The sequence below is a fragment of the Burkholderia sp. LS-044 genome (assembly GCF_004803625.1).
In the GTDB taxonomy this organism is placed as follows: Bacteria; Pseudomonadota; Gammaproteobacteria; order Burkholderiales; family Burkholderiaceae; genus Burkholderia; species Burkholderia cepacia.
Window position 1 is genome coordinate 1 of record NZ_SSWO01000031.1, and the last position, 45,877, is coordinate 45,877.

Here is a 45,877-nt window from a genome sequence, read left to right on the forward strand (position 1 = left end):
CTATCAGTTCCAGCCCTTCAACCTCGTTGCCTTCCATGGTGTACACGTGTCCACTTAAAAATCTGGTGGACACGATCCTCGCGGTCACGAAGCGACTGGACAAGATGACTTCACCGGGGGCTTACACTAAGGAGCTCCGCATCTGCTTTGGATTCGCAAATGATGATTCGCTTCATACTTTCAACTCCAACGATGCCACGTCGAAATCATGAATCCCCTGCTCCACGCACTTTTGGTATTTGATGTGCAGTGCATCCACGAAATTCTTCTTTCTTATACAGTGACCAATATCAGAACCGCTCCAGCACAGAATGGTTTCAGGCTTCGTGAAATTCATTAATGTTTGAGCCGGTTCCGTGTAACCACCGCTTGAGAAAATACAACCAATTATCCCACTCGGCCGCCTTGCCAACTGATTTCTTAGCTTGGCTACCGGTTCGAAATTGACATTAATCTTAGTTTTCTTTTTTACGTCCGAATAGTCCTTACACTCAATCATGGCGACGATGCCTCCCACATAAACCAAGCCGTCAATTTGCTCAACATTTGAGGCACCCATAATGTCCACGTTGTAAGGCCAACGCACCACTGCCTTACCGAGCTCGAAGCCCTTGAGAACGAGGTACTCCAGTGCCTTTCCTGGGTCCCAATCGGGAGTTGAGCAATTTTGGATTTGCTGCCATAGATTGGTCAACTCGCCCCATTTGTATGCCTTAACCCGTTCGATGTATTCCGCATCTGTCGTCATTTGTCGCCGCTCACTTATTGGAATAATTTTCAACCACCAACAACTACTGCACGAATGCGTTCTCAAATCTCATTAACCGCTGATGATATCAGCACCGGCCCCGTACTTCTATTGCGAGGACGATGAGCTAGTGGAGCTCTTGCTTGTGTGGGAACGTTTTCCGAAGGCGGAGCGCAAACTAATCAAGACGCTAATTGCCGCGAAGCGCCCAGCCAATCCCGCGGCTGCTGAGCAAGTCCTCGTTCGCTGTTGCGCCGGGCCGTCATCCCGCTAGAGTTATTACATGAGCTACGCCACTGAAAATAAAGGAAAAATCAACTCATAACTGTTAGGAACCCACCTAAACAGGCGACCTGCCGATCGCGCTCGGCATCCTCGCCGCGAACGGCCAGATCCCGGCCGACGCGCTGGCCGGCCGCGAATTCGCGGGCGAACTGTCGCTGACCGGCGCGCTGCGGCCGATGCGCGGCGCGTTCGCGATGGCGTGCGGGGTCGCGCGGGACTGGCAGGTCGCGGAAAGCGGTGCGGCTTCCGGTTCGCACGCCGGCGCGCTTTCCGGTTCGGGCAACAGTAATCAACGGGCCGCCCCCGATCCGGCCGCCGTCGCGTCAAACGCTCCCGAGCTGTACCTGCCGCTCGCCAGCGCCGCCGAGGCGGCGCTCGTGCCGGGCGTCACCGTGTTCGGTGCGCCGGACCTGCCCGCGCTGTGCGCCCACCTCGCCGGGGCGCCCGACGCCCGGCTCGCACCGGTCGCGGCGCCATGCCTCGACGGCCTGCCGGTGCCGGCCGCCCCCGATCTCGCCGACGTGGTCGGCCAGCGCGGTGCCCGCCGCGCGCTGGAAGTCGCGGCCGCGGGCGGCCATCACATGCTGATGATCGGGCCGCCGGGCGCCGGCAAGTCGATGCTGGCCGCACGGCTGCCGGGCCTCCTGCCGCCGCTGACCGACGACGAGGCGCTGACGTCGGCGGCGCTCCTCTCCGCGAGCCGCCTCGGCTTTTCACCGGCACAGTGGCGCCGGCGGCCGTTCCGGGCCCCGCATCATTCGTCGAGCGCCGCCGCGCTGGTCGGCGGCCGCAACCCGCCGCAACCGGGCGAAATCACGCTCGCCCATCTCGGCGTGCTGTTTCTCGACGAACTCCCGGAATTCGACCGGCACGTGCTCGAAATGCTGCGCGAGCCGCTGGAAGCCGGCCGCATCACGATCTCGCGCGCGGCGCAGCAGGCCGACTTCCCGGCCGCATGCCAGCTGATCGCCGCGATGAATCCCTGCCCGTGCGGCTGGCACGGCGATCCGTCCGGACGCTGCCGCTGCACGCCGGACGTCGCCGCCCGCTACCTGCGCAAGCTGTCGGGGCCGCTCGTCGATCGCATCGACATCCAGATCGACCTGCCCGCGCTGTCGCCGGCCGAACTCGCGTCGCGCGCGACGGCGCCCGGCGAGCCGAGTGCCGCGGTGGCCGCACGGGTCGCGCACGCGCGTGCGCTGCAGCTCGACCGGCAGGGCAAGACGAATCACATGCTGAGCGGCCGCGAAACCGACGATCTCTGCCGGCCGACCGACGAAGGCGAGCGGCTGCTGCGCGAGGCCGGCGAGCGTTTCGGCTGGTCGGCGCGCGCGTATTTCCGTGTGCTGAAGGTCGCACGGACGATCGCCGACCTGGCCGGCGACCCGCTGCCGACGGCCGCGCAGATCGCCGAGGCGATCCGCTACCGGCGCGCGCTCACGGCGCTGTGAGCGTCCTCGGAGGACAAAATCCGGCTGTCAAGACTTGACTTATGCACAATTCCACGAATCTGGCCCCGGATCGGGGCTCGGCGGGACCTTTGCAGCACGGAATCCGTATCTCGTTGTTTTGATTGACTTTTCACAAAACGCAAGCGAGCGACTAAATGGGCCGGAAGGCCGTCCCGCGCGGCTTGGCGGGAAATTCGGGAAACTTTTCAACAAAGTTATCCACATGCGCTGTGGATAGCCGAAAAAACCTCGCAAAATCCGGCGACTAGCGCCGAAAGTTGCGAACGAACTTTCAGTTGTCACGACGTGCCCCGGCGCCCTCGCCGCTGCCGTCAGTCGAGCTTGAACGACCCGAAAAACTGGTCGAGCTGCTCCTGGGCAAGCGGCCCGTCGGCAATCACGACGGCCTGGTACGCATGCCGGCCGCGCGCGGCAAGCCGCGCGACGATCGTCTTGCGGGCGCGATCGCCGCCGGCGGCCGCGCCCGCGATGCGCAGCTCGAGCCCGTTCACCGCGCCGCCGGCCGCAAGCGGCACCGGCACCGCAGCCGTCTGCGGCGCGCCGTCGAGGTTGCGCGACAGCCCGGTGCGCAGGAACTCGAGCGCCGCGCGGCGCGTGTCGTCGCTGTCGTCCGGCAGCGTCAGCGTGCCGACCGCGAACACCGCGCCGTCCACGTGCGCGGCCTGCATCCGCATCGGCATCGACGCGCCGCCGATCGCCACCGGCTGCTGCTCGACGGTCGGCTTCGCCGGCAGGTCGACGGTGTAGCCGGCGTCGTTGTGCAGCGTGCGCCAGTCATACGACGGCGAGCACGCGGTCAGCGCGACGCTCATGCACGCGAGCGCGGCGAAGTGTCGCAGCGGATGAAAAAGGGGGCGCAACGAATCGGTGACTTCCTTCGGCATGGCGTGGAGCGGGCAGGCAAAACGGGCATTATCCGCCGAACGTGAATTCCGGGATGCGTGGCCGCCGTCGGTGCACATCCCGCATTCGCGCTAAAATGAGCGCCGAATTTCGATGTCCTTTGCTTCGATCCGCGTCATCGACCGACTCCGAGAGCTCCAGATGAACACCACGCCTCCCGCCCGGCGCAGCGCCGGACCCGTCCGCTACATCGTCGCCGCCGCCGTCGTCGCGGCGATCGCCGTGGCCGGCTTCTTCGCGTTCAACGGCAAGTCCACCGTGCCGGACGCCACGTTCACGCTGCTGTCGGGCCAGAAGGTCTCGACCGCAGGCGACCTGAAAGGGAAGGTCTATCTCGTGAACTTCTGGGCGACGAGCTGCGCGACCTGCATGCAGGAAATGCCGCAGATGGTCGATACCTATAATCGCTTCAAGGGTCAGGGGCTGGAATTCGTCGCGGTCGCGATGAACTACGATCCGCCGATGTACGTCGCGAACTATGCGCAGACGCGCCAGTTGCCGTTCAAGGTCGCGCTCGACGACGGCAGCGTCGCGAAGCAGTTCGGCAACGTGCAGCTCACGCCGACGACCTTCGTCGTCGACAAGGACGGCAAGATCCTGAAGCGCTACGTCGGCGCACCGCAGTTCGCGGAGCTCGACGCACTGCTCAAGAAGGCACTCGACAGCAACGCGGCCTGAGCGCCGCCCGATCCGGCTCGAAGGGCCGCGCGCCGCGCCCTTCTCCGCACGACGGACCGCACGACCGGGCAACCCGGTTCTGCGGTCCGTTCGCTTTTCAGCGCTCGGTTTCGCCTTTCGCCGACAGCCCGTAGCGTTTCATCTTCTCGTACAGCGTCGCCTTGCCGACATGCAGCCGGTCGGCCGTCGCGGCAACCGCGCCGCCCGTCTGGTTCAGCGCCTCGGCGATCACCGCACGCTCGAATTGCTCGATGCGCTCCTTCAGCGTCTGCTCGTTGTCGGCGTCGCCGCCGTTCGCGCCCGTCTCCTGCGGCATGTCGGCCACGCCGAGCACGAAGCGGTCGGCCGCGTTGCGCAGCTCGCGCACGTTGCCGGGCCAGTCGCGCTGCATCAGGCTCGCGCGCTGCCGGTCGGTCAGCACCGGCGCCGGCCGCGCGTAACGCACGGCCGCATCGAGCATGAAGTGCTCGAACAGCGGCACGATGTCCTCGCGGCGCTCGGCAAGCGGCGGCAGTGCGATCGTCACGACGTTGAGCCGGTACAGCAGGTCGCGCCGGAACGTGCCGGCCGCGACGAGCTCGCTCATGTCGCCCTTCGCGGCCGCGACGACGCGGCAGTTCACGCGGATCGGCTGGTTCGAGCCGAGGCGCTCCAGCACGCCGTCCTGCAGCACGCGCAGCAGCTTCACCTGCAGCGCGAGCGGCATGCTTTCGATTTCATCGAGGAACAAGGTGCCGCCGGATGCGTACTCGAGCTTGCCGACCCGGCGCTTCGCGGCGCCGGTGAACGCGCCGGGCTCGTAGCCGAACATCTCCGATTCGAACATCGGCTCGGGCAGCGCGCCGCAGTTCACCGCGATGAACGGCTTGTCGCGACGCGGCGACAGCTCGTGCAGGCTGCGCGCGATCAGCTCCTTGCCGGCACCCGTGTCGCCGTTGATCAGCACCGACGCGTCGGTCGGCGCGACGTTCGCGATCAGCTTGCGCACCTGCTCGATCGCGGGGCTGCGGCCGATGATGCGCGGCGCGACCACGTTCTGCCCGGCCAGTTCGCGCCGCAGCGCGTGGTTCTCGAGCACGAGCTCGCGCCGCTCGAGCGCACGGCGCACCGTCTCGATCAGGCGCTCGGCCGCGAACGGTTTTTCGATGAAGTCGTACGCGCCGTCGCGCATCGCCTGCACGGCCATCGAGATGTCGCCGTGCCCCGTGACGAGAATCACGGGCACGTCGGGCACGCGCTCGCGGCACTGCGCGAGCACGTCGAGCCCGCTCGCGCCGGGCAGCCGGATGTCGCTGACGATCGCGCCGGCGGTATCCGCGACGATCGCCTTCTCGGCTGCCTCGGCCGACTCGAAGCCGGCGACGTCGAACCCCGCCAGCTGAAGGCTCTGCACGCTTGCCCGGCGAACGAGCGCATCGTCTTCGATATAGATCACTTGCAGGCGGTTGGCCATCGTACTCACTTGCTCCTGACGGGCCGCGCGGCGGCAGCGCGCGCGGCGGCGTTGATACCGATCGTGCACCGATCGGGCGGGCGGCATGGCGCGCCTAGCGCGAGCCCGCCGGCTCGGACACGGAGTCCGGATGATGCGTGCGGGCGCGCCGCAGCGTCAAGACGAACAGCGCGCCGCCCGACGGCGCGTTGCGCGCGGTCAGCGCCCCGCCCGCGTCGCTCGCGATCGACGACGAGATCGCGAGCCCGAGCCCCAGCCCGCGCCCCATTTCCTTGGTCGTGAAGAACGGCTCGAACAGGCGCGGCAGCAGGTCGGGCGCAATGCCGCAGCCGTTGTCGCGCACCTCGATCGCGAGCGTCGCCGCCGACACCCCGATCGTCACCTCGATCGCCGGCGCCGCCACGCCGGCGACCGCGTCGAGCGCGTTGCCGAGCAGGTTGATCAGCACCTGTTCGAGGCGCAGGTCCTCGCAGCGCGCGACGAGCTCGGGATAGTCGCGCGCCAGGTCGAGCGGCGCATCGTGCGCGGGCGACACGGTCGCATCCTGCAACGTCAGCGTGAGCGCGACGCCGCGCAGGCGCTCGTCGAGCAACGACAGCACGCTGCGCAGCGCGCGCACGACGAGCGCCTGCTCGTTGCGCGGCTTCGCGCGGCCGACGAACAGCTTCAGCTGGTTCGTGATCTTGCCCATCCGCTCCGTGAGCGCGGCGATCGCCTCGAGGTTCTCGCGCGCGGCCGCCTGCTCGCCGCGATCGAGCAGCACACGCGTGTTGTCCGAGAAACTGCGCAGCGCCGCGAGCGGCTGGTTCAGTTCGTGCGTAATGCCGGCCGCCATCTGGCCAAGCGCGGCGAGCTTGCTCGCCTGGATCAGTTCGTCGTGCGCGGCGCGCAGCTCCTGTTCCGCGCGGATCCGGTCGCCGACCTCCTTCTGCAGTTGCTCGTTCGCTTCCGACAGATCGGCCGTGCGCTCTTCGACGCGCCGGTTCAACTCCGCGTACGCCTGCTGCAGCAGCGCGCGGCCGCGAATCATTTCGCGCACGCGCGCGCGGCGCATCCGCCAGTAGAACGCGAGCAGCGCGACCGACACGAAGCCGAAGCCCGTGACGATCGTCGCGTTGCGCGCGTCGGCGTCGACGGGCGCGATCGGTGCCAGCGTGACGAGCAGCCAGTCGGGCTCGCCGATCCGGCGCTTGCTCGCGAGGTAGCGCGGCGCGCGCAGGCCCGCGCCGAGACGCACGATCTCCGCATCGGGGCCCAATACCTGCTCGATGCGCAGCGGCAACGGCGTGACGGGCTGCTGCGCGTACTGGCGCGTCTCGTAGATCGACGCGGCAACGGGCCCCGTCAGCGGCCGCAGCGTGTGGTACTTCCAGGCGGGCACCGACGACAGGAACACGACGCCGTGGTCGTCCGCGACGACGAGCGGCTCGGACGCATCGGCGCCCTGGAACCATTCGAGGTTGAGCTTCACGACGACGACGCCCGCGATCCTGCCGTCGCGCCACACGGGCTGCGAGATGTAGTAGCCGGGATCGCGCGAGATCGTGCCGATCCCGAAGAAGCGGCCGACCTGGCCGTTCATCGCATCGAGGAAATACGGGCGGAAGCGGTATTCGATCCCGACGAAGCTGTCGGGTGCGCGCCAGTTGCTGGCGGCGACACACAGGCCGTCCGCGCCGATCACGTAGGTGACGGTCGCGTGCGCGTGTTCGTTGAGGTCTTCGAGATAGCGGTTGACGCGTGCGGTGTAGTCGGTGCGCTTCGGCTCGGCGAGCAGGTCCTGCACGTACGGATGGCTGCCGAGCAGATAAGGCAGCGATTCGTAGCGGTCGAGCGTGCTCTTGAGCGCGTTGGTGGTGCGGTCGACGCGCACCGCGGCGTTGCGCTGCAACTCTGCGACGCCGCGCCGCCAGGTGATCGTCCACGTCAGCGTGCACGCCGCGGCGAGCGCGGCGGCAAGCACGACGAGAATGAGCAGGCGGCGCGTCACGGTCGAGGCTTCCTGGCGATGCGGATCGCCTATTGTGTCATAGGCCTCCACCCGCCCGCCCTGGCCGCCGCGGGCCGCACCGCCCGCGGGCGATGCCGCCGCCTGCTCCTTCATGACGTCAGACGCCGGCCGTCTCGGTCGGCGTGACTTCGCCGCCGCCCTTCAGCGCCTGGCGCAGCTTGTTGCGGTCGAGTTCCTTCTCCCATGCCGACACGACGACGGTCGCGACGCCGTTGCCGACGATGTTGGTCAGCGCACGGCATTCGCTCATGAAGCGGTCGATGCCGAGGATCAGCACCATGCCCGACAGCGGGATCGTCGGCACGACGGCGAGCGTCGCGGCGAGCGTGATGAAGCCCGCGCCGGTGACGCCGCTCGCGCCCTTCGACGTCAGCATCGCGACCGCGAGCAGCGTGAGCTGCTGCATCCACGTCAGTTCGATGTTGGTCGCCTGCGCGATGAACAGCACGGCCATCGTCATGTAGATGTTGGTGCCGTCGAGGTTGAACGAATAGCCGGTCGGCACGACGAGGCCGACGACCGAACGCGAGCAGCCGGCCTTCTCGAGCTTTTCCATCAGCTGCGGCAGCGCGGCTTCCGACGAGCTCGTGCCGAGCACGATCAGCAGCTCTTCCTTGATGTAGGACACGAAGCGGATGATCGAGAAGCCCGTGACGCGGGCGATCGTGCCGAGCACGACGAGCACGAACACGACCGACGTCAGGTAGAACGTGCCGATCAGCTTGAGCAGCGGCACCAGCGAGCCGACGCCGTACTTGCCGATCGTGAACGCCATCGCGCCGAACGCGCCGATCGGTGCCAGCTTCGTGACGATGTGCACGATGCCGAACAGCACGCGCGTGAGCCCGTCGATGAAGTCGGTGACGACCTTGCCGCGCTCGCCGAGGTGCGCGAGCACGCTGCCGAACAGCAGTGCGATCAGCAGGATCTGCAGGATCTCGCCCTGCGCGAACGCATCGACCATCGTGTTCGGGATGATGTGCATCAGGAAGTCGACCGTCGACTGCCCGTGCGCCTTCGCCGCGTACGACGCGACGGCCTTGCCGTCGAGCGTCGCCGGATCGATGTTGAAGCCGACGCCCGGACGCAGGATGTGCGTGGCCGCGAGGCCGAGCACCAGCGCGAAGGTCGACACGATCTCGAAGTACAGGAGTGCCTTGCCGCCGACGCGGCCCACCTTCTTCATGTCCTCCATGCCGGCGATGCCGGTGACGACCGTACAGAAGATGATCGGGCCGATGACCATCTTGATCAGCTTGATGAAGCCGTCGCCGAGCGGCTTCATGTCGGTGGCGATCGACGGGTAGAAATGGCCGAGGATCACGCCGACGATGATGGCGAAGATCACCTGCACATAGAGCACTTTGTAGAAGGGTTTCTTCTTCACGATGGTTCCTGCTGAAGTAGATGAGCCGATGGAAACGGCGTCACGCGCGCGGACGAATGTCAGGGGAAACAAATCGCCCGCGCGGCTGCCGTGCCGCAACAAGCGATGCCTCAGGACGTCCGGAGGGGGAGGAAGGCAGTGGTCATCGATTGTCTCCTTGCTTGCTGTAGTAGTTCGGCCGGGGGGTTGGCCGTGCGCTTTATATCGCAAGGTCGATGCCAGGTTTCCGTAACCCCTCAAACCGTTGTTTTCATTGTATTTCTCATAATGCGGCAGGCAAGGAAATCCGGCTTTCCGGATTTCCGGAAAATATCCGTCCGGGGATTCGGACGGATTGGCGCATTCTTCCGATGAATCAGTGCTGCACCGCCTCGCCCGCCAGCAAGCCCGTCTGCGCATAAAACTCCTGTCGCACGAACGCAGCGCGCTCGCGGCTCGATTCCACCTCCATCCTTGTTTCCCTTATCGGAGGCCCCCCGACGGGGTGAGCTTTCTCGCGGGGCCGACAGATCTGTATCGCACACCGTCAAAGCGGTAACTTTGGGCCGCTATAAACCCCGCGTTACCCCATCGGATTTCTACGTCTCGCATTCCATGCGAGACACTAGACTTGCCCTCGACAGAGTAGCCCCCTGCGTCCAAAACCACTTTGCCAGCATGACCGTTTCTCGAGTGCACGATCCACATGGGTCCAAGAGCAGTTCCCCATCCGCATGCATCCTTCGTGGTGAATAGAAATGCTTTTCCCTTGTCATCCAAATTGATGGGCTCACCTACTAAACGGCAACCTAAAGATTTGTATACAGAAAATGATCTATGAGCAGCAACCTCCCTCATCAGATCATGATTTTGATTTGTCATCCCATCATCTTCCACAGTGTGATAAACCTCCCCCGCGGTCACTGCGGAAGCATAAAATATAACAGCGATAAGCACACTCCATCTCAAAAGGACAGTCACGACTTACTCCACGATGTCTTTACATATATTACCTAATAACAAGTCAGAATACGGCATCACATCTCTTTCTGAGATTTGACGCCCACCCAAGCTTAACCCCGGTCCGTCGTGGTGAACAGCGTACGTCATCAAATACAGCTCTCGTCCCGAATAGCGAGATTTAACCATTTTCATGTTATCCAACGTGTGCCTAACGAGTGCATCTGCGTTCGCCCTTGCATCGAATCTCTGCTCGTTGGTAAGAAGACCATACGATCGCCCGGTGCGATCAACAAATTGCCCCAGGTCTGTGGTACCGCCGCTAGTCAGTTTGACTTGCCATCACGCATTGCCCACCCTGTCTAAGGCGAAGACCTTGGGCAATTCGACTGGATTTTCCTTGGCGGCGAGCACCCCCTCTAGCACAGCCAGAACATAGATCTGTGGAAAAGCGCCGTTCTTGGGACCGCTGGCCGCAAGCCATAGATTTCGAGAGTTTTTCAAATTGATAAAACCATTGGAAATGCAAGAAAACGCCACCTTTCGAAGTTTACTCAGAGCCCCCTCAACCACCCATTTAGTGGCATGACATGGCACTGATACCTGCCAAACAAAAGGATATTTTATTCGTCGCGATGCCCCCTCCAACCTCGACATGCGCACTCTAATTGAGCGCACATATTTATTAATAAAACCCATCACCTCGTCGAATTCGTCCTCATTAGCCAATACAACGACCTGAGCTTCCCATGAAATTTCGCCTTCCAAGAGATCGCGTGCAAACTCGATGAAAATTTGGCGTGCAAACCATTTACTGCGTCAGCCTACCCTTCAGGATGGGTATCTTCCCTGCGATACCGATGAGAAATCGCTCACATAAAATTGCTTTCGCCACCTTATCGATGGGGAATCATCCCATGCGCAACCCATGACCTGATAAACGTCATCAGCAGCAGAACCGTATCGCGAATCTTTAATTAATACTCTCAAATGATCAACAAATTATTTACCAAAACCCCTTATGAACGATTTACCGCCAAAGAGCCTCCCATAGGCGGCCATGGTTTGCTTGGGTTCGATCAACTTGAAGTCAGGAACGAAGTCAAGTTAGTTTCCCGGGCCTCGTTCTTGGTCGCAATCCTCTGTCCCATTCATGTACCTCTGCGCTTTCTCCGGGGAGACATCTTTTAGCCTGTCAACCTCGTTACAACGGGAGTCAGGAGTACAGGTCATTAAAGATATTTCATATACATCATCGATTGGAATGAACCCCATAGCACCAAGCAAGATCAATCTATCGTTTTTTACCTGATAACTATAACGCATCGATTGCACGTCCCCACTACCGCTTTCTATTGAAAATATTCCACCGCATTTTGTTTTAGAACGATAAAGCCTTGGCGCCTCACCAATGTATCGGTACAATCTTTTCTTCCGATCAAAAACCCAATACCACATACCGTCACCCGACCGCCCACCACCATTTGCCACTCCAAGGCCGCGCCCACCATCATCTTTTAATTCAATATCAGAATCAATACTTATAGAGTAAGCCCGATTTTCGACAATAAATTTATAGTTCTGCCTATTTTTCCCGGTAAGCATGCTAATAGAGACGCGACCTCCATCATCGCTACCACAATACTCAACCTTCACCGTAGATACAGCACCCACCGATGTTTCTATGCGAACCTCCTTCAGATCGCTATAAACACACCTCTCAGATGCAGACGATGGGGTAGAAAATATAAATGACAAAAAAATAACAATGAAAGATACTTGCAGAGCAGTCAATTTAGCCTTCATAGACACATCCCAATTCGCAACAAATTCTCCGCATCACTGAAGTGCATCGCAAATAACCTTCTTTGCCGTCTCAACCCGTGCTCGCCTTGCCGGGAACGTAGGGATATCGTAGCGATTGATCTTCATGGACACGGCATCTGAAGTCACCGCAGAGATTGTATCGGGGCTTTCAGGATCACATGCAGGGCTAATCTTTTTACCCATCCAGAACATCCCACCAACATCGATGGGGTTGTATTCATTTCCCGATTGGCGGGCCGAAATCCTCTGCGGATTATTTATCACGGCCGGGCGTATTGTTGATAGCCTCGGAGTGCTCCACCAACCATTGACACTCCACCAACTCGCGTCAAACGATGTGGCGTGCAACCAACCACGGTAAACCCAGTAGCTGGCATAGTTCGCCCGCCCGGTAATTTGCAGGCTGCCTCGCCCTCGAAATTTAATTCCATCGCCAGTCCCGCTTGGGGAGTACTCATTACCCAAGTCATTATTTATTTTTTCATAGCCTTGACTGGCCAAAAATTTCAAATAACCATCTGGCCCACGGAAATAATCAGCATCCGTTTCGTATTGGCGACTTGCAGAGGAATTTCCTTTCTCAGCCATCGTGCCTGACAGGCTGCCAGTTTCGTGCGCCATTTGCCCTATGAAATGACTTCTACGGATAGGACTTTCCCCTAGATACTTCCGCATGCAGAAATTTATCGGGATCAGAAAGCGGTCAACGTCAGCGCTTCTTGCATTCGGCAATGCTCTTGCCAGCTCAGTTTTACAAAGCCACCCGCATTTCTTGAAAACGTCGATAAACTTCATCGGATGAACGTGATAGTGCTCCTTCTCGAGTGTCAGCCCTTTCGCCACCGCGTCCTCCCAAAACGCCAAGGCATGGTGATGGCGCTTGAGCCTTTCATACGCCGGGTCGCCCAGACACATCGGGAACAGGATATTGGCGATCGGGTTCTGCCCTTCGACACCTTTCAGCCAGTCCCAGCGCTTGTCGAAGTCATCGCGCGCCCACTCGGAGGGCATCTTGACCACGCAGTAGCTCAAGCGCTCGCGCATTTCGCCGGTCTGCGCTTTAGCGTAGGCGCGAATCAGTCGACCACGATATTCGGTAGCGGCGTCGATGGCGGGGGCAGCGCCTTGCGCCACTTCGCCGGAGCCAGGCGAGTCCGGGACGGGGTGCTGCGTTGGGGAGCGGGGCTCGATCAGTTCGAGCAATTGCGTCGAGTCGCAGCGGCTATTGCCGTCGGTATCGTCATCGATAAAGGTCCAGCCCTGCCAGTGGGGAAAGTCGGCGTCGCTGTACACCTTGACACCCGCGCAGTTGAGGTCGACGAAGGCGGTCGCGTTCCCGTCGAGGGCGATCTTGCGGAAGTGCGGCAGGCGGCCCTCGTGCAGGTCCGAGGCAGCAGGCGCGTCGGGCCCAAGGATGCGTCCGAAGCGCAGCATCTCGTAGCCGGCGCTGGGGCATCCCGGGTAGGTGTCCACCGCAGTCTTGTAAAGGTTGTAGCCCCCTTTGGCCTCAGATTCGGTCCCCCTGCGCGCGCCGCCGATATCACGCGTGGTCACGGTAATATCGCCGCGCGCCTCGCTTAGGGTAACGATCAGTGCTTCCTTTGTTCGGCCGATCGGTCGCACGGTCCACTGCGCCCACACCTCGGCGGTCAGGTCATCGGGTGGCGTCGCGGCCGCGCCCCCGTAGACCGCAGGTATCCGGATAGTGCGTTGCGCGTCCGTGGGTAGTGGGAGCGGCTTCGTGGCTGACGCCATCGCAACTTGGTATGCGCCGGTGACTTTCGGCCACCACGTGCCGGCCTGCGCCTCTGTCTTGCCATTGAGCGCGAGAATGCGCGCCGGCGTTGTGCGGAAGCGTTGCGCGACGCTTTCGAGCGTGTCGTTAGCCGCACCCACGGTGGAGTTGAAGGCCCGCACCACATATTTCCGGATTTCGGTACGAGGATTGACCGAGTACAGGGGCGCGCCGGCGGGAACCACGATGTGCATGTCGCCCCAGACACAGCTGCGCCGCCCCTCGGCGACCTCCAGTTTGCCTTCGCTACGCCCCATTAACCGCTCCACGTTCGCTTTGTCTGCGACGATTTCGAAGTGGATACGGTTGGACTTGCCATAGATGTCGCCGGCCTTGCCGATGGGGTCCTTGCGATACACCTTGTCTCCGCTCTTCCAGTCCGCCTTCGCCACAGCGCTCAGGTGCTGGTAGATCGAATAGAACACCACCTCGACACCCTCGCCGATTTCGGTTCGGTGCTTGAGGATGACGACGCCGTTGCTGGTCCAGCCGGCGTAGTAGTAAAGAGGGTTGGCGTCGCGTTCTTCGCCGGTGGGCGTGGTCTTCGGTTTAGGGGCGCTGGGGCGCGCGTACACGATTTCGCCATCGGCGATTGCACGCACCGGCTCCGGATTCGCGTCGCCGCCCGGCGCCTCTAGATGCACGCCACCGTGCCAGCCGAACTGGTGACTGACGGGGAAGGCGCCTTTGCCGCTCTTTTCCCCCAGGCCGAATGTCCCGTCGTTCTGGTCGTCGGCGGTCCGCGGTTTGGGCACGCGCAAGAAAGGAAAGCTGATGAGCATAGGTGGGTTCCTGGAGGTTACTCGGAGAGCGGCAGGTCAGTCGGATCGGTGGGCTCGCCCGGCAGCAGGTTGCCGTCGATGCCGAAGCGATTGCCACGACCAATGCTGTCGCCTGTCAGCGGGCCCTTGAACCGTATCGCCACGGCGTCGAGGGTGATGCCGCAATCGTCCAGCGTGATCGTGCCGCCGGGGCCGCGCAGGCGGATTACCTCGCCGGCTTGCAACTCAACGACCTTGGTGCGATGCCGAATGGCCTGCCCCGCCTCCAACTCGGCACGCCCCTGCACGCGCTGCGTCAGATGTCCGCCGATATCCATCGTGTGGTTAGCCGCCGTCTTGTCGCGACGATGGTTGCCGACTTCCTCGGTACGGTCCTTGCCCGTGTGGATCGTGTGGTTGCGGCCGATGGTCAAGAAGTCGTCCTGGCCGATATCGTGGCGACGGTCCTGCCCGATGGTGACCTGCTCGTCATGGCCGACCGTCTCCTTGCGGTCGTTACCGATGGCGATGGTTTCGTCGTGTTCCACCTGCTCGCTGCGGTCGTTGCCGACGAACGTGGTTTCGTCGTGATTGACGTGGATGTTCTGGTCCTTCTGCGCGTGGACGTAGATTTCCTCTTGATCCTTCTCGTCCTCGAAGCGCAGTTCGTTGTAGCCCTCGCCCTTGTGCGTCTGGCTCTTGATCGTCATCCGCGTTTTGTGCCGCGGCAGTTCGTACGGCGGCAACTGCAAGCGGTTGTACGCCCGCCCGATGATGAGAGGCTGGTCCGGATCGCCATCCAGGTTGACCACGATCACTTCCTGCCCGATGCGCGGGATCGCCATGTGGCCCCAGGTCGCGCCGGCCCAGTTCTGTGCGACCTGGATCCAGCACGAGCTGTGCTCGTCGTACTTGCCCTCGCGATCCCACGGGAACTGCACCTTCACCCGGCCGTACGCGTCGGTGTAGATCTCTTCGCCTTCCGGACCCACCACGGTTGCCGGCTGCGGGCCGTCAATGCGCGGGCGCGGCAGCGGCTCGGCGCGCCACTCGGCATCGTCGGGCACCAGCGCCGCTTCGTAGCGGTAGTGCGTGCCTTGTTGCGCGTCAGCGCCCTCCTCCGCCTGGCTGGTGTATTGCTTGCCGTGATGCACGAGGCTCACCGGACGCCAGCCGCGGTTCATGTCCTCGCGCGAGTGGCCGGTAAGATCGAACGCGATGCCGGGTTGCAGGCGCGCATCATCGCCGTTCACCCACGCGATACGCGCGTCGCGACGGTGACCACGCAGGCGTTCCTGCGTGAAGGCCTTGCCGCTGGCTTCATGCTTGTAGCGGCCCGGATAGTCGTAGCGCGCGTAGCCGCGGCCCTGATGATCGAGGTCCGTCCCCTCGCGCGGGTACTCGTGCGGATAGCGTGGACTCTTGAACGTGTAGTCGCGCTGCACTTGGCGTGCGGTACGCACGTTCTCCGTATAGGCGAAGGTGCGCAAACTGGGCTGCGGCTGGTCGCCGCCGGGCGTCGGGTTATACAGCACCGGCTCCCCCTGCTGCCGGCCGAAGATGAACAGCCGGTCGCAGTGGATCAACCGATGCCCATCGGCCTTGTGCTGGAAGGCGTAGAAGAAGCCTTCCTCGCGCAAGATACGTTCGATGAAATCGTAGTCGGTGTCGCCTGCCTGCACGCAATACTCGCGCGCCAGATGCTCGCTGGTGACACGCTGCTCGTAGTCCAGCGTTTGATGGTGTGCCTTGAGCACGGCCGTGGCGATCTCCGGCACGCTCAGGGTCTGGAAAATGCGCCAGTCGGAGGACAGTTTCAGGCGTGCCAGGCGCGGCTCGACCACGGCGGAATAGCGAGTGCGTCGAAATCCCGTATCACGCTGAACAAACGACGAGATGGCGCCATGCACGTAACGCACCGGCTGCCCGCCCTGCCAAATCGTGAGCAGGCCGCTACGATCGAGCACCTCGCCAAAGTCGATGGCGGGATTCGCGCTGGCCAATTCAACCTGCAAGAGAAAGGTCTCGGACAGGCCCTCGTGCAGGGTGAACTCGACGACCTCGAATGATTCGTTGCCAGCGGTGAAGGTAAAGCGCAGGTCAGATTGGATAGCCATAGTTAAGCTGCTCGCTGAACGCCCAGCGGCAACGATTAACTATTGCGAGATCCCCGTCTATTGGACGAATCCGAAAATAGCGCTTTCCCCCGACCTGGCCCCCACCATATCCGCGGGTTACCTTGGTCCTATCCGCGACCGAGCCAGACTGCCCCGGCCACCTTGTCGCAAATTTCGCCGCTACTGGCGATTACCTCTGCGCCTCGCCCCAAAAAAGCGAAACTCCGAAAGATCTCGATCCTCGGAGTTTCACTGCCCTCAACCACGAATCAGTGCCGCACGGCCTCGCCCGCCAGCACCCCCGTCTGCGCATAAAACTCCTGCTGCGCGAACGCTGCGCGCTCGCGCCGCGCACGCTCGCCGCGATCCGCGAGCGAGCCGACGACGATCCCGACGAACGCGAGCGGCACCGACACGAGCGCGGGGTTATCGAGGAACACCGCCGCATGCGCGTGATGCAGCACGTCGACCCACACCGACTTCGACAACACCGTAAGCGTGACCGCCGACACGAGGCCGAGGCCGCCGCCGAGCACCGCGCCGCGCGTCGTCATCCCGCGCCAGAAGATCGACATCGCGAGCACCGGGAAATTCGCGCTCGCGGCCACCGCCGCGACGAGGCCGACCATGAACGCGACGTTCACGTGCTCGAACAGGATCGACAGCCCGATCGCGACCGCCGACAACGCAATCGTCGCCGCGCGCGAGATACGCATCTCGAGGCGCTCGTCGGGCTTGCCGCGCGCCCACATCTGCGCGTACAGGTCATGCGAGATCGTCGTCGCGCCGGCGAGCGTGAGGCCCGCGACCACCGCGAGGATCGTCGCGAACGTGACCGCCGCGATGAACCCGTAGAACCAGTTCCCGCCGACCGCCTGCGCGAGCTTCACCGCGACCATGTTCGAGCCGCCGAGCAGGTCGTGCGTCAGGTTGAAGGAACCGTCGGCGCCCAGCTTGAAGAATTCCGGATGCTGCGCGAGCAGCACGATCGCCGAGAAGCCGATCACGAAGGTCAGCAGGTAGAAGTAGCCGATGAAGCCGGTCGCATAGAGCACCGACTTGCGCGCCTCCTTCGCGTTCGGCACCGTGAAGAAGCGCATCAGGATGTGCGGGAAGCCGGCCGTGCCGAACATCAGCGCGATACCGAGCGACAGCGCGTTGGCGGGATCGCGGATCAGCTTGCCGGGGCCCATGATCGACAGCGCGCCCGGATGCACGGCCACCGCGCGGCGGAACATCTCGTCGACGCTGAAGCCGAATTCGGCGAGCGCGAGCAGGACGAGCAGCGTCGCGCCGCACAGCAGCAGCACGGCCTTGATCACCTGCACCCAGGTGGTCGCGGTCATCCCGCCGAAGAACACGTAGACGACCATCAGCACGCCGACGATCAGCTCGGCCGTGCCGTACGACAGCCCGAACAGCAGCTGGATCAGCTTGCCCGCGCCGACCATCTGCACGACGAGGTACAGCACGACGATGGTCAGCGAATTCGCGGACGTCAGCAGCCGGATCGGCCGCTGTGCGAAGCGGTACGCAACGACGTCGACGAACGTGAACTTGCCGAGATTGCGCAGCGGTTCGGCGATCAGGAACATCACGAACGGCCAGCCGACGAGAAAGCCGATCGAGTAGATGAGCCCGTCGAAGCCGAACATGAACACCATCCCCGACAGCCCGAGGAACGACGCGGCCGACATGTAGTCGCCCGCGATCGCGAGCCCGTTCTGCAGCCCGGTGATGCCGCCGCCGGCCGTGTAGAAGTCGCGCGTCGAGCGCGTGCGGCGCGCGGCCCAGCGCGTGAGCGCGAGCGTCGCGAACACGAACGCGAAGAACATCCCGATCGCGACCGGATTCAGTTCGACCTTGTCGGGCATCGGGCCCGCGACCGATACCGCATGCGCGGCGGAGGACACGAGGGCCGCGGGAACGGCAAGCGCGCGGAGCGCGATCGAGATGCGTCGCATGTCGGCCTCCTTCACGAACGCTGCAGGAGCGCGTCGACGCGGCGGTCGAACGCACGGTTCGCGCGCAGCACGTAACACGCGGTCAGCCCGATCGCGACCAGGATGATCGCGACGCCCGCGGCGATCCCGACCGTCGTCGTCGCGCCGCGATACAGCGGCGCCGCGAGCACGTGCGGCGCGAGCGCGACGAGCAGGATGAAGCCGTAGTACGTGGCGATCATCAGTGCCGTCAGCGTGAAGCTGAAACGGCGCCGCGCCCGCACGAGCTGCTGGTAGTCGCGGCGCGCCGTGACCGATTCGATGAAGGAAAGCTCCATGGTGTCTCCTGTCGACCCGAGTTAGCGCTTTAGCGCTTACTCGGGTCCCATGCTTCGCGGTCGACCTGAGTTGGCGCTTCAGCGCCTACTCAGGCCCCCGCAGGGCAAACCAACTCGTCATTGCGAGGGTGTTGTGTGGAATGGTCGGCGCGCGTCGACTCCCCCGCCCGCGCCGTGGCGGCAAATCGAATTACACGACGCGATCCGCACGCAGCCGCGCGACCTCGTCGGCCGACAGCCCGAGCCAGCCGCCGAGCACCGCGTCCGTATCGGCGCCGAGCACCGGCGGCGCGCCGCGCACCGGCAGCCGCGCGCCGTCGAACCGGTACGGCGGCGCCAGCACGTCGACGCCGCCCGCGACCGGATGCGGCTGCCGCGTCACGAGCCCCGCGCTCGTCGCACGTTCCGACTTCAGCGCTTCGTGCAGCCCGAGCACTTCGCCGCACGGAATGCCCGCGTCGGCCAGCGCCGCGAGCAAAGTCGCGCGCGAACGGCGCGCGAGTTCGCGACGAATCTCGGGAAGCAGGTCGGCGCGGTTCTCCGAGCGGCCGAGGTTGGTCTTGTAGCGTTCGTCCGCGGCGAGGTCGGGCCGCTCGATCGCGTCGCAAAAGCGCGCGAACTGCGTGTTGTTGCCGACCGTGATCACGAGCGGGCCGTCGGCCGCGTCGAACACGCCGTACGGCACGATCGACGGATGCGCGTTGCCGTAGCGCGGCGGGTCCTCGCCCATCAGCAGCGCGTCGAGCCCGTAGTACGCGGTGATCATCAGCCCGCAGTCGAACAGCGCCATCTCGATGCGCCGCCCGCGCCCCGTCGCATGACGTTCGTACAGCGCCGCGAGGATCGCCTGCGCCGAATACATGCCGGTGAACAGGTCGACCGCCGCGACGCCGAACTTCAGCGGCGGCTGGCCGGCTTCGCCGTTCAGCGCCATCAGCCCGGCCTCGCCCTGCACGACGAGGTCGTAGCCTGGCCGCGCGGCCTCGGCGCCCGAGCGGTCGTAGCCGGAGATCGCGCAGTGCACGAGGCGCGGGTTCAGTTCGGCCAGCGCGTCGTAGCCGAGCCCGAGTTTCTCCGCGCCGCCGAACTTGAAGTTGTGAAGCACCACGTCGGCCTGCGCGACCAGCTCGCGCGCGAGCCGCCGCCCTTCGTCGGTCTGCAGGTCGAGACAGATCGAGCGCTTGCTGCGGTTCACGCTGTTGAAGTAGGTCGTTTCGGTGTCGCCGATCCTCAAGCCCCAGTCGCGCGTGTCGTCGCCGCGCGCCGGATGCTCGACCTTGATCACTTCCGCGCCGAAATCGGCGAGCACCATCGCGCACCACGGCCCCGCGAGCACGCGCGAGAAGTCGAGCACTTTCACGCCGGCCAGCGGCAAAACGCGCGATTCGTTCGTCATCCTTGTCTCCTCCATTCGCGTCGTTCGTCTTTACTGTTTCGACAGCGCGATGTAGCGCGCGAGATGGTGATCCTCGTCGCCGAGCTGGTGATCGATCATCACGAGGCGCTTCGCGTAGTGCGACAGCGGCAGCTCCCATGTCATCCCGATCCCGCCGTGCAACTGGATGCTCTCCTCGGCGACGAGCGTGCCGATCCGCCCGATGCTGAATTTCGCCGCGGCCAGCGCGCGTTCGCGCACCACGCGCGGCGCATCGAGCTGCGCGGCCGCGTTGATCACGGCCGAGCGCGCCTGCTCGACTTCGAGCAGCAGGTCGGCCATCCGGTGCTGCAGCGCCTGGAAACTGCCGATCGGCAGCCCGAACTGCTTGCGCGTGCGCAGGTACTCGAGCGTGTGCTCCTTCGCGACGTCCATCGCGCCGAGCGCTTCCGCCGACAGCGCGAGCAGCCCGTAGCCGAGCACGCGTTCGAGCAACTCGGCGCCCGCTTCGCCGTCGTGCGCGCCGAGCGCCGCATCGGCCGGCAGCACGACGCGCTCGAAGCGCACTTCGGCCGCGCGGCCGCCGTCGATCTTCCGGTAGTCGCGCAGCGACACGCCCGGCGCGTCGGCCGGTACGACGAACAGGCCGATGCCGGCCGCGTAGTCGTCCTGCCCGGACACGCGCGCGCTGACGACGAAGAACGCCGCCTGCGCGGCCTGGTCGACGACGCCCTTCGCGCCCGTGAGCACCCAGCCGTCGCCCGAGCGTTCGGCGCGCGTGCGCACGGTCGTCAGTTCGTAGTGCGAGCCCGGCTCGTCGTGCGCGAACGCGGCGCTCGCGCTGCCGTCGATCAGCGCGGCGAGCCGCTCGCGATGCGCGTCGCCGCCGGCGAGCGACAGCGCGCGGCCCGCGAGCAGCGCGCCGAGGAACGGCTCGACGACGAGCCCGCGCCCGAGGCATTCGAACACCACGGCGATGTCAAAGCCCGCGCCGCCGAAACCGCCGTCGGCTTCCGCGAACAGCGCGCCGACCGTGCCGAGTTCCGCAAAGCGCTGCCACATCGCGCGATCGAAGCCCTCGGCCGACTGCGCGATGCGGTCTCGCACCGGGAACGCATACTGTTCGGCGATGAAGCGGTTCAACGTGTCCGCCAGCATCCGGCGGTCTTCTGTGTGCTGGAAATCCATCGTCGCGCTCCTCGTTACAGCCCGAGCATCATCTTCGCGATGATGTTCTTCTGGATCTCGTTCGAGCCGCCGAAGATCGACAGCTTCCGGTTGTTGAAATACTGCTGCGCGGCGCTCGCCGCTTCGTCCGGGCCGACCGGCTCGCCGTCGTAGTCGGCATCGAGCGCCTCCTCGACGAACGGCTGCGCGTACGGCCCCATCGCACGCCGCATCAGCGCGGTGATCTCCTGGCGGATCTGCGTGCCGCGAATCTTCAGCATCGAGCTTTCCGCGCCCGGCACCCCGCCGCCCGCGACCGCCGCCAGCACGCGCAGGTTGGTCGTGCGCATGTTCTCGAGTTCGATCTCAACGCGCGCGATGCGCGCCGCGAAGAACGGGTCGTCGGCGAGCGGCCGGCCGTTCTTCGTGACCTTAGCGGCAACCGCGCGCAGCCGGTCGAGCGCGGCCGTCGAGAAGCCGATTCCCGCGATGTTGGTGCGCTCGTACGTGAGCAGGTATTTCGCGTAGGTCCAGCCGCGGTTCTCTTCGCCGACGAGGTTCTCCGCCGGCACGCGCACGTCGGTGAAGAACACCTCGTTTACTTCGTGCTCGCCGTCGAGCGTGATGATCGGGCGGACCTCGACGCCCGGCGTGTTCATGTCGATCAGCAGGAAGCTGATGCCTTCCTGCTTGCGCACGTCGGTCGCGGTGCGCACGAGGCAGAAGATCATGTTCGCGTAGTGGCCGAGCGTGGTCCACGTCTTCTGGCCGTTCACGATGTAGTGCTCGCCCTGCGCGTCGAGCCCGCGCACCGCGCTCGTCTTCACCGACGCGAGATCGGAGCCGGCGCCCGGCTCCGAATAGCCCTGGCACCACCAGTCGGTGCCGTCGAGAATGCGCGGCAGCCAACGGCGCTTCTGCGCTTCGTCGCCGTACTTGATCAGCACGGGCCCGAGCATGTTCACGCCGAACGGCACGATGCGCGGCGCACCCGCGAGCGCGCACTCGTTGTCGAACAGGAACTTCTGCGCGACGCTCCAGCCGGGGCCGCCGTACTCGCGCGGCCAGTGGCTCGCGAGCCAGCCGCGCGCGTTGAGTATCGCGTGCCATTCGCGCATGTCGTCGCGCGTGAGATGCAGGCCGCCCTTCACCTTGCGCGCGATGCGCCCGGGCAGTTCGGCTTGCAGGAAGCGCTGCACTTCCGTGCGGAAGGCTTCCTCTTCGGGAGTGAAATTGAGGTCCATCGTCAGTCCGTGGCGAATGGGGTTGGCGTTCAGTCGAGGCGGTTCAGGCTCGCGAAATCCGCGCCGCGCGCGACGAGATCGACGAGCAGCGGCGACGGCTTCCAGAACAGCGGATCTTCCTTCGCGAACGCGCGGATATCGGCGAGCACGTTCGCGAGGCCGACCGTGTCCGCGTAATGCATCGGGCCGCCGCGATAACGCGGGAAGCCGTAGCCGTACAGGAACACCGCGTCGACGTCGAGCGGGCGCAGCGCGATCTTCTCGTGCACGACGTTCGCGCCTTCGTTGATCATCGCCGCGAGGTAGCGGCGCATGATCTCGTCGTGGGTAAACGTGCGCGGTGCGATGCCCTTCTTCGCGCGCTCTTGCGCGACGATCGCTTCGACTTCCGGGTCCGGCGTGCCGACGCGCGCGCCGTCCGGATACAGGTAGTAGCCGCGCGCCGTCTTCTGCCCGAACCAGCCGCGCTCGCACAGCCGGTCGGAAATCTCCACGTAGCGCGCGCGCGGGTCGCGCGTCGCCGCGCGGCGCTTGCGGGTCGCCCAGCCGATGTCGCCGCCGGCGAGGTCGACGACCTGGAACGGCCCCATCGGGAAGCCGAATTCGCGCACCGCGCGGTCGATCTGGTACGGTGACGCGCCGTCTTCCATCAGGTAGTCGGCCGCCGTGCGATAGACGGCGAGGATCCGGTTGCCGATGAAGCCGTCGCACACGCCGGCGCGCACCGGCGTCTTCTTCAACTGCTTCGCGAGCGCGAACGCGGTCGCGACCACTTCGGCGCTCACACGCGCCGGCACGACGATCTCGAGCAGCTTCATCACGTTGGCCGGCGAGAAGAAATGCAGGCCGATCACGTCGGCCGGCCGGTCGATGCTCGCGGCGATCTCGTCGATGTCCAGATACGACGTGTTGGTCGCGAGCACCGCACCCGGCTTGCACGCGCGCGCGAGGTCGGCGAACACGGCCTTTTTCACGGCCATGTCCTCGAACACGGCCTCGATCACGACGTCGGCCTGGGCGAGCGCGTCGTACGACGTGCTGCCCTTGAAACGCGCGAGCCGCGCGGCGTGCGCGGCCGGCGTCATCCGCCCTTTCGCGACGAGGCCGTCGTACACCTTCTCGACGTGCGCGCGGCCGCGCGCGAGCGACGCTTCGTCGCGTTCGATCATCGTCACCGGCAGCCCGGCATCGAGCGCCGCGACCGCGATGCCCGCGCCCATCGTGCCGCCGCCGACCACGCCGATCCGCTCGACCGGCCGCGCGCTCGCGCGACGTGCCTCGGGCACCTTCGCCGCTTCACGCTCCGCGAAGAAGGCGTGCACGAGGCCCGCGCGCTGCGGGCTGTCGATGCACTGCAGGAACAGGCTGCGTTCGAGCTTCATCCCCGCGTCGAACGACTGCGTGAGCGCGGCCTCGACCGCGTCGACGATCTTCGCGGGCGAGAAGAGGCCGCGCGACTTCTTCGGCAGATCGGCCCGTGCCGCGTCGATCGCGGCCTGCGCGGCCGCACGGTCGGCCAGCCCCTGCGCGTCGCGCGTGCGGCGCACCGGTGCGCCGAGCGATACGAGTTCCTGCGCGTAGGCGAGGCCTTCGGCGAGCGTGTCGTCGCTGTGTGCGACGCGGTCGACGAGGCCGAGCGCGAGCGCTTCGTCCGCGCTCGCGTGGCGGCCCGTCAGCATCAGGTCGAGCGCGGCCTTCGCGCCGATCAGGCGCGGCGCGCGCTGCGTGCCGCCCGCGCCGGGCAGCAGGCCGAGCGTGACTTCGGGCAGCCCGAGCTTCGCGCCGGGCACCGCGAGCCGGTAATGCGCGGCGAGCGCGACTTCGAGGCCGCCGCCGAGCGTCGCGCCGTGCAGCGCGACCACGACCGGCTTCGCGCTGGACTCGATCCGCTCGCACACGTCGGGCAGCGACGGCGGCACGGGCGGCTTGCCGAATTCGCGGATATCGGCGCCCGCGATGAAGTTGCGGCCGGCGCCGACGATCAGCACCGCGCGGATCGCGTCGTCGGCCTGCGCGGCGTCGAGCGCGTCGGCGAGGCCGCGCCGCACGTCGGCGGACAGCGCGTTGACGGGCGCGTGGTCGATCGTGACGACGAGCACCTTGTCGCGCCGCTCGCGCGTGACGGTGCCGGCCGGGCCGGTGGGGGAAGCGGGTGAGTTCATCGTGTCTCCTTGACGCGGCGGCAGGCGCGTCGACGCCGGTTCGTGGCTCGCGGCCACGCGAGCGGCGCCGGGGCGCCTGCCCCGGTCCCGCACGAAGCGGGACAAGATCCGGCCGTACGCCGGGCATGACCCGATTCTCGATTGATCGAGATTCATTGACAATTCCCTCCCGCTTTTACAAGCTGTCAAGTCTGACTTGACACTGAATGCTTTCCGACCGTTAAACGGGACGGATCAGGAGACGCGACGCATGGACCTGAACGCGCTGACGCTGCTCGTCGAGATCCTCGACGCCGGCAATCTCAGCAAGGCCGCGCAGCGGCTCAAGATGAGCCGCGCGAACGTCAGCTACCGGCTGAACCAGCTCGAGCGCTCGATCGGCCAGCAGCTCGTGCGGCGCACGACGCGGCGCATCGAGCCGACCGAAATCGGGCTGAAGCTGTACGAGCACGGGCGGCGCATCCGCAACGAACTGCTCGCCGCGCAGGAATCGGTGACGACGCTCGGCCAGGACCTCCAGGGCCGCGTGCGGCTGTCGGTGCCGAGCGGCTACGGGCAGATGGTGATGTCCGACTGGCTGCTCGCGTTCAAGCGGCTGCATCCGGGCATCGTGCTCGACGTCGTGTTCGAGAACCGCGTGGAAGACCTGATGCGCGACGAAATCGACATCGCGGTGCGCGTGATGCCCGAGCCGCCGCAGAACCTCGTCGCGCGCGACATGGGCGCGGTGCGCTACGTCGCGTGCGCGTCGGCCGCGTTCGCGGCCGAGCACGGGATGCCGGCGAGCCTCGGCGCGTTGTCGGCCTCCCCCGTCGTCACCGCGACGGTGATGGGCCGGCAGCTCAGGATCGCCGCGTATCTCGGCGACGAGCGCCACGAGGTGCTGCTCGAGCCCACGCTGATTTCGGAGAACTTCCTGTTCCTGCGGCAGGCGATCCTCGGCGGGATCGGCGTCGGCATCGTGCCCGACTACGTGGTGCAGGACGACATCCGGCGCGGCACGGTCGTCACGTCGCTCGACGCGTACCGGCTCAGCATCTTCGGCACGCACATGTACATGCTCTACATGCCGAACCGGCACCACACGCGCGCGACGTCGACGTTCATAGAGTTCATCCTCGAACAGGCCGGAAAGACCGGCCGGGGCGGGCCCGGCGCGATGCGTCAGGGTTTCCTGTCGGGTGACAACCCGCCGGCCGCGCGGCGACAATAGCGCGCCGGGGCGGGCAGCCGCGTTGCGCCGGCATCGTCGCCTCCTTCGAATTCACTGCTGCCGAGGGTTCAATGTTCGACCGGATTCGTCCGCATTCGCGCTCCTGGACGCTGCTCGCCGCCGTCGCGCTCGTCGCGTTCAACGCCGGCTGCACGTCCCCGTCCACGCCGCCGTCGGGCGCGGTGGTGCCCGTCGCCGCCGCATCGGGTGCCGCCGTGCCGCTGCCCGGCGTCCATGCGCCCGAGCTGTCGTCCGGCTGGACCGACAAGCCGGGCTGGACCTCTCAGCACTTCATGATCGCGGCCGCGAATCCGCTCGCGACGCAGGCCGGCTACGACATGCTGAAGGCGGGCGGCACCGCGATCGACGCGGCGATCGCCACGCAGATGGTGCTCGCGCTCGTCGAGCCGCAATCGTCGGGAATCGGCGGCGGCGCGTTCCTGCTGTACTTCGACGGCAAGGCGACGCAGGCGTACGACGGCCGCGAAACCGCGCCGGCCGCCGCGACCGACCGCCTGTTCTACGGGCCGACCGGCCAGCCGATGAGCTTCTACGAAGGTGTCGTCGGCGGGCGCTCGGTCGGCACGCCGGGCGTGCTGCGCATGCTCGACGCCGCGCACCGCGCACACGGCAAGCTGCCGTGGCGCCGGCTGTTCCAGCCCGCGATCCGGCTCGCCGAGCGCGGCTTCACGATCAGCCCGCGGCTCGCGACGCTGATCGCCAACGACAAGTACCTGAAGAACGACCCGGCCGCGCGCGCGTACTTCTACAACCCGGACGGCACGCCCAAGGCGGCCGGCACGGTGCTGAAGAACCCCGCGCTCGCGACCGTGCTGCGGCAAGTCGCCGACCGCGGCGCGAACGCGTTCTACAGCGGCGCGATCGCGCGCGACATCGTCACGAAGGTGCGCAGGCACCCGACCAACCCGGGCCTGCTGTCGCTCCAGGATCTCGCGCGCTACAAGGCGAAGGTGCGCGCGCCGCTGTGCGCGGATTACCGGCGCTCGGTGGTGTGCGGGATGCCGCCGCCGTCGTCGGGCGGCCTCGCGATCGCGCAGATGCTCGGCATCCTCGAAGCGATGCCCGACTGGCAGCAGATCGGCGCGCAGAAGCCGGTGCGCAACGACGTCGGCTACGAGCCGACGCCGTTCGCCGCGCACCTGTTCAGCGAAGCCGGGCGGCTCGCATATGCGGACCGCGCGCGCTATGTCGCCGATCCCGATTTCGTGCCGCTGCCGGGCGGCAGCTGGGCGAGCCTCACCGACAAGACCTATCTCGCGCAGCGCGCGCACCTGATCGGCGACAGCAGCATGGGCGTCGCGCAGGCCGGCACGCCGCAGGGCGCGACGCTCGCGATGGCCGACGACCGCAGCCCCGAGTTGCCGTCGACGTCCGACATCGCGATCGTCGACCGCTACGGCCAGGCGCTGTCGATGACGACGAGCATCGAGGATGCGTTCGGATCGCGGCTGATGGTGCGCGGCTTCATGCTGAACAACCAGCTCACCGATTTCTCGTTCGTGTCGAACGACAACGGCCGGCCGGTCGCGAACCGCGTGCAGCCCGGCAAGCGCCCGCGCTCGGCGATGTCGCCGGAGCTCGTGTTCGACAAGAAGACGAAGCAGGTGACGATGATCGTCGGCTCGGCCGGCGGCCCCGCGATCATCAATCACGTCGCGAAGACGCTGGTCGGCGTGCTCGACTGGGGGATGACGATGCAGCAGGCGATCGCGCTGCCGAACTTCGGGTCGATGAACGGGCCGACGCAACTCGAACGCGGCCGCGTGTCCGATGCGCTCGCCGACGGGCTGAAGGGCCGCGGGCACGACGTGCGGGTGGTCGAGATGAACTCGGGGCTGCAGGGGATCCAGCGGCTGAACGTGCAGGGGCAGACGGTGTGGTTCGGCGGGGCGGATCCGCGGCGGGAAGGGATTGCGATGGGAGAGTGAGGGTGGCGGGCCGTGGCGGCACGCGGACGTCGTCCGCGCGCCTGCGTGGCATCAGCCCCTTCCCTTCCACGGCACGATCCGCCGCTCGACCCACCGCATCGCGAGGTCGAACAGCCACGCGATCGCGCCGATGATCAGGATGCCCATCACGACGATATCGGTGCGCAGGAAGCTCGATGCGTTGAGCACCATCTGCCCGAGCCCGGCTGTCGCGGCGACCATCTCGGCCGCGACGAGCGTCGTCCAGCCGAAGCCGATCGCGATCCGCAGCCCGGTGAGGATCTCCGGCAGCGCGGCCGGCAGCACCACGTGGCGCACGATCTGCGCGAAGCTGCCGCCGAGCGAATACGCGGCATTGATCTGCTCGACCGTCGCCGCGCGCACGCCGGCGCGGGCCGCCATCGCGATCGGCGCGAAGCACGCGAGGAAGATCACGACGAGCTTCGCCGTTTCGTCGATGCCGAACCAGATCACGACGAGCGGCAGGTACGCGAGCGGCGGCAGCGGCCGGTAGAACTCCAGCAGCGGATCGAGCACGCCGCGCGCGATGCGGCTCACGCCCATCAGGATGCCGGCCGGCACACCGATCGCGGTCGCGAGCAGGAACGCGCCGAACACCCGCGCGGCGCTCCACAACAAATGCTCGGACAACGGCAGGCCGCCCTGGATGCGGCCGTGCCATGCGTCGACGAATGCCGTCCACACAGCTTCCGGCGCGGGCAGGAACAGCGGCGGCAGCCACTGGCGATGGGTCGCGACCCACCACAGCAGTGCCAGTGCCGCGACCGTCGCCGCGCTCAGCCCGGCCGTCTTCCCCTGCCCCGGCAGCCGGTAGCGCTGCGATGCGCGAGCCGGACGCGCCGCGTGACGCCGTTGCATCGCGCGTTGATCCTGCCCGGGCTCCGCGGCCGTGCGATCGGCCGCCCAAGAATCCTGCGTGCTCATGCTGTCCTGCCTGTGCAAGGTGCTGATCCGACCGCGTCCGACCGACGCGCCCTGTCGCGCGAGTTCGTGCATCACGCCGCCGCCTCGGCGGCCTCGTCGCGATGCAGGTACGCGATCAGCCGTTCGCGCCATGCGATGAAATCCGGTGACGACTTCACCGCGCGCGCATCGCGCGATTCGACGTAGCGGCGCGCGAACGGCAGTTCGAAGGTTTCCGCGATCCGGCCGGGGCCGGGCGTCATCACGACGAGGCGCGTCGCGAGAAACAGCGCCTCCTCGACATCGTGCGTAATGAAGAACACCGTCTTGCCGGTGCGTGCCCATACGTCGAGCACGAGCGCCTGCATCGTGCCGCGCGTCATCGCGTCGAGCGCGCCCATCGGCTCGTCCATCAGCAGCACGCGCGGGTCGCTCGCGAGCGCGCGCGCGATGCCGACGCGCTGCTGCATCCCGCCCGACAGCTCGTACACGCGCGCATGCGCATGCCTGTCGAGCCCGACGAGCGCGAGCATCTCCCGCGCCCGCGCTTCGCGTTCGGCCTTCGACACGCGTGCGAAGCGCAGCCCGAGCGCGACGTTGTCGAGCACGTCGAGCCACGGCAGCAGCGCGTATTTCTGGAACACGACACCGCGATCGGCGCCGGGGCCCGTGACCGGCACGCCGTCGACGCGCACGTCGCCCGTCGTCGGCGCGACGAAGCCGGCCATGCAGTTCAGCAGCGTTGTCTTGCCGCAGCCGGACGCGCCGAGCGCGACGACGAATTCACCGGCCTCGATGCGCAGGTCGACGCGCGCGAGCGCCTGCGTCGTCGGCCGGCCGCGTTCGCCCGGATAGTCGACCGATACCTGACGGACTTCCAGCGTGCTCATGTTCAGGACTCCGCGACGGGTGGGCTGAGTGGCCGCGCTCAGCGCGCCGCCTTCTGCACGAACTGCGGATCGACGCCGGCCGAGTAGTCGGCGAGCACCGTCTGGATCGTGCCTTGCGATTTGAGGAACGTGGCCGTGGCCGCGAGCGATTTCGCGGCGCCCGACTGCGCACCGCCGCCGAGCCACGTCGGCGACGCCTGCTCGGCCGGCGTCGGGAACGCGTAGAGCGCGAGGCTGGCCGGTACGTCCTGCGCGTTCGCGCCCGACACCTTCGCGACCGCCGCGACCTGCGGCGAGCCGACCTTCCACGCGGCAGCGTGCGCGCGATAGTCGGCATCGGCGGCCGCGAGCACCTTCACGAAGCGCGTGACGAACTCAGGGTTCTCGCGCGCGAACTTGCGGCTCACGACGAAGCCGTCGAAGGTCGCCTTGCCGCTTTCCTTCGCAACCTGGCCCGACGTCGTGAGCACGGTGCCCGACTGCTTGACCTTCGCGAGCACCGGATCCCAGATGTAGGTCGCGTCGATGTCGCCGCGCGCCCACGCAGCCGCGACTTCGGGCGGACGCAGGTTGACGATCTTCACGTCGTTCGGATTGACGCCCGCGGCCTGCAGCGCGACGAGCGTATGGAAATGCGACGTCGACACGAACGGCACGCCGATCTTCTTGCCCTTCAGCGCGGCGATGTTGGTGACGCCCGAGCCGTTGCGCGCGACGAGCGCCTCGGCGTCGTTGATGTTGTCGAGCACCCAGAACAGCGAGATGTCGAGCCCCTGCGACAGCCCGGCCGCGATCGGGCTCGAGCCGGCTTCGCCGAGCTGCACGGAGCCCGATGCGAGCGCACGGATCACGTCGGCGCCGCTGTCGAGCTTGCGGAATGTGACCTTGTAGCCGGTCGCCTTTTCGACTTCACCGCTCGCCTGCGCATAGCGCCACGGCACGACCATGTCCTGGTACGCGATCACGACTTCGCGCGATTCGGCGTGCGCCGCGCCCAGCGCGGCAAAGGCGGTCAGCGCGACGACGGCGCGGCGGATGAAGCTGAAACGGGACATGCGGCTCTCCTTCGAATGCGGGCATTGCTGCGGGAGAGCCGACTATAGGAGCTTTGCGCGCGGCGGGAGCGAACTTATCCTGCGAAGCTATCGATGCTGTTTCAGCTTTGCTTTCCATGCTCGACCGGATTGCGTGTCCGGTCGGGTGGCGATTGCCGTGCGAATGCGCGGGCGGCGGCCGCACCAACGAAAAAGCCCGCATCGCTGCGGGCTTTTTTCGGGTTCGTCAGAGGTCGACGAAGCAAGGGGGCTCAGACCACCCCTGCCCCATGCGCCTGCAGGTCGGCGTGATAGCTCGACCGCACCATCGCGCCGACGGCCGCGTGCGTGAAGCCCATCTTGTACGCCTCTTCCTCGTACATCTTGAACGTATCGGGATGCACGTACGCGCGCACCGGCAGGTGGTGCTCGGACGGCTGCAGGTACTGGCCGATCGTCAGCATGTCGACGTCGTGCGCGCGCAGGTCGCGCATCACCTGCAGGATTTCCTCTTCGGTCTCGCCGAGACCGACCATCAGGCCCGACTTCGTCGCGACGTCCGGATGCAGCGCCTTGAAGTCCTTCAGGAGCTTCAGCGAGTGCGCGTAGTCCGAACCCGGGCGCGCTTCCTTGTACAGGCGCGGCACCGTTTCGAGGTTGTGGTTCATCACGTCCGGCGGCGCGGCGTTCAGGATCGAGATCGCGCGGTCGAGACGGCCGCGGAAGTCCGGCGTCAGGATCTCGATGCGCGTGTCCGGCGACTGCGCGCGCGTTTCGCGGATGCACTCGACGAAGTGGGCGGCGCCGCCGTCGCGCAGGTCGTCGCGGTCGACGCTCGTGATCACCACGTACTTGAGCTTCAGCGCCGCGATCGTGCGCGCGAGGTTCTTCGGTTCATCCGCGTCGAGCGGATCGGGACGGCCGTGGCCGACGTCGCAGAACGGGCAGCGGCGCGTGCACTTGTCGCCCATGATCATGAACGTCGCGGTGCCCTTGCCGAAGCATTCGCCGATGTTCGGGCAGCTCGCTTCCTCGCACACCGTATGCAGGTTGTGCTCGCGCAGGATCGTCTTGATCTCGTTGAAGCGCGAGCTGCCGGTGGCCGCCTTCACGCGGATCCACTCGGGCTTCTTCAGCTTTTCGATCGGAATGACCTTGATCGGGATGCGCGCCGTCTTCGCCTGCGCCTTCTGCTTGGCGGTCGGATCGTAGGCAGGGGTCGCGGCCGGATCGGCCGGTGCGGGGGAAGCGGTAACGTCAGTCATTCGAATGTTGTTCCAGTGCCTGCGGCTTGTCGGCGGCCGCGGATGCGCCGTCGAGGTTGGCGATCAGACGGCGCACCAGCGTATGGGCGACGTCGTTCCAGTCGGCGGCAACCTCGAGGCTCGCCATGTCGACAGTTTCCAGTCCGGCATAGCCGCACGGGTTGATCGCAAGAAACGGGCGCAGATCCATCTTCACGTTCAGGCTCAGCCCGTGATAGCTGCAGCCGTTGCGGATCTTCAGGCCGAGGGCCGCGATTTTCGCGCCCTCGTGCGCGCCGGACGCCACGTAGATCCCGGGCGCGCCCGCCTTGCGGACCGAAGCGAGATTATACGCCGCGAGGGTTTCGATCACGGCCTCCTCGATCTTCGTCACGAGCGTGCGCACCATCAGCTTGCGCCGGCGCAGGTCCAGCAGCAGGTAGGCGACGATCTGGCCGGGGCCGTGGTAGGTGATCTGCCCGCCGCGGTCGACCTTCACGAGCGGCACGCCGCTGTCGGCCACCAGCAGGTGGGCCGGGTCGCCGGCCTGGCCGAGCGTGTAGACGGGCGGATGCTCGACCAGCCAGATCTCGTCGCCGGTGTCGGCCGTGCGCGTGTCGGTGAACGCGCGCATCGCGTCGAAGCTCGTCTCGTAAGTCTCGACGCCCCGCCACCGCACGGTGACCGGCGGGGCCGGCTGATCCGGGGACCCGGCGGGCGATGCGGAAACGGCAACAGGCGTGGACACGATGGAAACCGGCGAAACGGACATGGGCGGTAGTTTACCGAAAACCCGTCGGTCTCGCCGGCCTCGGAGGGGGACGGATCGCCGGTATCCGTCGGAGGAAATGATGGTCAGACGGTGCGCCATCCGTCGTGGAGCAGCGCGCTCACGCGTTCGCGCAGCCGTGCCAGCCCGCCGAGCGCGACTTCCCGGGGCGGCCGCGACACCGAGAACGCCACGCGCGCGCCCTCCCGGCCTTCCGCGCTGAGCCACAGCCGCTCGCCGCGGCGCAGCTTCAGCGTCTCGCCGTCGACCAGGAAGTAATCGTCGACGTCGTTGCTGCGCGTCGCCCACACCGGGCCGCACTGCACCACCAGCCGCGTGCTGCGTTGTACCTTCAACGGCACGGTTTCGCCCATCGGGATTTCGAACGTGATGCTTGAAGAAATTTCTTGCATGATCGACTCCGCCAATAAGTGCTTCGATGGCTACAATCGTAGTCACTTCAAGGCGTCCGACAAAACGACCAATTTTCACGTCGATGTGAGGAAAATTAGCAAATGGACCTCCGCCAGCTGCCTGCGCTGAACGCGATTCGCGCGTTCGAAGCCGCCGCCCGTCACGAGAATTTCTCGCGCGCCGCCGACGAGCTGTACGTCACGCACGGCGCGGTCAGCCACCAGGTGCGCGCGCTCGAGGAAGAGCTCGGCGTGCAGCTGTTCACGCGCAACGGCAAGCGGCTGTGCCTGACCGACGCCGGCATGCGCTACGCGCAGCAGATCCGCACCGCGCTGATGGTCATCGCCGACGCGACGCGCGACGTGCGCGCGAGCGACCGCGACCGGCGGCTCGTGGTGTCGATGCTGTCGTCGTTCGCCGCGCGCTTCATCACGCCGCGAATCGGTTCGTTCATCGAACGGCATCCGGAAATCGACGTCGAGCTGCAGTCGACCAACTCGCTCACCGATTTCGCGCGCGACGACGTCGATCTCGCGATCCGCTTCGGCCACGGCAGTTATCCGGGGCTGCATGTCGAGCCGCTGTTCGACGAAGTGTTCTTTCCGGCGTGCGCGCCGACGCTGAACGGCGGCAAGCTGCCGCAAACGCCCGCCGATCTCGTGCACTACAACCTGCTGCGCTCGGACGACGAGCTGTGGCGGCCGTGGTTCGACGCAGCCGGACTCAAGACGCTGACCGAGCCGAAGCGGGGGATTCTGTACCAGGATTCGTCGAACCTGCTGCTGGCCGCGATCGACGGCCAGGGCATCGCGCTCGTGCGCCGCTCGCTCGCGGTGCACGACCTGCTCGACGGGCGCATCGTGCGCCTGTTCGACATCGACGGGCCGAGCCCGTGGCACTATTTTTTCGTGTGTCCGCCGCCGCTGCTGAACGCGCCGCGCGTGCAGGCGTTCAGGACCTGGCTGCTCGAGGAAGTCGCCGAATACAAGCGGCTGTGCGACGAGCTGGACGCGCGGCGCGCGGCGGGGAAGACCCCCGCCGAGTGCGCGCAGGAAGGAGGATGGAAGGCGCTTAAAGTACGACCTTGACCATCGGATGGCCGGTCAGTGCGCGGTAGATGTTGTCGAGCTGTTCCTGGCTGGTCGCCCGCACGGTGATCGTGAGGCCCGTGTAATTGCCGCCGCTCGACGCGCGCTCCTCGATCTTCTCGACGTCGATCTCGTTGTCGTGAACGGCCACGACCTTGAAGATCGTGTCCTTGAACTCGGGGTGCGCCTTGCCCATGATCTTGATCGGGAAATCGCACGGAAACTCCAGCAGCGACTCCTTCCGGGTATCGATCGCGCCGGTCACCTCGATGGTTTTGGTCGGTTCGCTCATCATTTTCTCCGGGTTAGGTCAAACTGTTCAAACTCGCGTGCCTTCGCACGCTGGTACGCGTCATACAACGCCGCGAATACGGGGCCCGGCTTGCCGCCATGGACGGGCAGATCGTCGAGCGACGTGACGGGCAGCACTTCCTTCGTGGCCGACGTGATCATGATCTCGTCGGCCGCGCGCAATTCCACTTCGCTGATCTCGCGCGCGACGAACGGGATCTTGCATTCGTCGGCCAGCTCCTCGATCAGCGCGTAGCGGATCCCTTCGAGGATCTTGTTGCTGCGCGGCGGCGCGAGCAGCTCGCCGTTCTTCACGATCCACACGTTCGACGACGAACCTTCCGTCAGGTTGCCGTCGCGCAGCTGCAGCGTCTCGAACGCATCGCGTTCGGCAGCATGCTGCGCCATCAGCACGTTGCCGAGCAGCGAGATCGACTTGATGTCGCAATGCAGCCAGCGGCGGTCCTCGGCCGTCACGCAGCGCACGCCCTGCGCGCGTTCGTCGGCGGACGGCAGGCGCAGCGGGCTCGTCATCACGAACACCGTCGGCACCGCGTTCGCCGGGAACGCGTGGCCGCGCTTCGCGACGCCGCGCGTCACCTGCAGGTAGACGAGCGCGTTGCCGTCGCCGAGCCCTTCGGCATTCGCCGCGACGACGCGCTCGATCAGCGCGCGCCAGCCCGCGTCGTCGTGCGGGCTGGCGATGCCGATCTTCTTCAGGCTGCGCTCGAGCCGCGCCAGATGCTGCTCGATCCGGAACGGCACGTGCGCGCCGTCGTGCGCATAAACGGGGACAACCTCATACACGCCATCGCCGAAGATGAACCCGCGGTCGAGCACCGGTACACGGGCTTCCGACAGCGGCACCATTTCCTCCTGCGACGACACGCTGAGGTAGACGATCGGTTCGAATTCGGCTTGGCTCATGGCTATGACAGATGGGGATGAAGTCGTGAAAACAAAGGCCCGTCGTGCTTACTTCTTCTTGCTGAACATCAGCAGGATCGAGTCCCAGATACGCCCGAAGATACCCGCTTCCGGCACGGCCTGCAGTGCGACGACCGGGAATTCGGACAGCGTCTTGCCGTCGGCGACGATCTTCACGGTGCCGACCTGCTGGCCTGCCGCGAGCGGCGCGATCAGCGGCGCGTTGACGTCGACTTCCGTCTTGACCTTGTCGCCGAGGCCGCGCGGCACGGTCGCCCACTGGTCGCCCTTCACGCCCACCTGCACGGTGTTTTCCTTGCCCTTGTAGACGCGCGGCGTCGACATCGCCTGGCCGCCCTTGAACAGGCGCACCGAATCGAACGCGCTGTAGCCGTAGTTCAGCATCTTCATGCTGTCCTGCGTGCGCTCGCTTTCCTTCTGCTCGCCCATCATCACCGACACCAGGCGGCGCTGGCCGTCCACGCCCGGGATCGCGCGCTTCGCCGACGCGATCAGGCAGTAGCCGGCTGCCTGCGTATGGCCCGTCTTCAGGCCGTCGACCGTCGGATCCAGCCACAGCAGGCGGTTGCGGTTGCCCTGGCGGATGTTGTTGTACTTGAATTCCTTCTCCGAGAAGATGCTGTAGTACTGCGGAAAATCGCGGATCAGGTGGGCGGACAGCTTCGCGAGGTCGCCGGCCGTCGTGTAGTGGTTCGGGTCGGGCATGCCGTTCACGTCGGCGAAGTGCGTGCCCTTCATGCCGAGGCGCGCCGCCTCGTCGTTCATCATCGTGACGAACTGCCCTTCGCTGCCGCCGACCAGTTCGGCCAGCGCGATCGCGGCGTCGTTGCCCGACTGGATGATCATCCCGTACACGAGGTCGTGCACCGACACCGGCTTGTTCGCCTCGATGAACATGCGCGACTCGTCGCGGCCGACGCGGCGCACGGCTTCGCTCGGCGTGACGATCTGCTCCATCGAGATCTTCTTCTTGTCGAGCGCCTCGAACACGAGGTACGCCGTCATCAGCTTCGTCAGCGATGCGGGCTCGACGCGTTCATCGGCATTGCCCGATGCGAGCACCGTGTTGCTGGTCGCATCGACGAGCACCCACGAGCGCGCATTCACGCCCGGCGGCGGCACCGCGCCCGGCATGTAGGTCGCGGGCGCGCCGGTGAACTGCTCGGCGGCCGGCGCCGCATGCGCGGCCTTGGCCTTGGCGGCCGGCTTGGCCTCGGCGACGACGATCGTCGACGCGAGCGCGACAGGCAGCATCACGCCGAGCGCGACGTTGCGCGCGGCGGTGCCGAAGGCGATGGAGGAAGCGAGGGACTTGAGGCCTTGGGAAGACAGACGCATGATCGATTCAGGCTGATGGCAGAAAGTGCGGTGCGAAACGCGCAGGGTTGAACGGCAAGGCGGCGGGCGTTTCGGGCACTCGCCCGAAATCGTCGGGCGACGCGAAACGCGCCGGTTGGACTCGTGCGGACGCGTTCGGTTCGCGGCCGTCGCGAGCGGGCGGACAGGCGGCGAAACGAGCGCCGCATGGGCCCAGCCGGGCCGCGGGCGACGCGGAATCCGGCCATTATACGTGGCCGCGCAGCGCGTTTTCGCGAACCTGGCGCAGGATCGCCGTCCGTCTTCATCGGGCGCGGGGTGCCGGCAAGCTGCGTGTCATCGCACGCGAAGGTGTGCGAAAGGTGTGCGCAGGCGAAGGAGAAGTCGGGTCGCGCCGCACGCCGCGGCGCGCTGTCGCGAGAAGGGAAACGCGCATCCGGCGCCGGCCGGAGCACGTGCATGCAACACCGTGCGGGCCGTCGGCGTCATGCCGGCCTCCCGCGTGCCGGCTAGCGCCAGGCGTCGACGATGATGCGTTTCAGCACGTGCAGCTTGCGATGCAGGAAATGCTCGGCGCCGGGGATCACGACGACCGGCAGTTCCTGCGGCCGCGCCCAGTCGTACACCGACGCGATCGGCACCGTGTCGTCGGTTTCGCCGTGGATCACGAGCGTGTTCTCGGGCACGTCGGCCACCTGCCAGCGGCTCGCTGCCGTGCCGACGAACACCATCCGTTCGATCGTCTCGCCCGCGTCGCGCAGCCGCTTCGCGACGTGCGACAGCACGAAGGTGCCGAACGAGAAGCCCGCGAGCACGAGCGGCAGGTCCGCGTACGCGGGCTGCGCGCGCATGTGCGCGAGCACCGCGAGCAGGTCGTCGGCCTCGCCGGTGCCGTTGTCGTGCACGCCCTCGGTCGCGCCGACGCCGCGGAAGTTCGACCGGAACACCACGTAGTTCAACTGCACGAGCGTGCGCGCGAGCGTTTGTGCGACCTTGTTGTCCATCGTGCCGCCGAACAGCGGATGCGGATGCGCGACGAGCGCGATGCCGCGCGGCGCGGCGCCGCCTTCGCGCACGGCATCGGGGAGGTCGACCGCGATTTCGATCTGCCCGACCGGGCCCGCGATCAGCGATTTCTGCGTATGAACGTTCATTCGGCCGGCCCGCTCAGATCTTCAGGCGGTCGACGACCTTGCCGTCGCGCAGGTGCGATTCGACGATCTCGTCGATGTCGGCCTGGTCGACGTACGTGTACCACGTGCCTTCCGGATACACGACCATCACCGGCCCTTCCTCGCAGCGGTCGAGGCAGCCGGCCTTGTTGATGCGAACCTTGCCGGGCCCCGCGAGGCCGAGCTCCTTCACGCGCTTTTTCGCGTATTCCTGCATGGTCTGCGCGTCGCATTGCGCGCAGCTCGGGCGTTCGGCGCCCGGTTCGCGCTGGTTCAGGCAGAAGAAGACGTGGTGCTGGTAGTAGGAATCCATGGTGGTGGCGAGCTGCCCGGCGCGAGGCCGTGCGGAAAGAGGAGCGGTTGCCGCTGCGCGGGGCAACGGGCGTGTAGTGTTCGGTGCCCGGCGGCGCTTGCGTGCCGGCGGATTCGTGCTCGCGGCAACGCGCAAACCGCAGCGATGCCTGGCGGCATCGCGAGGATTTGCAACGCGGCCACGGGTGCGAAGGCGCCGCACACAAGTGCCGATTGGTGCCGAACACTGCACTCGTGCGGACGATTATAACGAGGGGCGCACGCCGCTGCCCGCGGTACCGCCGCGGCCGCGCAGCCGCAGCCTTCGCGTCAGCGGCGCAGCACGGCCGGCAGCCACGCGTGCTCGACGCGCTGGCCGAGCCAGATCAGCGCCGCGTAGGGCCAGATCCACGCGAGCCAGCGTGCGAGGCTGTTGAAGTGCACGTAGCGGCCCTGCCGCCAGCCCGACAGCGTGAAGTCGAAGAACGGGTTGACGGGCAGCAGGTTCACGAGCGCCACGCCGGCCAGCAGCGCGAGCGCCGCCAGCGTCGCGCGCCACGTCGCCGGCACGTGCAGCGCGACGAGCGCGGCCGCGAAGCCGAGCTCGATCCCGAGCCGGGCGCCGGGCGTCGCCCACACGACGACGAGGCCGGTGGCCGACTGCATGAAGGTCGCGGCCGCCTTCAGCACGAGCGTCGCGGCGACGAGCGCGATCAGCAGCCGGATGCGCGGTGCGCGCGGCCGCATCGCGAGCGACGCGATCGCCAGCGCGGCGAACAGCATCAGGCCGCCGAGCGCGGCCTCCCACCCGGAGTCGGACAGCCAGCCGTCGACGCGCTCGGGCCATTCGCCCACGCGCCACGCCGCCGGCAGCCACGCGAGCAGCGTGTCCTGCATCGACGCGTCGGCACGCTCCCACAGCGCGGCCGGCCAATCGCCGATGCCGAACAGGAACGGCGACGGGAACAGGATCGCGAACGGCCACAGCCCGGCGAGCAGCAGCGGCGTCGCACCGTCGTCCTCGAACCACGCGAAGCGCAGCCGGCGCAGCGCGCCGCGATCGAGCAGCGCACCGGTGGCCGGCGCGACGAGCGCCGCCCCCAGCAGCGCGCCGAGCGCGTTGGCCGCGAGATCGAGATTCGACGCAACGCGCGCCGGCAGGTAGGTTTGCAGCGCCTCCATCGCGCCCGACAGCAGCACGCCGAGCCCGGCCACGATCAGCGTCGCGGCCACGCCGCGCCAGCGCGGGTGCAGCGCGAGCACGCCGAGCGCGCCGAACGGCAGGTAGCCGAGCACGTTCGTGACGACGTCGAATGCGGTCACGTAGCGCTGCATCGGCGCGAACAGGTAGTCGAACGGCCCGATGCCGAGCGACACCCAGCCTGCGAACGGATACAGCGACGCGTAGACGATGAGCGCCGCGTAAGCGGCAAAGGCCTGCCGCGCGAGCGGCGATGCGCGAGGCGTGCCGGTCGCGCTCATCGCGGCTGCGCGGCACGCGTCACGGCGTGCCCGCGTACGCCTGGACGCCGACCCATGCGGCGATCTGCGACACGAGCTCGTTGCTCGCCGCCGCGAGCGCGCGGGCGCCGCCCGCCGCGTCGGGCGTGCTCGACGGCGCGCGCGCGACGAACGTGCGCTGGCCGAGCACCTTGCCGTCCAGCGTCAGCGTCGCGCGCGCGGTGACGGCGCCGTAGCTCTGCGACTGGCCGTCGAACACCTGCTCGAATTCGTTCAGGTCGACCTTGAGGGTCGGCGCGCGCACGCCGTCGGCCCCTTCGAGCACCGTGCCGCGCGACGACAGCGCGCCGCGCAGCCGCTGCGTGAGCAGTTGTGCGGGCGGTGCCGTCCAGCGGCTGTCGCGATAGACGGCCACGTGCTGCGCGTCCACGTACGCGAGGCGGTACGCGAATTTGTCGGAGTCGAGCGCGTCGGGCACGACGACGTCGAGCACCTTCAGCGCGGGGGCCGTGCCCGCGGTCGCGACCTGCGTGGCCGGCCCGAGGTCGTAGCGGACATTCGACAGCGCCGCGCTGTTGCCGGCGCAGCCGGCCGCGAGCGTCAGCGTCAGCACGGCAAGCGCGGCCGCGGCCGGACGCAGCGCGCGGTCAAGGATTCGTGGCATGGCGTGTTCCTGCATGATGTTTCCGGTTTCGATGGGTGTCACTGCCCGGCCGTCGCGCCCGGCCAGACGAAGCCCGGCTCGCCGGGCCCCGGCGCCGCGCCGGGCGAACCGAACAACAGACTGCGCGGGTTGCGGCCAAGTTCACCGGCCACGTCCTTCAATTGCCGCGACGCATCGCCGACGCTGCCGGCCAGCGCGTTGAAGCGCGGCAGCGTGTCGTACTGCACGCGCGCGTTGAGATCGTTCAGCGCGACGCCGACCTGCTCGGCGGCCGTGCCGGCCTTGTTCAGGTTCGACACGAGCGGCCCGTTCGGCTGCAGCAGCGTGTTCGCCGACGCCATCGCGCGATTCACCTCGTGCATCGTTTCCGGCAGCGCGGTGACCGCCGGGCCGAGCTGCTTCGTCAGCGTGGCGGCACCGTCGGCCGCGTGCTGCAGGCTTTCGGCGGTCGCGCGCAACTGCTCGCGCATCTCGGGCGACATCAGCGCATTCGCGCTCTTCGCGGCCAGTTCGAGCTGCCGCAGCAGCACGTCGCCGCGCTCCTGGATCTGGTCGAACAGGCTCGGCCGCATCGGGATCTGCGCGATCGCCTTCGGCGACGACGGCAGCGGCGCCAGGTCGCGCCCCGTGTCCTCGAGCTGCACGAACGCGATCCCCGTCACGCCCTGGAAGCCGAGGCTGCCGTAGGTCGACTGCGTGATCGGCGCGTCGTGGTCGACGAGGATCCGGATCCGGATCTGCCCCGGGTGCGCGCGGTCGAAGCCGATCGACTGCACCTTGCCGACGTCGAGGCCGCGAAAGCGCACGGCCGCGTCCGGGAACAGCCCCGTCACGTTGGTGCGCGCGAGCAGGTCGTACGGCACGCGCACGGTGCGGTCGACGTTGAACCAGAACACGGTGCCCGCGATCGCGAGCGTCAGCGCGATCGTGAACAGGCCGGCCCAGAACGCATGTGATTTGTTTTCCATTCGCGGATTCCTTCGTTCCTACAGCTCGACGCTCGACAGCGCCGGTTCGAGGGCCGCCTTCGGCAGCTTCGCGCGCCGCTCGGGCGGCAGCGCCTGCAATGCGCGGCGCCCGCGCAGCCCCAGGAAATATTCGTGGATGAACGGATGGTCGACGTTCGCGGCCTCCTCCACCGGCGCGGCGACCAGCACCTTGCGGTCGGCCAGCACCGCGACGCGCGTCGACAGCGCGACCATCGTGTCGAGATCGTGCGTCACCATCACGACGGTCAGCCCGAGCGTGCGGTGGAGCGTCGCGATCAGCTCGACGAATTCGTCCGACGCCTGCGGATCGAGGCCGGCCGTCGGCTCGTCGAGGAACAGCAGCTCGGGCTCGAGCGCGATCGCACGCGCGATGCCGACCCGCTTGACCATCCCGCCCGACAGCGCGGCCGGCATCTTCGACGCGTGCTTGCACGGCAGCCCGACCATCTCGAGCTTGAGCATCACGATGTCGTGCAGCAGGTCCGGCGGCACGCGGCCGAGCTCGCGCAGCGGCTGCGCGACGTTGTCGAACACCGTCATCGACGAGAACAGCGCGCCCTGCTGGAACAGCATCCCGGAGCGCGTGCGCATCATCCGCGCGCTCGCGTCGTCGATCGTCGCCGTATCCTCGCCGAACACCTTGATCGTGCCCGACGTCGGCCGCTCGAGGCCGAGGATCTGCCGCACGAGCGTGGTCTTGCCGGAGCCCGAGCCGCCGACGATCGACACGATCTCGCCGCGCCGCACGTCGAAGTCGAGCTTCTGGTGAATGATGTTGCGCCCGTAGCGCTTGGTCAGGTTGCGCACCTCGATCACGAGATCGCCGGGATCGGCCGCCGCGGCCGGCCGCTCGCCGACCGACCCGGCACCGATGGCCGCGGCGTGCGCGGTCGTTTCGTTCGATGCGTTCATCCGAGCCCCACGTTCTGGAACAGGATCGCGAACACCGCGTCAGCGAGGATCACGACCGTGATCGACGTCACGACCGACGTGGTCGTGCCTTCGCCGAGACTCTGCGAGTTCGCCTTGATCCGGAAGCCGAAATGGCAGGCGACCAGCGCGATCAGCATGCCGAACACGACGCCCTTGCCGACCCCGATGTACAGGTTCGCGATCGGCACGACGCCCGGCAGCGAGCGCACGAAATAGTTGACGTCGATCCCGAGCACGAGCTTCGCGGCGAGCGCGCCGCCCGTCAGCGCGATGATGTTGGTCCACATCACGAGCAGCGGCATCGCGACGCCGAGCGCGAGCACGCGCGGCAGGATCAGCCGCAGCCCGTGCGGGATGCCCATCACGCGCATCGCGTCGAGCTCCTCGGTCACGCGCATCACGCCGATCTGCGCGGTGATCGCCGAGCCGGAGCGGCCCGCGACGAGAATGGCCGACAGCACCGGGCCGAGCTCGCGGATCACCGACAGCCCGAGGATGTTCACGATGTAGCGGTTCGCGCCGAACATCTGCAGCTGCTGCGCGGACAGGTAGCTGAGCACGATGCCGATCAGGAACGCGACGAGCGCGGTGATCGGCAGTGCCTGGGCGCCCGCGCTGTAGATGTTCGCGGAGGTCTCCTTCCACGGCATCGTCTGCGGACGGCGCAACACCGACAGCGCATCGAGGATCACGAGGCCGAACAGCGCGATGCCGCCCTGCAGATGCTCGCCGAACCGGAAGATCGCCTGACCGAGCCGCGTGACGGGATCGACGCGCACGACGCGCTCGGGCGCCTCGCGCTCGCTGTCGAGCCGCTCGATACGCTCGAAGATCGTGCGCTGCGTGGCGCTCAATGCGACGCCGTCCGGCAGCTTGCGGCCCCACACGCGCCACAGCGCCTGGCCGCCGACGTGGTCGAGCCGCTCGATGCCGGACAGATCCCATTCGCTCACGCGCCCGGACGCGATGCTCGCGACCCGGCGCGCCACCGCGCCGCGATTGCGTGCAAGCGAGAGCGCGGTCCACTGGCCGGTCAGGCGCACCGTCTGGCCCTGGCCGCCGGCGTCGACCGACAGGCCGGGAGGAGTCTCGAAGTCCAAGGGCAGGTTGTTTGCAAAAAGGTGACAGCGGCCATTGTAGCGAACCGCCCGGCGCCGCGACGTGAGGATTTCCGTGCGGGCGGCGAGCTCGGGGCGCGCAGCCGGGGGGCGGCCGGGCGCCCGCCCCCGCGTGCGCGGGGAAGCCGCCGCCCGTTGCCCGATGCCGACGTCACCACCTTTCATTCTTCCGTCACGTTTCCTTTCGATACTCTCTCGCGCCGCACATCAGGCCGTCGGCGCCCCGCGCCGCCAATCGTTGCGCACCTCGCGTTTCATAAAACAGAACACCGAACAGGACAACCGATGCGTCTCCCCCTGCTTTCCCGCCGTCGCGTGCCGGCCATCGCCGCGCTCGCCAGCCTCGCCTTCATCCTCGCCGCCTGCGGCGGCGACGACGTCACCTCGCCGCCGTCGACGCCGCCGGCAGCCCAGGCGCCCGTCGGCACGACGGCCACGCTCGCCCTGCTCGAGACGACCGACCTGCACACCAACGTGCTGTCGTACGACTATTTCAAGCTCGCCGCCGACAACTCGCTCGGCTTCGAACGCGTGTCGACGCTGATCGCGCAGGCGCGCAAGCAGTACCCGAACACGCTGCTGCTCGACAACGGCGACACGATCCAGGGCACCGCGCTGTCCGACTACCAGGCGCTCGTGAAGCCGGTCGGCTGCGACCAGACGCTCGCGATCTACAAGGTGATGAACGCCGCGAAATTCGACGGCGGCGGGATCGGCAACCACGAATTCAACTACGGGCTGCCGTACCTGTCGCAGGTGACCGGCAACACGTTCGAGGTCGACGGCCTGCCGGCGCCGGCCCAGCAGAAGAAATGCGCGGGCCCGAACTTCCCGCAGGTGCTCGCGAACGTGATCAGCGCGAAGACCAACGCGCCGCTGTTCACGCCGTACACGATCCTGACCCGCACCGTGACCGCCACGACGCCGGACGGCAAGACGGTCAGCGCGCCCGTGAAGATCGGCATCATCGGCTTCACGCCGCCCGCGATCATGAACTGGGACAAGCGCTGGCTCGACGGCAAGGTCTACACGACCGGCCTGAAGGAAGCGGCCGAGAAGTACATTCCGGAGATGCGCGCGAAGGGCGCCGATCTCGTCGTCGCGATCTCGCACGGCGGCCTCGACAATTCCGCGTATTCGCCGACGATGGAGAACGGCAGCTGGTGGCTGTCGAAGGTGACCGGCATCGACGCGATGCTGATCGGCCACTCGCACCAGGTGTTCCCGGACGCGAACAGCACCGTGTCACAGTTCAACCTGCCGGGCGTCGACAAGGTCAAGGGCACCGTCAACGGCGTGCCGACCGTGATGGCCAACTACTGGGGCAAGCACCTCGGCGTGATCAAGCTCGGCCTGAAGTTCGACGGCAAGACGTGGAGCGTCGACAAGTCGCAGACGACCGTCGAGGCACGGCCGATCCAGAACGCCGACAAGAGCTACGTGGCGGCCGATCCGTCGGTTTCCGCCGCGATCGCCGCCGAGCACCAGGCGACGATCGACTACGTGAAGACGCCGATCGGCTCGACCGACTACCGGATGAACTCGTACTTCGCCGATGTCGGCGATCCGGGCGCGATCCAGATCGTCAACGAGGCGCAGGCCGACTACGTGAAGACCTACGTGCAGGCGAACCTGCCGCAATACGCGTCGCTGCCGGTGCTGTCGGTCAGCGCGCCGTTCAAGAGCGGCTTCGGCGGCGGCACCGACTACACCGACGTCGCGCCGGGCGCGCTCGCGATCAACAACGCGGCCGACCTGTACCTGTATCCGAACACCGTCTATGCGGTGAAGGTCAGCGGCGCCGACGTGAAGAACTGGCTCGAAACCGCCGCGAAGCGCTTCAACCGGATCGACCCGACCAAGGCGACCGTGCAGCCGCTCGTCGGCACCTTCCCCGGCTACAACTTCGACATGTTCACGTCGGCCGATCTCGCGTATGAAATCGACGTCACGCAGCCGGTCGGCAGCCGGATCAGGAACCTGACGTACAAGGGCGCGCCGATCGACCCGAACGCGCAGTTCATCGTCGCGACCAACAACTACCGCGCGAGCGGCGGCGGCAACTTCCCGGGCCTCGACGGCAGCAAGACGATCTTCGCGTCGCCCGATGCGAACCGCGACGTGCTGATCGCGTTCATCAAGAAGCGCGGCGCGATCACGCGCACGGCGGACGGCGCGCAGCGCAGCTGGCGTTTCACGAAGCTCGCGAGCTCGGTTGCGCACGTGCAGTTCGCGTCCGCACCGAACCGCCTCGGCGACGCGGCGGCGGCCGGCCTGACCGGCATCACGCAGGTCGCGGCCGACGACGGCTCGGGCAAGAACCTCGCCACCTACGAGATCGACCTCACGCAATGAGACACGCGATGCAACCGATCCGGACGATGCGGCCGGCCGAATCCGGCCTCGCCGCTGCCGCGCGGCGCGTGCTGCGCGCGAAACTTCCGCCGGCCGCGCTGCTCGCGGCGGCGGCCGTGACCGTCGCGGCCGTCGTCGCCGCGACCGGCCTGCGCGGCGCCGGCTCCACGCCGAGCGCCGCGCAGCTCGACGAGTGGCAGGCAATGGT

General features: G+C 66.6%; 36 protein-coding genes and 2 pseudogenes. 7 read left to right on the forward strand and 31 right to left on the reverse strand.

All coding sequences use genetic code 11. The annotated features are described in order from the left end of the window. Window positions 1-172 precede the first annotated feature (172 nt). Entirely contained in the window at window positions 173-748 is a 576-nt protein-coding gene (locus E9536_RS39790; RefSeq protein WP_136473092.1) for a hypothetical protein, read from the reverse strand. 350 nt (window positions 749-1,098) lie between these two features. On the opposite strand from E9536_RS39790, the pseudogene E9536_RS39795 reads away from it, so the two are divergent. After that, a pseudogene (locus tag E9536_RS39795) lies at window positions 1,099-2,484 on the forward strand (YifB family Mg chelatase-like AAA ATPase); the annotation flags it as partial. A 332-nt stretch (window positions 2,485-2,816) separates the two neighbouring features. Here E9536_RS39795 and E9536_RS39805 read toward each other — a convergent pair. Further along, window positions 2,817-3,389 (reverse strand): hypothetical protein, encoded by a 573-nt coding sequence (locus E9536_RS39805; RefSeq protein ID WP_124533055.1) that lies wholly within the window; start codon window positions 3,387-3,389, stop codon window positions 2,817-2,819. Window positions 3,390-3,549: 160 nt separating this feature from the next. On the opposite strand from E9536_RS39805, the gene E9536_RS39810 reads away from it, so the two are divergent. Continuing rightward, a complete protein-coding gene (locus E9536_RS39810) occupies window positions 3,550-4,086 on the forward strand; it encodes a TlpA disulfide reductase family protein (protein ID WP_027789046.1) in 537 nt (178 codons plus the stop codon). 97 nt (window positions 4,087-4,183) lie between these two features. Here E9536_RS39810 and E9536_RS39815 read toward each other — a convergent pair whose 3' ends face one another. The 13 genes from E9536_RS39815 to E9536_RS39875 all read right to left on the reverse strand — a co-directional run bounded on the left by E9536_RS39815 (window position 4,184) and on the right by E9536_RS39875 (window position 24,605). After that, the gene (locus E9536_RS39815) at window positions 4,184-5,539 is read right to left on the reverse strand and encodes a sigma-54 dependent transcriptional regulator (RefSeq protein WP_027789045.1); all 1,356 of its coding nucleotides are present in this window, start codon (window positions 5,537-5,539) and stop codon (window positions 4,184-4,186) included. A gap of 94 nt (window positions 5,540-5,633) precedes the next feature. After that, window positions 5,634-7,643: an ATP-binding protein gene (locus tag E9536_RS39820; RefSeq protein WP_060198639.1), complete on the reverse strand. Its 2,010-nt coding sequence runs from the start codon at window positions 7,641-7,643 to the stop codon at window positions 5,634-5,636. 4 nt (window positions 7,644-7,647) lie between these two features. After that, window positions 7,648-8,937, reverse strand: coding sequence for a dicarboxylate/amino acid:cation symporter (locus E9536_RS39825; protein ID WP_059489813.1), 1,290 nt, complete (start codon window positions 8,935-8,937; stop codon window positions 7,648-7,650). Window positions 8,938-10,218: 1,281 nt separating this feature from the next. Further along, window positions 10,219-10,644 carry a hypothetical protein gene (locus E9536_RS39830; protein ID WP_136473096.1) on the reverse strand — a complete coding sequence of 142 codons (426 nt, stop codon included), beginning with the start codon at window positions 10,642-10,644 and terminating at the stop codon, window positions 10,219-10,221. Between the two features lie 339 nt (window positions 10,645-10,983). Further along, window positions 10,984-11,682: a hypothetical protein gene (locus tag E9536_RS39835; protein ID WP_136473099.1), complete on the reverse strand. Its 699-nt coding sequence runs from the start codon at window positions 11,680-11,682 to the stop codon at window positions 10,984-10,986. Window positions 11,683-11,715: 33 nt separating this feature from the next. Beyond that, entirely contained in the window at window positions 11,716-14,280 is a 2,565-nt protein-coding gene (locus E9536_RS42455) for a peptidoglycan DD-metalloendopeptidase family protein (protein ID WP_060348990.1), read from the reverse strand. 17 nt (window positions 14,281-14,297) lie between these two features. Continuing rightward, on the reverse strand, window positions 14,298-16,376 hold the full coding sequence (gene tssI / locus E9536_RS39845; RefSeq protein WP_136473101.1) for a type VI secretion system tip protein TssI/VgrG: 2,079 nt from the start codon (window positions 16,374-16,376) through the stop codon (window positions 14,298-14,300). Window positions 16,377-16,645: 269 nt separating this feature from the next. Beyond that, on the reverse strand, window positions 16,646-18,340 hold the full coding sequence (locus E9536_RS39850; RefSeq protein WP_136473103.1) for a cation acetate symporter: 1,695 nt from the start codon (window positions 18,338-18,340) through the stop codon (window positions 16,646-16,648). 11 nt (window positions 18,341-18,351) lie between these two features. Next, a complete protein-coding gene (locus E9536_RS39855) occupies window positions 18,352-18,657 on the reverse strand; it encodes a DUF485 domain-containing protein (protein WP_021157047.1) in 306 nt (101 codons plus the stop codon). Window positions 18,658-18,847: 190 nt separating this feature from the next. Further along, window positions 18,848-20,053, reverse strand: a complete 1,206-nt coding sequence (locus tag E9536_RS39860) for a CaiB/BaiF CoA-transferase family protein (protein ID WP_136473105.1) — start codon at window positions 20,051-20,053, stop codon at window positions 18,848-18,850. Window positions 20,054-20,083: 30 nt separating this feature from the next. Next, window positions 20,084-21,220, reverse strand: a complete 1,137-nt coding sequence (locus tag E9536_RS39865; RefSeq protein ID WP_136473107.1) for an acyl-CoA dehydrogenase family protein — start codon at window positions 21,218-21,220, stop codon at window positions 20,084-20,086. A 14-nt stretch (window positions 21,221-21,234) separates the two neighbouring features. Beyond that, window positions 21,235-22,443 carry an acyl-CoA dehydrogenase family protein gene (locus tag E9536_RS39870; protein ID WP_060083214.1) on the reverse strand — a complete coding sequence of 403 codons (1,209 nt, stop codon included), beginning with the start codon at window positions 22,441-22,443 and terminating at the stop codon, window positions 21,235-21,237. A 29-nt stretch (window positions 22,444-22,472) separates the two neighbouring features. Continuing rightward, complete coding sequence (locus E9536_RS39875; protein WP_136473109.1) at window positions 22,473-24,605, reverse strand: 3-hydroxyacyl-CoA dehydrogenase NAD-binding domain-containing protein; 2,133 nt, start codon at window positions 24,603-24,605, stop codon at window positions 22,473-22,475. Between the two features lie 250 nt (window positions 24,606-24,855). On the opposite strand from E9536_RS39875, the gene E9536_RS39880 reads away from it, so the two are divergent. After that, window positions 24,856-25,818, forward strand: a complete 963-nt coding sequence (locus E9536_RS39880) for a LysR family transcriptional regulator (protein WP_021157042.1) — start codon at window positions 24,856-24,858, stop codon at window positions 25,816-25,818. A gap of 71 nt (window positions 25,819-25,889) precedes the next feature. After that, a complete protein-coding gene (gene ggt / locus E9536_RS39885; RefSeq protein ID WP_049098519.1) occupies window positions 25,890-27,767 on the forward strand; it encodes a gamma-glutamyltransferase in 1,878 nt (625 codons plus the stop codon). Window positions 27,768-27,818: 51 nt separating this feature from the next. Here ggt and E9536_RS39890 read toward each other — a convergent pair whose 3' ends face one another. The 6 genes from E9536_RS39890 to E9536_RS39915 all read right to left on the reverse strand — a co-directional run bounded on the left by E9536_RS39890 (window position 27,819) and on the right by E9536_RS39915 (window position 33,041). After that, a complete protein-coding gene (locus E9536_RS39890) occupies window positions 27,819-28,784 on the reverse strand; it encodes an ABC transporter permease subunit (RefSeq protein ID WP_136473113.1) in 966 nt (321 codons plus the stop codon). After that, window positions 28,784-29,581, reverse strand: coding sequence for an ATP-binding cassette domain-containing protein (locus E9536_RS39895; protein ID WP_048023884.1), 798 nt, complete (start codon window positions 29,579-29,581; stop codon window positions 28,784-28,786). Before E9536_RS39895 ends, E9536_RS39890 begins: the two co-directional genes overlap by 1 nt. A gap of 38 nt (window positions 29,582-29,619) precedes the next feature. After that, window positions 29,620-30,636: a taurine ABC transporter substrate-binding protein gene (tauA, locus tag E9536_RS39900; RefSeq protein ID WP_027789032.1), complete on the reverse strand. Its 1,017-nt coding sequence runs from the start codon at window positions 30,634-30,636 to the stop codon at window positions 29,620-29,622. Window positions 30,637-30,887: 251 nt separating this feature from the next. Beyond that, complete coding sequence (lipA, locus tag E9536_RS39905; RefSeq protein WP_011886137.1) at window positions 30,888-31,880, reverse strand: lipoyl synthase; 993 nt, start codon at window positions 31,878-31,880, stop codon at window positions 30,888-30,890. Further along, the gene (lipB, locus tag E9536_RS39910; RefSeq protein ID WP_027789031.1) at window positions 31,873-32,631 is read right to left on the reverse strand and encodes a lipoyl(octanoyl) transferase LipB; all 759 of its coding nucleotides are present in this window, start codon (window positions 32,629-32,631) and stop codon (window positions 31,873-31,875) included. Before lipB ends, lipA begins: the two co-directional genes overlap by 8 nt. Window positions 32,632-32,714: 83 nt before the next feature. Then, window positions 32,715-33,041, reverse strand: a complete 327-nt coding sequence (locus E9536_RS39915) for a DUF2917 domain-containing protein (RefSeq protein ID WP_059697016.1) — start codon at window positions 33,039-33,041, stop codon at window positions 32,715-32,717. 102 nt (window positions 33,042-33,143) lie between these two features. Here E9536_RS39915 and E9536_RS39920 point away from each other — a divergent pair, with 102 nt between their 5' ends. Beyond that, window positions 33,144-34,130 (forward strand): transcriptional regulator GcvA, encoded by a 987-nt coding sequence (locus E9536_RS39920; RefSeq protein ID WP_059697008.1) that lies wholly within the window; start codon window positions 33,144-33,146, stop codon window positions 34,128-34,130. Here the strand turns inward: E9536_RS39920 and E9536_RS39925 are convergent. The 10 genes from E9536_RS39925 to E9536_RS39970 all read right to left on the reverse strand — a co-directional run bounded on the left by E9536_RS39925 (window position 34,114) and on the right by E9536_RS39970 (window position 43,296). Further along, window positions 34,114-34,422, reverse strand: coding sequence for a YbeD family protein (locus tag E9536_RS39925; protein ID WP_011353335.1), 309 nt, complete (start codon window positions 34,420-34,422; stop codon window positions 34,114-34,116). The genes E9536_RS39920 and E9536_RS39925 overlap by 17 nt on opposite strands. Further along, window positions 34,422-35,348 (reverse strand): D-amino acid aminotransferase, encoded by a 927-nt coding sequence (locus E9536_RS39930; RefSeq protein ID WP_027789029.1) that lies wholly within the window; start codon window positions 35,346-35,348, stop codon window positions 34,422-34,424. The genes E9536_RS39925 and E9536_RS39930 overlap by 1 nt, the downstream gene beginning before the upstream one ends. 48 nt (window positions 35,349-35,396) lie before the next feature. Beyond that, complete coding sequence (locus E9536_RS39935) at window positions 35,397-36,707, reverse strand: D-alanyl-D-alanine carboxypeptidase family protein (protein ID WP_027789028.1); 1,311 nt, start codon at window positions 36,705-36,707, stop codon at window positions 35,397-35,399. Between the two features lie 488 nt (window positions 36,708-37,195). Beyond that, window positions 37,196-37,840, reverse strand: coding sequence for an alpha/beta hydrolase (locus tag E9536_RS39940; protein WP_021157030.1), 645 nt, complete (start codon window positions 37,838-37,840; stop codon window positions 37,196-37,198). 13 nt (window positions 37,841-37,853) lie between these two features. Then, complete coding sequence (locus E9536_RS39945) at window positions 37,854-38,171, reverse strand: ferredoxin (RefSeq protein WP_011694422.1); 318 nt, start codon at window positions 38,169-38,171, stop codon at window positions 37,854-37,856. Between the two features lie 308 nt (window positions 38,172-38,479). Continuing rightward, entirely contained in the window at window positions 38,480-39,631 is a 1,152-nt protein-coding gene (locus tag E9536_RS39950; protein ID WP_059697009.1) for a VanZ family protein, read from the reverse strand. Window positions 39,632-39,650: 19 nt separating this feature from the next. Continuing rightward, entirely contained in the window at window positions 39,651-40,274 is a 624-nt protein-coding gene (locus tag E9536_RS39955) for an ABC-type transport auxiliary lipoprotein family protein (RefSeq protein WP_136473111.1), read from the reverse strand. A gap of 38 nt (window positions 40,275-40,312) precedes the next feature. Continuing rightward, the gene (locus tag E9536_RS39960; RefSeq protein ID WP_059687446.1) at window positions 40,313-41,242 is read right to left on the reverse strand and encodes an MlaD family protein; all 930 of its coding nucleotides are present in this window, start codon (window positions 41,240-41,242) and stop codon (window positions 40,313-40,315) included. Between the two features lie 18 nt (window positions 41,243-41,260). Then, window positions 41,261-42,175, reverse strand: coding sequence for an ABC transporter ATP-binding protein (locus tag E9536_RS39965; RefSeq protein ID WP_060083211.1), 915 nt, complete (start codon window positions 42,173-42,175; stop codon window positions 41,261-41,263). Further along, window positions 42,172-43,296, reverse strand: a complete 1,125-nt coding sequence (locus E9536_RS39970; protein WP_027789023.1) for an ABC transporter permease — start codon at window positions 43,294-43,296, stop codon at window positions 42,172-42,174. Before E9536_RS39970 ends, E9536_RS39965 begins: the two co-directional genes overlap by 4 nt. A gap of 303 nt (window positions 43,297-43,599) precedes the next feature. On the opposite strand from E9536_RS39970, the gene E9536_RS39975 reads away from it, so the two are divergent. Further along, complete coding sequence (locus E9536_RS39975) at window positions 43,600-45,669, forward strand: bifunctional 2',3'-cyclic-nucleotide 2'-phosphodiesterase/3'-nucleotidase (protein WP_060199478.1); 2,070 nt, start codon at window positions 43,600-43,602, stop codon at window positions 45,667-45,669. A gap of 8 nt (window positions 45,670-45,677) precedes the next feature. Beyond that, window positions 45,678-45,877 (forward strand): annotated as a pseudogene (locus E9536_RS39980) (sel1 repeat family protein); the annotation flags it as partial.

Coding starts and splice junctions, on each gene's coding strand:
- tssI (WP_136473101.1), bottom strand. CDS start 16,376: ATGGCTATCCAATCTGACCTGCGCTTTACCTTCACCGCTGGCAACGAA.
- E9536_RS39960 (WP_059687446.1), bottom strand. CDS start 41,242: ATGGAAAACAAATCACATGCGTTCTGGGCCGGCCTGTTCACGATCGCG.
- tauA (WP_027789032.1), bottom strand. CDS start 30,636: ATGTCCCGTTTCAGCTTCATCCGCCGCGCCGTCGTCGCGCTGACCGCC.
- E9536_RS39895 (WP_048023884.1), bottom strand. CDS start 29,581: ATGAGCACGCTGGAAGTCCGTCAGGTATCGGTCGACTATCCGGGCGAA.
- E9536_RS39790 (WP_136473092.1), bottom strand. CDS start 748: ATGACGACAGATGCGGAATACATCGAACGGGTTAAGGCATACAAATGG.
- E9536_RS39915 (WP_059697016.1), bottom strand. CDS start 33,041: ATGCAAGAAATTTCTTCAAGCATCACGTTCGAAATCCCGATGGGCGAA.
- E9536_RS39860 (WP_136473105.1), bottom strand. CDS start 20,053: ATGACGAACGAATCGCGCGTTTTGCCGCTGGCCGGCGTGAAAGTGCTC.
- E9536_RS39920 (WP_059697008.1), top strand. CDS start 33,144: ATGGACCTCCGCCAGCTGCCTGCGCTGAACGCGATTCGCGCGTTCGAA.
- E9536_RS39955 (WP_136473111.1), bottom strand. CDS start 40,274: ATGCCACGAATCCTTGACCGCGCGCTGCGTCCGGCCGCGGCCGCGCTT.
- E9536_RS39930 (WP_027789029.1), bottom strand. CDS start 35,348: ATGAGCCAAGCCGAATTCGAACCGATCGTCTACCTCAGCGTGTCGTCG.
- E9536_RS39975 (WP_060199478.1), top strand. CDS start 43,600: ATGCGTCTCCCCCTGCTTTCCCGCCGTCGCGTGCCGGCCATCGCCGCG.
- E9536_RS39940 (WP_021157030.1), bottom strand. CDS start 37,840: ATGAACGTTCATACGCAGAAATCGCTGATCGCGGGCCCGGTCGGGCAG.
- E9536_RS39850 (WP_136473103.1), bottom strand. CDS start 18,340: ATGCGACGCATCTCGATCGCGCTCCGCGCGCTTGCCGTTCCCGCGGCC.
- lipB (WP_027789031.1), bottom strand. CDS start 32,631: ATGTCCGTTTCGCCGGTTTCCATCGTGTCCACGCCTGTTGCCGTTTCC.
- E9536_RS39890 (WP_136473113.1), bottom strand. CDS start 28,784: ATGCACGAACTCGCGCGACAGGGCGCGTCGGTCGGACGCGGTCGGATC.
- E9536_RS39855 (WP_021157047.1), bottom strand. CDS start 18,657: ATGGAGCTTTCCTTCATCGAATCGGTCACGGCGCGCCGCGACTACCAG.
- E9536_RS39870 (WP_060083214.1), bottom strand. CDS start 22,443: ATGGACCTCAATTTCACTCCCGAAGAGGAAGCCTTCCGCACGGAAGTG.
- E9536_RS39810 (WP_027789046.1), top strand. CDS start 3,550: ATGAACACCACGCCTCCCGCCCGGCGCAGCGCCGGACCCGTCCGCTAC.
- E9536_RS39835 (WP_136473099.1), bottom strand. CDS start 11,682: ATGAAGGCTAAATTGACTGCTCTGCAAGTATCTTTCATTGTTATTTTT.
- E9536_RS39965 (WP_060083211.1), bottom strand. CDS start 42,175: ATGAACGCATCGAACGAAACGACCGCGCACGCCGCGGCCATCGGTGCC.
- E9536_RS39805 (WP_124533055.1), bottom strand. CDS start 3,389: ATGCCGAAGGAAGTCACCGATTCGTTGCGCCCCCTTTTTCATCCGCTG.
- E9536_RS39945 (WP_011694422.1), bottom strand. CDS start 38,171: ATGGATTCCTACTACCAGCACCACGTCTTCTTCTGCCTGAACCAGCGC.
- E9536_RS39950 (WP_059697009.1), bottom strand. CDS start 39,631: ATGAGCGCGACCGGCACGCCTCGCGCATCGCCGCTCGCGCGGCAGGCC.
- E9536_RS39880 (WP_021157042.1), top strand. CDS start 24,856: ATGGACCTGAACGCGCTGACGCTGCTCGTCGAGATCCTCGACGCCGGC.
- E9536_RS42455 (WP_060348990.1), bottom strand. CDS start 14,280: ATGCTCATCAGCTTTCCTTTCTTGCGCGTGCCCAAACCGCGGACCGCC.
- E9536_RS39875 (WP_136473109.1), bottom strand. CDS start 24,605: ATGAACTCACCCGCTTCCCCCACCGGCCCGGCCGGCACCGTCACGCGC.
- E9536_RS39820 (WP_060198639.1), bottom strand. CDS start 7,643: ATGAAGGAGCAGGCGGCGGCATCGCCCGCGGGCGGTGCGGCCCGCGGC.
- E9536_RS39865 (WP_136473107.1), bottom strand. CDS start 21,220: ATGGATTTCCAGCACACAGAAGACCGCCGGATGCTGGCGGACACGTTG.
- ggt (WP_049098519.1), top strand. CDS start 25,890: ATGTTCGACCGGATTCGTCCGCATTCGCGCTCCTGGACGCTGCTCGCC.
- lipA (WP_011886137.1), bottom strand. CDS start 31,880: ATGACTGACGTTACCGCTTCCCCCGCACCGGCCGATCCGGCCGCGACC.
- E9536_RS39925 (WP_011353335.1), bottom strand. CDS start 34,422: ATGAGCGAACCGACCAAAACCATCGAGGTGACCGGCGCGATCGATACC.
- E9536_RS39815 (WP_027789045.1), bottom strand. CDS start 5,539: ATGGCCAACCGCCTGCAAGTGATCTATATCGAAGACGATGCGCTCGTT.
- E9536_RS39935 (WP_027789028.1), bottom strand. CDS start 36,707: ATGCGTCTGTCTTCCCAAGGCCTCAAGTCCCTCGCTTCCTCCATCGCC.